This is a genomic window from Kitasatospora sp. NPDC088742 (assembly GCF_055584905.1).
In genome coordinates this window covers 1-56121 of sequence record NZ_JBVJLD010000035.1, presented here as the reverse complement: position 1 = coordinate 56121, position 56121 = coordinate 1, and the positions used below count along the sequence as shown (strand labels likewise).

50 protein-coding genes (1 of these 50 only partly in view) are annotated in these 56121 nt (G+C 73.2%); 17 read left to right on the top strand and 33 right to left on the bottom strand.

All coding sequences use genetic code 11. The annotated features are described in order from the left end of the window. The 7 genes from ACZ6ZR_RS25395 to ACZ6ZR_RS25365 all read right to left on the bottom strand — a co-directional run. Positions 1–4512, bottom strand: partial view of an SAV_2336 N-terminal domain-related protein gene (locus ACZ6ZR_RS25395; protein WP_465645938.1) — the 5' portion only. Its footprint begins 1308 nt before the window's first position; 4512 of the gene's 5820 nt are visible here — the first part of the coding sequence; its start codon is at positions 4510–4512; its stop codon lies beyond the left edge, outside the window. A gap of 143 nt (positions 4513–4655) precedes the next feature. Continuing rightward, entirely contained in the window at positions 4656–5735 is a 1080-nt protein-coding gene (locus ACZ6ZR_RS25390; RefSeq protein ID WP_465645936.1) for an AAA family ATPase, read from the bottom strand. A 3-nt stretch (positions 5736–5738) separates the two neighbouring features. Next, positions 5739–7229, bottom strand: coding sequence for a VMAP-C domain-containing protein (locus ACZ6ZR_RS25385; protein WP_465645935.1), 1491 nt, complete (start codon positions 7227–7229; stop codon positions 5739–5741). Positions 7230–7233: 4 nt separating this feature from the next. After that, the gene (locus ACZ6ZR_RS25380; protein WP_465645933.1) at positions 7234–8223 is read right to left on the bottom strand and encodes a trypsin-like peptidase domain-containing protein; all 990 of its coding nucleotides are present in this window, start codon (positions 8221–8223) and stop codon (positions 7234–7236) included. Next, positions 8220–8660 (bottom strand): CU044_2847 family protein, encoded by a 441-nt coding sequence (locus ACZ6ZR_RS25375; protein ID WP_465645932.1) that lies wholly within the window; start codon positions 8658–8660, stop codon positions 8220–8222. The genes ACZ6ZR_RS25380 and ACZ6ZR_RS25375 overlap by 4 nt, the downstream gene beginning before the upstream one ends. Positions 8661–8894: 234 nt before the next feature. Continuing rightward, a complete protein-coding gene (locus ACZ6ZR_RS25370) occupies positions 8895–10031 on the bottom strand; it encodes an FAD-dependent oxidoreductase (protein ID WP_465645930.1) in 1137 nt (378 codons plus the stop codon). Positions 10032–10146: 115 nt separating this feature from the next. Then, positions 10147–10833 carry a TetR/AcrR family transcriptional regulator gene (locus ACZ6ZR_RS25365; protein WP_465645928.1) on the bottom strand — a complete coding sequence of 229 codons (687 nt, stop codon included), beginning with the start codon at positions 10831–10833 and terminating at the stop codon, positions 10147–10149. A gap of 131 nt (positions 10834–10964) precedes the next feature. Here ACZ6ZR_RS25365 and ACZ6ZR_RS25360 point away from each other — a divergent pair, with 131 nt between their 5' ends. Next, on the top strand, positions 10965–11483 hold the full coding sequence (locus ACZ6ZR_RS25360; protein ID WP_465645926.1) for an EF-hand domain-containing protein: 519 nt from the start codon (positions 10965–10967) through the stop codon (positions 11481–11483). A gap of 77 nt (positions 11484–11560) precedes the next feature. On the opposite strand, the gene ACZ6ZR_RS25355 is transcribed toward ACZ6ZR_RS25360, so the two are convergent. Beyond that, positions 11561–13012, bottom strand: coding sequence for a sensor histidine kinase (locus ACZ6ZR_RS25355; RefSeq protein ID WP_465645924.1), 1452 nt, complete (start codon positions 13010–13012; stop codon positions 11561–11563). Continuing rightward, a complete protein-coding gene (locus ACZ6ZR_RS25350) occupies positions 13005–13682 on the bottom strand; it encodes a response regulator transcription factor (RefSeq protein ID WP_465645922.1) in 678 nt (225 codons plus the stop codon). The genes ACZ6ZR_RS25355 and ACZ6ZR_RS25350 overlap by 8 nt, the downstream gene beginning before the upstream one ends. Positions 13683–13823: 141 nt before the next feature. Here ACZ6ZR_RS25350 and ACZ6ZR_RS25345 point away from each other — a divergent pair, with 141 nt between their 5' ends. Both ACZ6ZR_RS25345 and ACZ6ZR_RS25340 read left to right on the top strand, forming a co-directional pair. Beyond that, the gene (locus ACZ6ZR_RS25345; RefSeq protein WP_465645920.1) at positions 13824–14489 is read left to right on the top strand and encodes a phosphatase PAP2 family protein; all 666 of its coding nucleotides are present in this window, start codon (positions 13824–13826) and stop codon (positions 14487–14489) included. Next, on the top strand, positions 14486–15256 hold the full coding sequence (locus tag ACZ6ZR_RS25340) for a phosphatase PAP2 family protein (RefSeq protein ID WP_465645918.1): 771 nt from the start codon (positions 14486–14488) through the stop codon (positions 15254–15256). Before ACZ6ZR_RS25345 ends, ACZ6ZR_RS25340 begins: the two co-directional genes overlap by 4 nt. Here ACZ6ZR_RS25340 and ACZ6ZR_RS25335 read toward each other — a convergent pair. Both ACZ6ZR_RS25335 and ACZ6ZR_RS25330 read right to left on the bottom strand, forming a co-directional pair. After that, complete coding sequence (locus ACZ6ZR_RS25335; protein ID WP_465645916.1) at positions 15233–15703, bottom strand: MarR family winged helix-turn-helix transcriptional regulator; 471 nt, start codon at positions 15701–15703, stop codon at positions 15233–15235. The genes ACZ6ZR_RS25340 and ACZ6ZR_RS25335 overlap by 24 nt on opposite strands. A 78-nt stretch (positions 15704–15781) precedes the next feature. Further along, on the bottom strand, positions 15782–16246 hold the full coding sequence (locus ACZ6ZR_RS25330; protein WP_465645914.1) for a BlaI/MecI/CopY family transcriptional regulator: 465 nt from the start codon (positions 16244–16246) through the stop codon (positions 15782–15784). 136 nt (positions 16247–16382) lie between these two features. On the opposite strand from ACZ6ZR_RS25330, the gene ACZ6ZR_RS25325 reads away from it, so the two are divergent. Both ACZ6ZR_RS25325 and ACZ6ZR_RS25320 read left to right on the top strand, forming a co-directional pair. Then, complete coding sequence (locus ACZ6ZR_RS25325) at positions 16383–16913, top strand: SigE family RNA polymerase sigma factor (protein WP_465645912.1); 531 nt, start codon at positions 16383–16385, stop codon at positions 16911–16913. 79 nt (positions 16914–16992) lie between these two features. Further along, positions 16993–18162 carry a hypothetical protein gene (locus tag ACZ6ZR_RS25320; protein ID WP_465645910.1) on the top strand — a complete coding sequence of 390 codons (1170 nt, stop codon included), beginning with the start codon at positions 16993–16995 and terminating at the stop codon, positions 18160–18162. 78 nt (positions 18163–18240) lie between these two features. Here ACZ6ZR_RS25320 and ACZ6ZR_RS25315 read toward each other — a convergent pair whose 3' ends face one another. The 7 genes from ACZ6ZR_RS25315 to ACZ6ZR_RS25285 all read right to left on the bottom strand — a co-directional run bounded on the left by ACZ6ZR_RS25315 (position 18241) and on the right by ACZ6ZR_RS25285 (position 25353). Further along, entirely contained in the window at positions 18241–19044 is an 804-nt protein-coding gene (locus ACZ6ZR_RS25315; protein ID WP_465645908.1) for an endonuclease I family protein, read from the bottom strand. A 267-nt stretch (positions 19045–19311) separates the two neighbouring features. Further along, positions 19312–19659, bottom strand: a complete 348-nt coding sequence (locus ACZ6ZR_RS25310) for a hypothetical protein (RefSeq protein WP_465645907.1) — start codon at positions 19657–19659, stop codon at positions 19312–19314. A 105-nt stretch (positions 19660–19764) separates the two neighbouring features. Next, complete coding sequence (locus ACZ6ZR_RS25305; protein WP_465645905.1) at positions 19765–20199, bottom strand: hypothetical protein; 435 nt, start codon at positions 20197–20199, stop codon at positions 19765–19767. A gap of 138 nt (positions 20200–20337) precedes the next feature. Continuing rightward, positions 20338–21342 carry a helix-turn-helix domain-containing protein gene (locus ACZ6ZR_RS25300; protein WP_465645903.1) on the bottom strand — a complete coding sequence of 335 codons (1005 nt, stop codon included), beginning with the start codon at positions 21340–21342 and terminating at the stop codon, positions 20338–20340. A 198-nt stretch (positions 21343–21540) separates the two neighbouring features. Continuing rightward, positions 21541–22404 (bottom strand): MBL fold metallo-hydrolase, encoded by an 864-nt coding sequence (locus ACZ6ZR_RS25295; RefSeq protein WP_465645901.1) that lies wholly within the window; start codon positions 22402–22404, stop codon positions 21541–21543. A 10-nt stretch (positions 22405–22414) separates the two neighbouring features. Then, positions 22415–23857 carry a SulP family inorganic anion transporter gene (locus ACZ6ZR_RS25290; RefSeq protein ID WP_465645899.1) on the bottom strand — a complete coding sequence of 481 codons (1443 nt, stop codon included), beginning with the start codon at positions 23855–23857 and terminating at the stop codon, positions 22415–22417. Positions 23858–24006: 149 nt separating this feature from the next. Then, positions 24007–25353, bottom strand: a complete 1347-nt coding sequence (locus ACZ6ZR_RS25285) for an MFS transporter (protein ID WP_465645898.1) — start codon at positions 25351–25353, stop codon at positions 24007–24009. A 128-nt stretch (positions 25354–25481) separates the two neighbouring features. Here ACZ6ZR_RS25285 and ACZ6ZR_RS25280 point away from each other — a divergent pair, with 128 nt between their 5' ends. Further along, on the top strand, positions 25482–26444 hold the full coding sequence (locus ACZ6ZR_RS25280; RefSeq protein ID WP_465645896.1) for a LysR family transcriptional regulator: 963 nt from the start codon (positions 25482–25484) through the stop codon (positions 26442–26444). Positions 26445–26540: 96 nt separating this feature from the next. Here ACZ6ZR_RS25280 and ACZ6ZR_RS25275 read toward each other — a convergent pair whose 3' ends face one another. From ACZ6ZR_RS25275 to ACZ6ZR_RS25255, 5 genes are all read right to left on the bottom strand, one after another. Beyond that, complete coding sequence (locus ACZ6ZR_RS25275) at positions 26541–29558, bottom strand: alpha-mannosidase (protein WP_465645894.1); 3018 nt, start codon at positions 29556–29558, stop codon at positions 26541–26543. A gap of 33 nt (positions 29559–29591) precedes the next feature. Continuing rightward, a complete protein-coding gene (locus tag ACZ6ZR_RS25270; RefSeq protein ID WP_465645892.1) occupies positions 29592–30851 on the bottom strand; it encodes a glycoside hydrolase 5 family protein in 1260 nt (419 codons plus the stop codon). After that, positions 30848–31705: a carbohydrate ABC transporter permease gene (locus tag ACZ6ZR_RS25265; protein ID WP_465645891.1), complete on the bottom strand. Its 858-nt coding sequence runs from the start codon at positions 31703–31705 to the stop codon at positions 30848–30850. The genes ACZ6ZR_RS25270 and ACZ6ZR_RS25265 overlap by 4 nt, the downstream gene beginning before the upstream one ends. Continuing rightward, entirely contained in the window at positions 31702–32574 is an 873-nt protein-coding gene (locus ACZ6ZR_RS25260) for a carbohydrate ABC transporter permease (RefSeq protein WP_465645889.1), read from the bottom strand. The genes ACZ6ZR_RS25265 and ACZ6ZR_RS25260 overlap by 4 nt, the downstream gene beginning before the upstream one ends. A gap of 110 nt (positions 32575–32684) precedes the next feature. Next, positions 32685–33959, bottom strand: a complete 1275-nt coding sequence (locus tag ACZ6ZR_RS25255) for an ABC transporter substrate-binding protein (RefSeq protein ID WP_465645887.1) — start codon at positions 33957–33959, stop codon at positions 32685–32687. 117 nt (positions 33960–34076) lie between these two features. Here ACZ6ZR_RS25255 and ACZ6ZR_RS25250 point away from each other — a divergent pair, with 117 nt between their 5' ends. The 4 genes from ACZ6ZR_RS25250 (at position 34077) to ACZ6ZR_RS25235 (ending at position 42553) form a co-directional block, all read left to right on the top strand. Then, entirely contained in the window at positions 34077–35102 is a 1026-nt protein-coding gene (locus ACZ6ZR_RS25250; protein WP_465645885.1) for a LacI family DNA-binding transcriptional regulator, read from the top strand. A gap of 111 nt (positions 35103–35213) precedes the next feature. Beyond that, positions 35214–37634, top strand: coding sequence for an endo-beta-N-acetylglucosaminidase (locus ACZ6ZR_RS25245; RefSeq protein WP_465645883.1), 2421 nt, complete (start codon positions 35214–35216; stop codon positions 37632–37634). A 42-nt stretch (positions 37635–37676) separates the two neighbouring features. Next, complete coding sequence (locus tag ACZ6ZR_RS25240; RefSeq protein WP_465645881.1) at positions 37677–41882, top strand: glycoside hydrolase family 38 N-terminal domain-containing protein; 4206 nt, start codon at positions 37677–37679, stop codon at positions 41880–41882. Next, a complete protein-coding gene (locus ACZ6ZR_RS25235; RefSeq protein ID WP_465645879.1) occupies positions 41879–42553 on the top strand; it encodes a DUF7158 domain-containing protein in 675 nt (224 codons plus the stop codon). Before ACZ6ZR_RS25240 ends, ACZ6ZR_RS25235 begins: the two co-directional genes overlap by 4 nt. Positions 42554–43122: 569 nt before the next feature. Here the strand turns inward: ACZ6ZR_RS25235 and ACZ6ZR_RS25230 are convergent. After that, positions 43123–44013 (bottom strand): LysR family transcriptional regulator, encoded by an 891-nt coding sequence (locus ACZ6ZR_RS25230; protein ID WP_465645877.1) that lies wholly within the window; start codon positions 44011–44013, stop codon positions 43123–43125. 130 nt (positions 44014–44143) lie between these two features. Between ACZ6ZR_RS25230 and ACZ6ZR_RS25225 the strand changes: the two genes are divergently transcribed. Then, complete coding sequence (locus ACZ6ZR_RS25225) at positions 44144–44869, top strand: flavodoxin family protein (RefSeq protein WP_465645875.1); 726 nt, start codon at positions 44144–44146, stop codon at positions 44867–44869. Positions 44870–44967: 98 nt separating this feature from the next. Further along, positions 44968–45441 (top strand): hypothetical protein, encoded by a 474-nt coding sequence (locus tag ACZ6ZR_RS25220; protein ID WP_465645873.1) that lies wholly within the window; start codon positions 44968–44970, stop codon positions 45439–45441. Positions 45442–45488: 47 nt separating this feature from the next. Here the strand turns inward: ACZ6ZR_RS25220 and ACZ6ZR_RS25215 are convergent, their stop codons facing one another. The 9 genes from ACZ6ZR_RS25215 to ACZ6ZR_RS25175 form a co-directional block, all read right to left on the bottom strand. After that, complete coding sequence (locus ACZ6ZR_RS25215) at positions 45489–46394, bottom strand: serine hydrolase (RefSeq protein ID WP_465645871.1); 906 nt, start codon at positions 46392–46394, stop codon at positions 45489–45491. 74 nt (positions 46395–46468) lie between these two features. Continuing rightward, a complete protein-coding gene (locus ACZ6ZR_RS25210; RefSeq protein WP_465645869.1) occupies positions 46469–46738 on the bottom strand; it encodes a DUF6253 family protein in 270 nt (89 codons plus the stop codon). After that, entirely contained in the window at positions 46735–47544 is an 810-nt protein-coding gene (locus tag ACZ6ZR_RS25205) for a maleate cis-trans isomerase family protein (protein WP_465645867.1), read from the bottom strand. Before ACZ6ZR_RS25205 ends, ACZ6ZR_RS25210 begins: the two co-directional genes overlap by 4 nt. Positions 47545–47555: 11 nt before the next feature. Beyond that, a complete protein-coding gene (locus ACZ6ZR_RS25200; RefSeq protein WP_465645865.1) occupies positions 47556–48236 on the bottom strand; it encodes a transglutaminase-like domain-containing protein in 681 nt (226 codons plus the stop codon). 41 nt (positions 48237–48277) lie between these two features. Continuing rightward, the gene (locus tag ACZ6ZR_RS25195; protein ID WP_465645863.1) at positions 48278–49396 is read right to left on the bottom strand and encodes an acyl-CoA dehydrogenase family protein; all 1119 of its coding nucleotides are present in this window, start codon (positions 49394–49396) and stop codon (positions 48278–48280) included. 75 nt (positions 49397–49471) lie between these two features. Beyond that, on the bottom strand, positions 49472–49846 hold the full coding sequence (locus tag ACZ6ZR_RS25190; RefSeq protein ID WP_465645861.1) for an ectoine synthase: 375 nt from the start codon (positions 49844–49846) through the stop codon (positions 49472–49474). Between the two features lie 95 nt (positions 49847–49941). Continuing rightward, entirely contained in the window at positions 49942–50205 is a 264-nt protein-coding gene (locus tag ACZ6ZR_RS25185) for an acyl carrier protein (protein WP_465645859.1), read from the bottom strand. Beyond that, on the bottom strand, positions 50202–51671 hold the full coding sequence (locus ACZ6ZR_RS25180; protein ID WP_465645857.1) for an AMP-binding protein: 1470 nt from the start codon (positions 51669–51671) through the stop codon (positions 50202–50204). The genes ACZ6ZR_RS25185 and ACZ6ZR_RS25180 overlap by 4 nt, the downstream gene beginning before the upstream one ends. A gap of 214 nt (positions 51672–51885) precedes the next feature. Next, positions 51886–52317 (bottom strand): MarR family winged helix-turn-helix transcriptional regulator, encoded by a 432-nt coding sequence (locus ACZ6ZR_RS25175; protein WP_465645855.1) that lies wholly within the window; start codon positions 52315–52317, stop codon positions 51886–51888. 302 nt (positions 52318–52619) lie between these two features. Between ACZ6ZR_RS25175 and ACZ6ZR_RS25170 the strand changes: the two genes are divergently transcribed. From ACZ6ZR_RS25170 to ACZ6ZR_RS25150, 5 genes are all read left to right on the top strand, one after another. Further along, entirely contained in the window at positions 52620–53750 is a 1131-nt protein-coding gene (locus ACZ6ZR_RS25170) for an IS701 family transposase (RefSeq protein ID WP_465645853.1), read from the top strand. Positions 53751–53880: 130 nt separating this feature from the next. Continuing rightward, positions 53881–54405, top strand: a complete 525-nt coding sequence (locus tag ACZ6ZR_RS25165; protein ID WP_465645851.1) for a nucleoside deaminase — start codon at positions 53881–53883, stop codon at positions 54403–54405. Next, positions 54402–55073, top strand: coding sequence for a DsbA family oxidoreductase (locus ACZ6ZR_RS25160; protein WP_465645849.1), 672 nt, complete (start codon positions 54402–54404; stop codon positions 55071–55073). The genes ACZ6ZR_RS25165 and ACZ6ZR_RS25160 overlap by 4 nt, the downstream gene beginning before the upstream one ends. Before the next feature lie 73 nt (positions 55074–55146). Beyond that, positions 55147–55464 (top strand): DMT family transporter, encoded by a 318-nt coding sequence (locus ACZ6ZR_RS25155; RefSeq protein ID WP_465645847.1) that lies wholly within the window; start codon positions 55147–55149, stop codon positions 55462–55464. Between the two features lie 45 nt (positions 55465–55509). After that, positions 55510–55935: a DMT family transporter gene (locus ACZ6ZR_RS25150; RefSeq protein ID WP_465645845.1), complete on the top strand. Its 426-nt coding sequence runs from the start codon at positions 55510–55512 to the stop codon at positions 55933–55935. Positions 55936–56121: the final 186 nt, after the last annotated feature.

Below are 56121 nucleotides of genomic sequence, written 5' to 3'. Positions count from 1 at the left end.
TTCGGCCGACAGCCGGTAGCCGCTCGCGGTGCCCTCCAGCAGGCGGGGCTCCTGGTGGCCGTCGGGGGGATCGATGATCCTGCGAAGGCGTGACACGTAGAGGTGAACCGTCGAGACGGCCCGAACGGGCGGTTGGTCTCCCCAGACGCCGTCCACCAGCTGCTGGAAGCCCACCGTCCGCCCGGAGTTGAGCAGGAGCATGGCGAGCACGGCCCGCTGCTTCGGAGGTCCGAGGGAGAGGGATTCGCCGTCCCGCCAGGCTTTCAGCGGCCCCAGTACGGAGAAGCGCACACCTTCGGGCGCCGCGTCGCTCACCTGCTCGTAGGTGGGGGCGTCGGCGGTGTCCTCCCTGGGCCCCGGCCTCCCTCCGGTCGACAGCTCCCGTGCGCGGACGAGGCGTCCCTCCAGCCGGTTCCGATGTGCGTCCGCCCAGGCTCCGGCGACACCGGGGAGCGCCTCCTCGGTCCACAGGCCGAGGGCATCCAGGGCATACCGACTGGCGCCGTACGAATCCCCGTTCCGAACGGCCTGCTCGGCCTGGTCGAGCCACCGTTCGAACAGCACCACATCCAACGATTCCTCCGGCACGCGGAGCAGGTGCAGGCCCTCGACCGGTGGGGGCAGGACGTCCGGTGTTCCGGCTCCGGCGTTCAGGACCCCGCGCAGGCTCTCCAGAGTGGCCATCAGCGAGGCGGTCGCGGTCGGCGGGCGCGGCTCGTCCCAGAGGGCCGCCACCAACTCGTCCGTGGTGAGCGGACGGTCGAGGTTCATCAGCAGGACCGCCAGGACCGCCCGCTGCCGGGGAGAGTCCAGTGCGAGCGGCTCCCCAGCGCGCCGGACCGGGACCGGACCGAGCAGTGAGAAGCGCAGCGCGGACTTCGCAGCGGGTTTGGCCAGGAGACTCGGCGCGGCCAGCCGCTCGGCGACTTCGGCCGCGCTCCGCGGTCGTCGGTCCGGATCCGTCTCCAGCAGGCCCAGGACGAGCTGCGCAAGCGCATCAGGCACCTGAAGGAGCGGGCCCCGCGAGGGGCCGAGTTGACGCGTGGTCAACATCTCGTGCAGCACGCACCCCAGGGAGTAGAGGTCACCGGCGGGGCTCGGTGCCGCGCCTCGCAGCCGCTCGGGTGCGGTGTAGCGGGGAGTCTCCTCCATCCGGGAGAACTCGACGTCGGTCGACCCGGCATGCCCCGGCCGATCTCCCCAGTCCACCCCGAAGTCACAGAGCACCGCCTCACCCGTCGGCCGGATCAGGATGTTGGCGGGCTTCACGTCCCGGTGGACGATGCCGTGACCGTGCAGGTGGTCCAGCGCAGCGGCCACGTCGCGTCCGATCGCGACCACGCGGTCCAGGGGCATCCGTCCGGCCGCCAGGGTGCTCCGGAGGTCCGGTCCCTCGACGAGTTCCATCACGAGGTAGGGATTGTCCTCCTGGACACCGAAGTCGAGCACGGTGGTCAGCCCGCGGTGCCGCAGGGTGCGGAGGGTGCGGGCCTGATCGGCGAAAGCCCACACCCGCGAGGTGTCGTACCACTCGGCCGCGCGGAAGCCGACCTTGACGGCCACCACCGAGCCGTCCCGCTCGTCCACCGCTTCCCAGACCCGGCCCGCTCCGCCCCTGCCGATCTCCCGGACCAGCCTGTACCGGCCGGCGATCACTCGGACCGGGCCGGACTCCTCGCCCGGAAGGACCGGGATCTCCCAGATGCGGAGGTGCTCGCCCCGGCGGTCGAGCGAGGCGAAGGTGTACTCGCGCGTCGAGGTGGTGAGGCCGGCCACCGTCCACACCGAGTCGGGTGAGGTGGCACCGAGGGGCGCGCGACGGGTGCCGTCCGGGTCGCACCGGAAGACCTGCCCCGCCGTGTCGACGACGAGGACGGTCGACGGACCGTCAGCAGAGGTGACCACGGTGGCGGTCTGCACGTCGCGGTACGGGAGCTTCGGCAGCGTGCGGACGAGAGCCATGGTGACGGGGTCCCTCAGCTCCGTGCCACCGTCCTCGGCCAAGGTCCAGAGGTACGGGCTTCCGTCGGTGTGGGGGAGAAGGGCCAGTGCGGACGGCCTCTGCGGGGTACTCGTCCGCAGCCGCGTCCGGGTACTCGCCCCACGGGCCCACCGGTGGAGCACACCGTCGGCGTCGAGGAAGTAGAGCACCGGCGTGCCGTTCTGCCGGAACCGCGCGGCAGCCATGGCGACCACCTCGCTGGAGAGCCCCGGCGAGATCGGTTCCCCGACGATGGCGCCGTTGGACGGATCGTAGAACCTCACCGTCCCCCTGCGGTCGTAGACGGCGAGCCGCTCCGTCCCGTCGGCCCCCGGGACCGCCGCGAGCGCCACAGCGGGTACGGCGAACCGGAAGCTCCTCACACGGCGGGCCGAGGTCTCCGTACCCGAGGGCCCGGCCGCCTCCGGTGACGCGGCGTCGAGGCCGATGACGACGGCGTCCTCGGGAAGCCGGGCGCCGCGCAGCGAGGGCGTCGCCACCAGCAGGCAGCCGGCTCCGGGATCGGCCAGGCCGAAGGCGTTCTCGATCCCGGCCAGCGCTTCGTCACGGACCAGGTCGTCGACGACGATCAGCCAGACCGGATACTGGCGCAGGAGGTGGCCGATCGAGCGGGACGGCAGGTCCGACCGACCCAGCGCGGACCGTAGTTCTTCGAACCCGGCGGCCAGGGATTCGACGCTGCTTCCGTCGACCCAGTGGACCAGGGAGTGGCGTGAGCCGTGCCGCAGGACGTACTCCCGGAGCAACGAGGTCTTGCCCGTGTGCGGTGCGGCCTCGACGACCACCGTCGTATGACGGCCCCTCACCTCGGCCACGGTGGGATCGCAGGCGTCCAGGAGGAGGTCCAGCTCGCGCTGCCGGTCGCTGACGACAGACGGTTCCGCCACGAGGGGGGCTGCCTCACCCGCCGCCACCGCCGCGCCCAACTTGCGGGCCAGCGCCGCATGTTGACCGCCCGCCCCGGCCAGCACCGCGACCGCGACCTCCGCGAACGGCCGGCTCCGGGACGGCAGCGCCGGACCGTCCGCGCCGGCGGCCGCCGCGAGGGCGCGGAAGTCGAGGGTCCCGCCGAAGGTGGCGGCGACCTGGCCGGAGACCTTGGCCAGGATGCCCTCCAGGACCCGGACGGACTCGGTCCTGGTCAGCTCCGCGAGGAGCTCCTCCCGGACGCCGTCGCGGAAGTCGTAGACCACCTCGTCCGGGTCGGCGGCCTCCGCCCGGACCTCCAGCAGGCCGGAGAGGAAGAGCTCGGCGAGCTCGGGCTGTCCGGAGCCGGGTAGGGTGGCGCGTTGGACCAGCCGCATCACCGGGAGGCTCAGTGGCGCCGCCGCGAGGTGGCAGGCGAGCCGGTAGGCGTCGGGGGAGCTGCCGGCCCGGAACTGGGTGACCCGTTCGGCGGCCGTCGCCGGCCCCTCGCCGGAGCGCCCAGGTGGCTGAGGCCGGGGCGCGCCGCGGACGGGGGTGGCCAGCATCGGGGTCCAGCCCGAGGCGCGTCCGGCGACGACCTCCGCCCAGGGGGCGAGCCAGTCGGCGTCGACCTCCAGGACCGGGAGCCAGCGCACCGCGGCCCGGGCGGCGTTGCCCCGGGGGCCGCGCGGGATGCCGGGCAGGGCGGCGTCGGAGCGGATGACCGGGGCGGAGTGCCACTGGCCGCCTGACCGTCCCTCAACGGGCTTGGGGCGCAGGGCGGTCCGGTGCCAGAGCCGCCGGGGGAGGACCTGGAGCACGGCGGCCGGACGGTGACCGAGGGAGCGCCCCAGGAAGCCGGGGAGCTGCTCGCCGTACCAGGCCGGCCCGACGCCGTCGGTCAGCACCAGCAGGATGCGGCGGCCCAGCGGGTCCGCGAGCGGCCGGGCCCAGTGCGGGTCCGCCGTGGCGGGGCGGTCCGCCGGGCGGGTGCCCCGGACGGTGCGGCGGAAGGGCGTCAGGCGCGGGACCTCCTGGTCGGTGGACAGCGACCAGCACCGCACGTCCGCGAAGGCGCCGTGACGCTCCAGCAGGGTCGCGAGTTCGCCGGCCAGGCCGTGCCAGATCGCCATGGTGGTCCCGGCGTCCACCAACAGGTCCACCGAGAACCGGCGTTGGCGTTCCTGCCGCCAGACCGGGAGCAGCAGCCCGAGGTCCGCGGTCGAGTCGGCCGTGGCCTCCTCGTCGAGCCCGGCCCGTTCGACCCGCCCCGACGGGTCACGCAGCGGGCGCCGCAGGGGGCGCAGCGCACGCGCGAGGTCGAGCGCGCGCGGGAGGGCGGGTGGCCGGGTCACCTGGACGACCTCGGCCCCGCGACCGCCGTCCGGCACGGTGGTTCCCGCGACGGGCCGCGGGTGCAGTTCGGTCCTCGGCGGAGCGGTCGGTGCGTCCGGGCCGCCAGGTTCGGTGACGGGTTCCGGCCCGGGGGGTACGGGCGGAGTCGGCGCCGCGCCCCGGCCGGGTGCGCCGCGGCGCTCCGTCGCCCGGTCCGGGGGCACCGGGGCGAGCCCGGCGAGCCGGGCGATCCACAGGACGTCCGCCACGTCCTGGGGCAGTGGGAGCGAACCTGACGTGCCCTCAGTGACTGGTCCGAGAAGCCCGGCGAGCGCCTGCCGCAGGGTGTCGCGCGGATCGGGCGCCGCAGCCCCACCGTCCTCCGCGGCATCGCGCTCGGTCACCGCACGCCTCAGCTCTCGTTCAGCGGGCGCAGCAGCACGTCCTGGATCAGGTCGTGCCCGTCGGCCGAGCCCCCGGGCAGTCCGCGCTCGCTCATCAGCAGCGCGTTGAGCAGCTGGTCGTTGGCCAGCTCGGCGCCGTCCTCCCGCTGCCGGCGCAGGAACTCGGCGATCAGCGCGGTGCGCCGGGAGCCGGCGGCGAGGTCGTCCCCGCCGTCGTCCCCGAGGTGGGCGGCGACCATGGCGGCCAGCCGTTCCTCGGTCGGCGGCTGGATCTCCAGCCGGATGCAGCGCCGCAACAGGGCCGGAGGGAACTCCCGTTCACCGTTGCTGGTCAGCACCACCAAGGGGAAGTCGGCGCAGCGCACCTGCCCGTCCCGGACCACCGCCGGGCGGCCGGGGTCGGCGGTGGCGACGGTGACCTCCTGGGCGCCCGGGCCGAGGCGCTGGAGCTCCGGGATCTCGAACTCGCCCTCCTCGAAGACGTTCAGCAGGTCGTTCGGCAGGTCGATGTCGCTCTTGTCGATCTCGTCGATGAGCACCACCCTCGGCACCCGCCAGGGCAGCAGGGCGGTGCCGAGCGGGCCCAGCCGGAGGAAGCGCCCGATCGCGGGCGGCTCCTGCTGCCCGTCCTCCGGCAGGCGCAGCCCGGCCTCGTGCAGGCGGCCGATGGCGTCGTAGGTGTAGAGCCCGTCCTTCAGGGTGGAGCGGCTGCTGATCGGCCAGCGCAGCACCGGGCCGAGCCCCAGTTCGTGGGCGACCGCGTAGGCGAGGGTGGACTTCCCGACCCCGGGCTTGCCGGTGATCAGCAGGGGGCGCCTCAAGTGCAGTGCCAGGTTGACCAGTTGGACCTCGTGCAGGTCGGCCTGGTAGGCCGTCGCCTGCCGGAGGCGGCCCAGCCGGCGGGCGGTCAGGCCGGTCGTGTCGCCCTCCGGCGGGAGCGGCAGCTCACCCGCGCGCTCGACCCCTTCGCCGAACGCCCGCCAGGCCGGGGCCGGCGGCAGCGTGCCGACGCCGGGATGGGGGATCCCGGTGCCCCGGTAGATCCACCAGTCCTCGGGCACCGCTGCCGCCTCGTGATCGGTCGTCATCTGTCACACCATTCCCGGATAGGGGGCGTCCTGGTCGGGGTCCACGCAGTCGGGGTCGTCCCAGAGCAGCGTGACGCCCACCTGGCCCACCGCCTCCCGGGTCGTCCTCCGGTGCTGGTGGACCAGTTCGGGCAGCTGGGTCAGGGACCGCGGGCAGCGCTCGCGCAGGGCGGAGACCAGCTCCTTCGGGTCGCCGGCGATCCGGCGCCAGAGCATGACCGGCACGCCGTCGATGAAGATCGCGTCGTCCACCGCGCGCCGGACCCGGGGGTCCAGCTCCTCGTACGGGGTGTCCAGCCCCATGCACGCCAGCGTGGGCCGGCCGGCCAGCCACCCGGGGAGGTCGGCGGCCCGGTCCGGCACCAGCGAGGGCCACTCGATCCGGTCCAGCACGTCCTGGTCGATGCTCTCCGCGAACAGGTGCTTCCACCGCTCGCGCCACGGATCCGGGTCCAGCCAGGGATCGGTGTAGCGGTCCAGCGAGCGGACCACCACCGGGTAGTGGTGGCCCAGCCGTTGGCCGTTGCGGCTGGGCGACCAGAGCTCGGCGCTGTGCCCGAGGAGGGAGGCCGGGAGCAGGAACTCGATCCGGACCGGGCTCCTGGCGGTGGCCCGCATCTCGGTCAGCAGGTTCGCCCAGCCCGCCAGCCGGGCGCTCCCCTCGGCGATCAGCTCGTCCTTGGCGAGCGAGGTGCTGGCGCCGAGGGTGTCGATCCGTCGGAACTGACCACCGGTCAGCGGCTGTCGGTAGTACGAGGCCCGGAGCAGGTAGCGGCAGTTGTCGATGTGTTCGGGCGTCTCGGGGTCCAGCCGGATCTGGATGATCAGACGGTTCGGACGGTGGCCGAAGGCCGGTCGGCCCGGGCTGCCTGCCTTCTCCAACAGGGAACGCAGCGAGACGAGTTGGGGGTCGCCGCAGAGATCCGGATCGGTGGTCAGGGAGTCGAGGAAGCGCAGCACCGGGCCCGGGTCGGCGGCGCCGCGCCGGTCCAGCAGCCGGTGCACGATCTCCGGCAGGGTGGCGCCGTCCGGCAGCAGGGTGAGGCCGCTGACCCCCTCCGGCAGGTGCCGCCGCAGCTGCTCGGGAGCGGGCTGCGCCGCCACCGCCCGCAGCAGCCGGACGAACCCGAGCAGCGTCCCGGCGGGCAGACCGCACTCGCGGGTGAGCCCCAGGACGGTCAACTCCAGCCAGGCCAGCGAGCCGTCGTCGGGCGCCTGCTCGCGGAACGCGCCGCACATCGCCTCCAGCGCGGCGGCCGGATCGCGGTGGCGGCGGACGGTGGCCACGATGGTGCGCACGTGCGTACGGGACACGTTGCTCTCCGCGACGTCCGAGTCGATGCCCCGGCAGCCTCCCGCGCGGCCCATCGCCTCCAGGACGTCCTGACGGAAGGTCAGCCGCGACATCCCCTGGAACCCCAGGAGGATCTCGGTCAGCAGCTCGTCGGCCCGCTGCGGCCAGCCGGCGCTCCGCCCGTGCACTCCCTCGCCCATCGGCCTACCTGCCCTCCCCGCTTCCGGCCGCGCGTCCGATGACGGTCCGGAGCTCCTCCAACGCGCCGTCGTGGGGAGCGAGTTCCTCCATCGCGGTGTACAGCGCCCGCAGCGCGGAGCGGCCGTCCCGGTGGTGCCGGCAGCGGCGCACGATGCGGAGGAGGTGGTCGCGGCGGCCGGAGCGCTCCTCGGCCTCGAAGGAGTGCGGCAGGCCGAGGTGACTGCCCATGACCTCCAGCAGGTCGAAGCGGCCGTCGGCCCGGGCCGTCACGGGGAACGCCATCAGCAGCTCGACCAGCTGGGCGTCGGTCGGCGGAGCAGCAGTCGGCGCGCCAGGCGGAGCAGCGGGCGGGGCAACGGGCGGGGCAACGGGCCTGGGGCCGAGCAGGGCGGACAGCGGCGCCGGCGGGACGAACCAGCCGCCCAGGTCCTGCTTGTAGGAGCGGCTGCCCTTGAGGACACCGGCCACCCGCCCGTCCGCACCGACCAGCATGCTGCCGCTGAAACCGGGCTGTACGGAGCCCTGCACGCGCACGAACGGCCCCGAGGGGCCCACCACTCGGAGTGACAGGGTGTCCGGCTCGACGCCCCCCGACGGGGTGAAGGTGGAGAAACCGAGGGCGGTCAGCCAGGCACCGGGCTCCGCGTCCGCCTCCGCCAACGGGGCGGTGGGCGCCCCGGCCAGGGCGGGGACGGTGAGCAGCGCGAGGTCGGGGAACGCGTGGAACGGGCCGTCGCCGGGGGCCTCCGGTTCGAGGCGCACCGCGGCCGGGGCGACGGCGTGCTGCTCGGAACCGTGCCGCACCACCACCGCACCGGCCTCGCCGCCCCGTTCGGGCCGGATCACGTGCGCACAGGACACCACCAGGCCCGGGGCGGCCAGGAATCCGCTGCCCCGGAAGGCGCCCGCGACCTCGACCCGGACCGCGCAGCGGCGCAGGGCCTCGGCGTGCGCCCCGCCGAGGTGAGCCCCGCCGAGGTGGGCTCCGCTCACTCCCCGGCGTCGGGAACGGGCCCGGCCCCGGCCCCGGCAGCTGCGGTGTCCCCAGCGGCCGCGGCGCGCTCGCGGCGCGCCGCGAGGTCCCAGGAGAGCCGGACGGTCAGCCCGGCCTCGCTGCCGGCCTCCGCGATGATCCCGAGCAACTGGCCCGACTTGACCGCGAGTTTGAGCCCGAACTCGACCTCGAAGGAGTCCGGCGATCCGGCCCCGCCCTGGGTGATCGACTCCGCCGCCCAGCGGCCGATGCCCTGGACCGTGCCGCGCACCTGGTCGAGGGTCAGGGCGACGGCCGATCCGACCTGCGCCGCGCGGTCCCGCAGGCCCACGTCGCCGTACTCCGAACCCTCGCCCTCGGGCTGGAAGTTGACCTCCCCGATGACCTCGGCCTGGACGGTCGTCCCGTCCCCCAGCTCGATCGTCTCGAGCGTCACCAACCCCGCCATCCGGTCTCCCTGTCCAGCATCGGCACCGATCGCCGGACAGAATACCGCCGCCGGTTCCGGCGGGGGCCGTTTTGACCGACCGGCAATTGGGGGGCGGCGTCGCGGCGCCGGGGCACGCACCCCACTCCGGCATCAGCCGCTGACGCGGCGGGCGCTCCTTCACCCACCCCCCAATTGCCGGTCGGTCCAAGGAGCTTTCGGATCAACCGAACTGAGCAGGCGTCAGGCGTCGGCGCCGGCGAAGAAGGCGGCCGTCCGCTCCAGGCCGTGCTCGCCGAACATGGTCTCCAGGCTCTCCGCCGACTCGGCTGCCGACGCCTCCCCGCGCGGGAAGAGTTCCTGCTCGTAGGCGGTGAGGGCGGCCTCGGTGGCACCCGGGTGGGCGGCCAGGGCGAGGGCCAGTTCGGCACCGTCCAGCATGGCGAGGTTGGCGCCCTCGCCGGCGAACGGGGACATCAGGTGGGCCGCGTCGCCGAGCAGGGTGACGCCGGGGACGCGGGCCCAGCGGTGGCCGACCGGCAGGGCGTGGATGCGGCGCGGCACCAGGGCGCCGTCGGCTTCGGCGACCAGGGCGCGCAGGCCCTCGTGCCAGCCCTCGAAGTGGGCGAGGACGGCGGCCTTGGCGGCCGGGGTGTCGGTGAAGTCGACGGTGTCCAGCCAGCCTTCGTCAGTCCGCAGCGCGGTGTAGACGTGCAGGCCGCCGTCGGTCTCCCGGTGGCCGAGGAAGCCGCGGCCGGAGCCGAGGGAGAGGAAGAAGCCGCCACCGAGCAGGGCCGCGCTGCCCGGGTGGCGGAGGTCGGCGTCCCGCAGGCCGGCCTCCACGAAGGAGATGCCGGTGTAGGCGGGGACGGCGTCGGAGAGCAGCGGCCGGATCCGGGACCAGGCGCCGTCCGCGCCGACCAGCAGGTCGGTGGTGACGGCCGGGCCGTCGGCGAAGGCCAGCTCGTGGCGGCCCTCGCCGAGCGGGCGGGCGCCGGTCACCTTGTGCCCCCAGCGGACGGTGCCCTCGGGGAGCGAGCCGAGCAGCAGCCGGCGCAGGTCGCCCCGGTCGACCTCGGGGCGGCCGCCGGTGCCGTCGTCCTCGGCCTCGACGTGCACGGTGCCGTCCGGGCCGACCAGCCGCATGGCCTCGCCGCCCGGGTGGACCAGCGCCAGGAACTCCTCGTGCAGGCCGGCCGCGCGCAGCGCCCGTTGGCCGTTCTCCTCGTGGATGTCCAGCATTCCGCCCTGGGTGCGGGCCGTGGCCGACTCCTCCAGGTCGAAGACCGCGGCCTCGATGCCGTGGACGTGCAGGACCCGGGCGGCGACCAGGCCGCCGAGGCCCGCGCCGATGATCGCGACGGGGACGTGGGTGCTCATGGTGGCCTCCTCGGTGGGATGCGGGCTGACTCCTCCACGGTAACGAACATGTTCGTGGCGAACAAGTTCGTCAGCGCGCACGGCGAAGCACCGCCCGCCCGAGGGGAGCGGTGGCTCAGCCGTGCGGGGGCGGGACCGGGGTGCTGGTGACGCCGTTGATCAGGGCGCGGACGGACCAGGCCAGCCGGGCCCCGGCACCGCCGAGCAGGGCGGGCATGTGGGCCCGGATCGCCGGGTGGGTGGCCGGGTCGGCGGTCTCCAGGGCGTGGGTCAGCGCGTCCCAGTCCCGCTGCCCGGCCGGGTCACCCGCCCGGGTGGAGTGTTCGGCGGCCGCGGCGGTGGCCTGCTGGAGCAGGATGTCGGCGCCCCAGGCCACCTGTGCGGTGGGCGCGCCGCTGCGTGCCAGCAGGGCGAGCACGCGCTCGACCAGGCGGAGGTAGTTCTCCCCGCTCGGCCGGGCCACCAGCGCGGAGCGGGCCAGCTGCGGATGTTCGAACAGGGCCAGGGCGTACGCGAGCAGAACCTCCGTCAGCTGCCCGTGCCAGTCGCCCTCTTCGGCCCCGGGGGCCGTCAGGTCGACCGTGCCGAGCAGGTCGTCCAGCACGGCCGCGTGCAGCTCGGCGGTATTGGCCACGTAGACGTAGAGCGAGGCCGGGCCGGTGTCCAGCTCCTGCGCCAGCCGGCGCATGGTCACCTTCTCCAGCCCCTCGGCGCGCATGATCCGTACGGCGGTCTCCACGATCCACCGCCGCGACAGGGCGGGCTTGGCGGGGCGCTCCCGGCGGCTCCTCGGCTCTCTCATCCGCCGATCGTAACGAACGCGTTCGCGGCAGGTCGCGGCCGCCGTTCGGGAGGGTGAGTCGGTGTGGCTGAGGGGGCGGTGGCCAGGTAGCCTCCGTGCGAGCCTGTCCGTCCGTGTGAGGGAGTGCGACCGTGGGTGCTTCGCAGGACCGTGCCCGATTCCGCTTCGGTCTGTTGGACGCGAACGACAGCGGGGTGCTGGAGCGGGGCGACTTCGAGCTGCTGGCCGACCGGGTGATCGCGGCCAGCGGGATCGAGCCCGGGACGGCCGAGGCCCGGCGGGTGCGGGCGGCGTACCTGACGTACTGGCAGGGGCTGTACGAGCACGCCGACAGCAACGGCGACGGGGTCGTGGACCTCGAGGAGTACACGGCCGTGGTGCACGACCGGGCGGCCTTCGACCGCTACGTCCGCCCGTACGCCGAGGCGCTGGTACACGCGGCCGACCGGGACGGCGACGGCTGGGTGGAGCGGGAGCGGTACGTGGCCTGCATGGTGGCCACCGGCTTCGCGGCGGCCCGCGCCGAGGCCACCTTCGCCGAGCTCGACCCCGCCGGCACCGGACGGGTGTCCGGGGAGCGCTGGCTGGAGAGCATCGCGGGCTACTACACCGGCGACGGCCGGCAGGTCACCGACCATCTCCTCGGCTGACGCGCCCTCCTGACGCTCCGTCGGACCCCGTCGGACCCGGTCGGAACCGGGTGACCCCGTCGGACGCCCCGTCCGGCTCAGTGGGGCAGGACGAGCCGGAAGCAGGTGCCCGGCCCGCCCGCGGAAGCGTCGCCCACGACCGCCAGCGTCCCCCCGTGCCGGGCGGCGATCTCGCGGGCGATGGCCAGGCCCAGGCCGCTGCCGCCGTCGTCACGGCTGCGGGCGTCGTCGAGGCGGGTGAACCGTTCGAAGATCCGCTCGCGGTCCTCGGGGGCGACCGGCGGGCCGTCGTTGGCGACGTCCAGGAGGACGGCGCCGCCGGACGGGTCGGCGTGGAGGCGGACGGTCACCCGGTGGGCGGCGTGGCGCTGGGCGTTGTCCAGGAGGTTGGTGAGCAGCCGGCCGAGCCACTGCGGGTTCCCCCGGACGGGCAGTTGCTCCGGGGCGTCGACGTGGACGGGACGGGACTCGCGCCCCCGGCCCCGGACGGTGGCGCGGACCAGCCGGGCGAGGTCGAACGACTGGTCCGGACGGGGGCCGCCGGCGCCGTCGAGGCGGGCCAGCAGGAGTAGGTCGCCGGCCAGGGCCTGGAGGCGGTCGGTGTCCTGGAGCGCGCCCTCGACCATCTCCGCCCGGACGGCCGGGTCGGGGTGGGTGTGGGCGACCTCCAACTGGGTGCGCAGCACGGCGAGCGGGCTGCGCAGCTCGTGCGAGGCGTCGGCGATGAAGCGGCGCTGGCGCTCCCCGGCGGACTCCAGGCGGTCCAGCATGGCGTTCATGGTGCGGGCCAGGCGGGCGATCTCGTCGTCGCTGCGCGGATCGGGCACCCGGTGGGTGAGGTCGCGCTCGCCGATCGCGGCCACCTCGGCGCGGATCGCCTCGACCGGGCGCAGCGCGCGGCCGGTGGTGCGCCAGGTGAGCACGGCGACGGTGGCCAGCAGGAGGGCGCTGAGGGCGGCCAGCGCGGCGGTGGTGAGGTCCTCGGCGGTGTCGGCGGTCCGCAGCGAGGCGCCGACGTGGAGGGTGACCGGACCTGACGGGGTGTCGGCGGTCAGGGTGCTGACCCGCTGGTGGTCCTCGTCGCCCGGCGCGCCGAGGTCGTACCGGCCGTCCTCGTCGGGGGCCAGGGCGGGGCGGCCCAGCAGGTTCTGACTGGCCGCCAGGACCGAGCCGTCGGCGGCGACCACCTGGATGAAGTCGGTGCCGTGGTCCAGCGGCAGCGGTGAGGTCAGCTGCCCGGCCTCGGCCTGGCGGGCGACCACCTGGGCCTGTTCGCGGACGGCGTTCTCGATGCCGCGTTCGAGGTTGACGTGCAGCAGGAGCAGCACACCGCCGCAGGCCGCGAGCAGGACGAGGGCGACGGCGAGGCAGGCCGCGGCGGTGGTGCGGGTACGGACCGAGCGCGGCTCCAGGCGGCGCAGCGGCCCGGCCACGCGGGGATGGCGGAGTACGGCGGCCAGCCGGGGGTGCCGGAGCAGCGCGGCCACCCGTGGGTGGCGGAGCAGGCCGGCCGGCCGGGGCTCAGCCACCGTCCGCCGCCAGCCGGTAGCCCGCGCCCCGGACGGTCTGTACGGCCGCGCGGCCGAACGGGGCGTCGATCTTGCGGCGCAGGGAGCTGATGTGGACCTCGACCGTGTTGGGGTCGCCGTCCGGCCCGGTGTCCCAGACCTCCTCCAGGATCTGCCGCTTGGAGACCGCCTCACCGGCCCGCCGGGCCAGGTGGTCCAGCAGGGCGAACTCACGGGGCGTCAGGGCGATCGGCGTCCCGCCCCGCTCGCAGGTGCGGGCGGCGGAGTCGATCACCAGGTCGCCGAGCACGCTGCGCCGGGGCGCCCGGCTGCCGATCCGGCGGGCCAGCGCGTTGAGCCGGGCGACCAGCACGACGAAGGAGAACGGCTTGGAGAGGTAGTCGTCCGCCCCGGTGTCGAGGGCCTCGGCCTCGTCCCACTCGCCGTCCTTGGCGGTCAGCATCAGGATCCCGGCGTCGCAGCCGGCCGCCCGCAGCCGGGAGCAGACCCGGTAGCCGTTGAGGCCGGGCAGCATGATGTCCAGCAGGATCACGTCGTACGGGTGCTCGGTGGCCCGGGCCAGGCCTGACAGCCCGTCATGCACCACGTCCACGGTGAAGCCCTCGGCGGTCAGCCCGTGCCTGATCGCCAGCGCCAGCCGCTGCTCGTCCTCCACCACCAGTACCCGCATGCCCCCAGCCTGCCAGGTCGCGGGGGTGAGGAACCGAGGTGTCGTCCGGGTCTTCAGCGGATCTTCAGCACCGGGCGGCCATGCTGGTCCTGTCGTCCGGGTACGGAACCCGGACCGGTCAGGGAACCCGGGGTGGTCCTCATGAACGAGCCGGTGGGAGTGCCGCACCCCGGCGCCGCCCTCGCGGTGGACGGCCACGGAGCGGTTGCCCTCGCGGTGGACGGCCGGGGCCTGGACGGCGGGCTGTACCTGCGGGCCGACCACTGGGCCCAGCAGTTGCCGCTGCCGCTCCAGCACGCGGTCGCCGCCTTCTCCGCCTACGGGCTGGTGCTGCTGGCCGTCCTGATGCTCTGGGGCTGGTGGCGGGCCCGGTCCGGGGCGGACGCCACGATGGCGCGGGCGCTCGCGGTGCCGCTGGTGGTCACGGTGGTGTTCGCCGCCGACACCCTCCTGAAGTCGGTCCTCGTCGAACCCCGCCCCTGTCAGGTGCTCGACGCGGGCCCGACCCTGGAGACCTGCCCGGCCGCCGGCGACTGGTCGCTGCCGAGCAACCACACCGTGATCGTCTTCGCGGGGGCGGCCGCCCTGTGGTGGGTCGACCGCCGGATCGGAGGGGTGGCGCTGGTGCTGGCCGTGCTGATGGGGCTCTCCCGGGTGCTGGTCGGCGTCCACTACCCGCACGACGTCGCGCTGGGCGCCGTGCTCGGCACCGCCGCCGGGCTCGGCCTGACCGCCCTCGCCGGGCGGGTCGGCCCGCTGGTGCGGCGGGCCCGGGCGGGAACGCTGCGCCGATGGCTGGCGGCGTGACGACCGTGAAGGCAGCGGAGCGGATGAGGGCCGCGGGGGCGGGTCGGTGGCTCCCGGTGGTGGTCTGCGCGTGGACGGCGTTCGCGCTGGTCGCCGTGCTGGTGGCGCGGAACGGCTGGGCGCCGTTCGCCCCCGAGCTGGCCGCCGTCGAGTGGTCGGCGGCCCACCGTCCGCCCGGCCTACGGGCGACGGTCGTCGCGGTGACCTGGTTCGGCACCGGGCCGGTGCCCTACCTGCTCGCGCTGGCCGCCGGGCTGGTCACGGTCCGGGGCTGGGTCCGGGGCAGCGGCTGGCTGTGGTCCAGGCCCCTGGTGCCGGCGCTGGTGGCCCCGCTGCTCTGGCTGGCGGTGGGTCAACTGCTGCGCCAGGGGCTGATGCGCGCCTTCGCCCGCCCCCGGCCGCCGGTCGCGGACTGGGCCTTCACCGCCTCCGGGTACGCCTTCCCGTCCGGCCATGCCTTCACGGCCACGGTCAGCGCGGGGCTGCTGGCCCTCGCGGTGGCCCGCACCCGTCCGCGCGCGGCCCGGGCCGCGGTCGCGGCGGCCGCGCTGTTCGCCGTGATGATCGGCCTCAGCCGGGTGTACCTCGGGGTGCACTGGCCGCTGGACGTCCTCGGCGGCTGGCTCCTCGCAGCCGGCTGGCTGGCCCTGGGAAGCGCCGTCCTCGCCGTGACCCGCCGTCAGGGACCGCTGCCGGAACCGCTGCCGGGGCCGCCGCCGGACCCCCGGGCGCGGCGGGAGGCCTCAGGAGGCCGCCTGGCGGGCTGACCCCCGGGCCGCCGAGGCGCAGACCTGCCGGAGCATGTAGTGGAGCTGGGTCCGCTCGCCCCGGGTGAGGGAGGCCAGCAGGACGTCCTGGACGTCCTGCTCGTCGCCGCCGCCGGCCGCGGCGGCGGCCGTGCCCGCCTCGGTGACGGTGACCACCTGCCGGCGTCCGCCGACGTGCACCACGAGGACCTCCACCAGCCCCTCGGCGGCCAGGTCGTCGACCACGGCGGAGAGCTCGGGCTCGTCGGCGGCCAGGTGGTCGGCGAGGTCGGGCAGGCCGTGCGGGCCGAGCTCGGTCAGGGCCTCCAACACGCCCTGGTGCAGGGGGGTCAGCCCGCGCCCGGCCAGGCGTGCGGTCAGCATGGTGTCCATGGCCCGGGCCGCCTGGGCGAGCAGGCGGACGGTCCGCTCGGTGGGGTTGGAGGCGCCGCTCCGCCTGTCGTACACACTGCATCCCATCGCCGCGGGGGGAGAACGTCACCCCCGGTCGGGGCCGCGCGCGACGGCCCGTGAAGTGAACCACCCTCACCTTACGGGCAGGTCGCCACCGCGGTCTACATCGATGTCGTCGACGAGACCGCCCGGTCGGACCGCCTGGTCGGACCGCGCCGGATCTGCCGTGTCCGCGAGCAGCAGGCGGCGCAGCACGTCCTCGTCCTCCGCCGGGAGGGAGGAGACGAACCGTTCGAGCACCAGCCCCCGCTGCGCCTCGCGGTCCAGTTCGCGGCGCATCCGGCCCGCCGCCAGCCCGGCCGCGTCGTCCGCCGCCGCGTAGGCGAAGCCCCGGACGGCGGCGCGCGAGCGCACCACCTTCCCCTGGTCGTGGAGCCGGGCCAGGATCGTCGCGACCGTCGTCCGGGCCAGCTCGGGCCCGACCGCCGACCGGACCTGACGCGGGGTCAGCGGCTGCTCGGCGGCCCAGAGCGCCGTCAGCACCTTCCCGGCCAGCTCGCCGTGCGGGCGCCGCCCGTCCTCGTGTCCGTCCGCCATCCTGCTCCCCGCCCTCTGCTTAGGTTTGCCTTGGCTAACTCTAAGTGCCTCCGCCGCCCCGCTTCGTGGGGGCCGTCACCGGAAAAACCTCGAACGGGGGTGTGACACGATCGCGGTCCCATCGCGTTGGAGTGGCATGAGGGACACGACCACAGACGAGACGGCCCAGGACCGGCCCCTGGACTTCCTGGAGTTCGCCGCCGGGCGAGGGCCGCACCTGGTGAGGACGGCGTTCCTGCTCACCGGCGGCGACGCCCACCTGGCCGAGGACCTGGCCCAGGAGGCGCTCGGGCGGATGTACGTGAAGTGGCGCAAGGTCGCCCGGCTGGAGAACCCGGCCGCCTACGCGCAGACCACGCTGGTCAACGCCTTCCTGACGCACAAGCGGCGGCGCAGCAGCGGCGAGCACGTCACCGACACCATCCGCGAGACCCCGTCCAGCGAGGCGGACCCGGCGCTGCGGATCACCCTGCTGGAGGCCCTGGGCAGGCTCGCCCCGCAGGACCGGGCGGTGCTGGTGCTGCGGTTCTGGGAGGACCGCAGCGTGGAGGAGACGGCGGCCGTGCTCAGGCTCCGCTCCGGAGCGGTGCGCACCCGCAGTGCCCGGGCGCTGGAGCGCCTGCGCGGGGTGCTCGGCACCGACCTCACGGAACTGGCCGTCAGGTGACGGCCCTTCAGCTCTCCTCCCGCCTCTTCTTCCACCTGCCCGCCGCCCGGCCCGAACCACGCCCGAGGAGGGCCAAGTGATGTCGTACGAGGACGAGTTCACCCTGGCGCTGCGGGGCGCCGCCGACCTGGCCCCGCGGACCGAGCCGGCCGCCCTGGCCACCGGTGCCGCCGTGCGCGGCCGGGTGCTGCGCCGCCGTCGCCGTTCGCTCCGGCTGGGCGTCTGCGCGGCCGTGGCCGCCGCCGCGCTGACCACCGTGGCGCTGCTGCCGGGGGGCGACACGGTGGGGCCGGCCGACGACCAGCCGATCTCGGCCGCCTTCATGGAGCGGACGGTGCGTTCGCTGCTGCCGCCCGATGCGGTGACCGGGATCCACGGGGCCGGGATCGGGACGCGGGGGTTCGGCTCGGTCGGTCCGATGGTCGCGCTGATGCTGGACGTCGGCCACGGGCCGCTGCAGTTCTCGCTGACCACCGAGCGGATGCCGCTCCCGGTGGACGCCGACACCCCGGGCACCGAGTGCGCGGCGGGCGATCAGACGTCGCTCTGCAGCCGCACCGAGGGTGCCGACGGGGCGATCGTGCTGGTGCAGCGCACCGAGGACCGGAGCGTCGAGGGCGGCCGGAAGAGCATCGTCCTCCAGACCACCGACCGGGAGGGCCGCCGGGTCCGGCTGGACGTCTCCGGGCACGATCCGGAGGCCTCCCTGACGGTGGCCCAGCTGACCGCGCTCGCCACCAGTCCCGAGTGGGACCCGGTGTTCAGTGCGCTGGCCGTTCCGGGCTACCCCAAGTCGGCCTTCCAGGGGATGCCGGCCGACCGGATCGCCGCCACCGGCCTCGCGCTGCTGCCCCAGGGGGTGACCGGCAAGGCCGCCGAGGGGCGCTTCGGCAACGGCGACCAGCTGATCACGCTGACCGGCAACGGCCGGCAGACGCAGCTCAGCCTGACCGTTCACCTGCGCAACCAGATCACCGCCCAGGCCTTCGAATCCGGCGCCCTGCCGGGCCAGTTGACCCATACCGTCGACGGCACCGCGGTGATCGCCCGGCGGGTCAACGACAACTCGGACGAGACCGCCCCGGCGAAGGCCTGGTCCGTCGAGGCCCTGCACGCCGACGGTACCCGGGTCAGCCTCAACCAGTCGCTCCCGGGCGCCTGGCCGGACCTGCCGGCGCTGGACGGGCGCGAGGTACTGAGCCTCGACCAGCTGGTGGCGATGGCCGGATCCCCCGCCTGGCGGGGCTGAGAGCGGCGGCCCCGGCCGCCTGCCCCACGGGGGTGGGAAGGCTGCCGGGGTCGCGAACCACCTTGCCTGCCAAGGCAGTTACCAGATCAGGTTGACCCACTCCGGGTGGTCGATGAAGGGGTTCCGGTTCTTCTGGTAGCTGTCGAAGATGACCTGGTTGCGGCGCTCCTCGAAGGGGCTCGGCGGGTCCTGCTGGTTCCACTGCTTGAGCACCGAGAGCCGGCCGTGGAAGCGGACGCTGCCGTTGATCAGGTCGTTGGCCTCCAGGTCGGGGAAGGCGTCGTCACCCTCGTAGCGGACGGCCATGTAGAGGATCATCCGGGCCACGTCGCCCTTGTCGGCGTCGCGCGGCTCGAAGGAGTCGCCGTCGGTGTAGCTGCCGGGGGCGCCGCTGACCGGGCTGCCGCCCTGGTCGAAGTCCTTGTTGCCCCGGGTGCTGTTGACCTGGACGTCGGCCGCCCGCAGGTGGTGCAGGTCGGTGCCGGGGCCGGCCGAGGTCCCGAAGTTCCCGTGCGACTGGGCCCACACGTGCTCGCGGTTCCAGTCGCCGACGTCGCCGCCGTTCAGGGACTTGCTGCGCGAGACGCCGCTGTAGAGCAGCACCACGTTGGCGGAGTTGTTCGGGTCCTGGTCGGTCACCTTGAGCGCGTTCCAGACCGCGTCGTAGGAGATCTTGCTGGTGCCCGTGGAGATGATGCCGTGCAGCGCGGACTTCAGGCTGCTGCCGCTCTTGCCGACCGCGTTCTTGTAGTACGTACTGTCGTACGCGGTCGTGGTCGCACTGGCGGGGGAGGCGGTGACGCCCGGCAGGGTGAGGCCGACCAGGAGCGCGGTCACACCGGCCGCGATCGCCTTCCAACTACCTCTGTGTGCAACGGACATGGTGCTGTCCCTTCCCGGAGGAGACTGCACGCGGCCCCGGCGCCGGCCCTGCGGCCCCGGCGATCTACGCGTGTTGACGTCATGTCAGGCGAGAGCATGACATGCCCCCGGGGAAACCCGAGTTACCGGCAGGAGGCATTTCCATGACGTTCTCGCATCCGCCGCGGCCCCACCGTGCAAGCTCCGGCGTCCGGTGACGGTGGTGCGTCGGTCGTCGCCCCGGCCGCGGTGGGCCGGGGCGACGACCGCCCCCGATGGGACAGATGGTCAGGGTCGGTCCAGGACGGCGGTGGCCTGGTCCAGGACGCCGTAGCGGCGGGCGTTGGCCGGGGTGTCCGGGACGGACGCGGGCGCGGGGGCGTCCCAGTCGAAGCCGAAGCGGGGCATGCAGCCCCGGGCGAGGCGCTGCTCGGCGAGGATCACCGTCCGCTGCTGGGTGGGGGTCAGCAGGTTCGCGTCGAACGGCAGCCGGATGTCGGCGTCAGAACGGACCTCGGCCACGGCGGGAGCGGCGGACGCGGCGGACGGGTCGGGAGGCTCGGGGGGCGTCGACCGGGCGCAGGCGGTGGTCAGCAGGGGGAGGAACAGGAGGAGTACCGCGGAGCGGCGGTGCATGGAAGGGCCCTTCTCCGGTACGGTCGGGCGGAACCTGGGGCGGGGCACCTTGCCCGTGCCCCGCTCCGGGTGCCGCCGTCAGGTGGTGACGGTGGTGACGGTCGGTCAGAAGTTGTAGACCGCGCCGCAGATGACGCCGAAGCGGTGCGAGTTCGTGCTGTCGTCGACGCTCCGGCCCTCGGCCAGAAGGATCCGGGCGAAGTCGGAGGCCTGGCCGTGGACGGCGACGGTGAAACAGGGGCCGGTCCAGCCGGAGTTGTAGTAGACCGCGATCGGTTTGACCCGGTCCGAGTTGTCCAGGCTGCTGACGTTGGTGGGCGCGCCGCCCCGGTGGAGCGGGATCTCGGTGCCGTCGTAGGTGATGCTCGTCCAGTTCGGCCGGCTGTTGAATTCGGTCCGCTTGACGCCGGTGAGGCCGGGGTCGCTGTAGAGGCGGGCGTAGGCGTCCGGGCAGCTGGGCTTGGCGTGGGCGGTGCCGGCGCCGGCGCCGATCGCGGTCAGGGCGAGCAGCTCGGCGGCGGCGAGGTTCGGCAGGCGCATGACAGTCCGTTCTCGAAGGGCGTGGGCGGAGCCGCTCGGTTCCGGGGCCAACCCTCTCCCGGGATGCGCGGACGGTGCTTGTAAAAATGCGAACCCTTGCTCGTGAACCCTTGCTCGTGAAACCAGGCTGACGGAACGTCAACCGACCGGTGCACGGTCCCCGTTGGGGAGCAGGGCGGTGGTGACCTCGCCGGTGAGGCGGTCGGCGGGCTCGGCGCCGAGCTGGTGGCGGCGGTGCGCGAAGAACTGGGAGGGCGTACAGCCGAGCGTGGCGCGGAACTCCCGGACCAGGTGGGCCTGGTCGAAGTAGCCGCAGTGGGTGGCGATCCGGGCGCCGTCGCGGTCGGTGGAGTCGCGGTACTCGCGTAGGGCGTGCTGGAGCCGGAGCACCCGGGCGCAGCCCTTGGGCGGCAGGCCGACCTGTTCGCGGAAGGCGGTCTCCAGACGGCGGCGGCTCCAGCCGATGGTGTCCGCGAGCTCCTTGACGGCCAACTGGCCGTTGGTGCGCCGGAGTTCGCGCCAAGCCCAGTCGACGGCGCAGGTGGAGGGACGGCTGCCGGCCAGCCGGGAGAGCAGGAAGGTGTCCATCACCCGGGCCCGGGCGTCCCAGCCGGGGGCCTCGAAGAGCTGCTCCAGCAGCTGCTGGAAGGTGTGGTGGCCGAGGGCCTCGGCCGGGTCGACCCACTGGTTGGTGAGGTCGCCGAGAGCCGGGCCGAAGACGCCGAACGCGGTGCGCGGGGTCATCGAGACGGCGAGGCCGTGCAGCCGTCCGTCGTGCTCGCCGATGGTGCCGGTGCGCCGCATGCCGCCGATGAGGGAGGTGAACGAGGCGGTGTTGGCGGGGTCGACGGCGTCGGTCAGCCGCATCGGGCCGTCGAAGCCGAGCACCATGGTGACCACGGCGGTGGGCACTTCGAGCCGGCGGCGCGGGTGGCGCAGGTCCATCCGGTAGCCGCGGTACTCCAGCACCTGCCCGCGCAGGGCGGCGGCCGGCTGACGGACCGCCAGCTCCCAGCTGCCGCCGTCCGCGGAGGTGCCCCAGCTGGTCCCGGCGCCGCCGCCCGCCGCGGTCCCCTTGCCCGCGCCGCCGGCGGTAGCCGCGCTTGTGCCCTTGCCCGCGCCCATAGCCGTGCTGCTCACCATGTCCGAACCCCCTGTGCCGGTGCGGGCGGCCCCGGGTGGTCCGGGAGCCGCCCCGGTCGTTGGTCTGGGCATGGTGGCACGGCGGGACGGGCGGACCGGCGGCCTCCGGGGCGCGGTGGGCGAGTTGACGAAGTCCGGTCGGACCTCTTGGACGGCTCGGCCCCTCGGCGTCCCGGAAGCAGGATGTCCGGTCCCGGCTCAGCGGTGGATGGCGAAGTCCGGGTAGGGGTACTCCCCGGGCTTGTCGCCGATCTCCTCGATCGCGGCGCGGATCTGGTGGAGGTGGTCGACGGTGAGTTCGAGCACGTGCTCGTCGGGCTGGTAGGTGGCGAAGTAGCGGTGCTCGACGCCCGGGGTGGCGGTCATCTCGATGTGGCAGCCGAGCACATGGGTGACGGGGTTGGCCTCGGCGAAGGCGATCAGGCGGTCGACGGAGTGGGTGAAGGCCTCCCAGTCCTCGACGTAGAGGCGGCCGGGGTAGACGGTGTCGCCGGTGAGCAGGATGCCGGTGTGCGGGTCGTGGAAGGCGACCGAGGCGGCGTGGTGGCCGGGGATGGCGAAGCAGTTCAGCACCCGGCCGCCGCCGAGGTTTAGCGGGACGGTGGCGGTGGGGTCCTCGGTGAGGCCGAGGAAGGCGAAGGCCGAGTCGCGGTCGGCCTGGACGAGCTCGGTGTCCGGCCGGTCGGCGAACTGCGGGTCGCCCGCCTTGTGGTCGCCGTGTCCGTGGGTGTGCAGGACGAGCAGCCGGTAGCCCTCGCGGGGGTGGGCGGCGAGCCACCGGTCGATCAGGCCGTCCACGGTGGCGCGCAGCGGGAAGTACTCGGGGGAGGCGGTGGCGCCGGTGTCGATCAGGACGGCGCGCTCGGCCCCGAAGAGCAGGAAGAGGAAGGGGGCCTCGAAGTGGACCGCCTTGTTCTGACGGAGGATCAGGGTGTGCTCGTCGTACGCGTACACCTGGATGTCCGGGTCGGTGTTGTGCTTGGAGGATTCCGAGCCGTGTATCCACCGGACGTCCAGCGGCAGGGCGGTCGGGGTGCCGTCGTTGAAGATGATCGTGTCCACGTCGGGCAAGCTAACGCGCGGTCAGGTGATCGTCCAGTGACTTGTCCGTCCAGGGGGCCAGGGCGGTGCGGCAGGCGTGGTCGAGGTGGCGCAGGCCGGTGAGGTCGAGGTGGACGGGGCGGTCGGTGGGGAGGCGTTCGAGGGTCTCCAGCAGGCGGGGGAGGCGGAGGAAGGTGGCGTTCCCGGCGAGGCGCAGGGTGACGCTGCCGTCGCTGTGGTCGGTGACGGACAGGTGGAGGTGGGAGGTCTCCCAGGCCGCCTTGAGGACGGCGAGGAGCAGGCCGAGCAGGACGCCCTCGAAGAGGTTGGTGGCCAGCACCGCGAGCGCGGTGACGACGAGCACCACGGCCTCGCCCCGGTGCGAACGCCACAGCTGGACCAGCGACTTGACCGGCAGCAGCTTGGCTCCGGCGTGTACCAGGACCCCGGCCAGGGCGGCCAGTGGGATCAGCGTGAGGGCGGCGGGGAGCAGGGCGGCGAAGAGCAGCAGCCAGAGGCCGTGCAGGACGCGGGAGGCCTTGGTGCGGGCGCCGGCCTGGACGTTGGCGGCGCTGCGGACGATGACGGCGGTCATCGGGAGGGCGCCGAGCAGGCCGCAGACGGTGTTGCCGGCGCCCTGGGCGAGGAGTTCGGTGTCGTAGCGGGTGCGCGGGCCGTCGTGCAGGCGGTCGACGGCGGCGGCGCTGAACAGGCTTTCGGCGGAGGCGATCAGCGCGAAGGCCAGCACCGTGCCGAGCACGTCGAGCCGGCCGAGCAGGGCGAACTCCGCCGCCCCGGGCGGGTGGACGGCGTCCAGCAGGCCGGAGACCCGGACCCGGGCCACGTCCAGGCCGAGCGCCCAGGCGGTCAGCGCGGCGAGCGCGACGGCGGCCAGCGGGGCGGGCACCAGCTGGAAGCGCGGCGGCAGGTGCGGCCAGAGCAGCAGGACGGAGACGGTGCCGCAGCCGAGCGCGGCGGCGGTGAGGGCGCCCGGGGAGGCGGCGGAGGCGGCCAGCAGCCGGGGCAGGCCGGCCAGGTTGGCCAGACCGTGGCCCGGGGCCCGGGTGTCGGTGAGGGCGTAGAGCTGCCCGGAGATCAGCACCAGGCCGATCCCGGCCAGCATGCCCTGCACCACGGCCACCGAGATGGCCCGGAAGGCGCGGCCCAACCGCAGGGCTCCCATGGTGAGTTGGAGAACTCCGGCGGCGAGCGTGAGCACGCCGAGGGCGGCCAGGCCGAAGGTGCGGACGGCTTCCAGCACCAGGACGGTGAGGCCGGCGGCGGGGCCGGAGACCTGGAGGCTGCTGCCGGGCAGCAGGCCGGTCAGCAGTCCGCCAACGATGCCGGTGAGCAGGCCGAGTTCGGCGGGGACGCCGGAGGCCACGGCCACGCCGACGCAGAGGGGGAGGGCCACCAGGAAGACGACCAGGGAGGCGGCGAGGTCCTGCCGCAGGAGGACGGGACGACGGAACATCGAGTCCCTCTCAGATTCTTGACGGTGCGTCAAGAATGAGTAAAACAACATGGTCGGACCGGTAGCAGAGTACTTCGGGGGCGCACGGCTGCACCCGCGCCGGGCCCGGTGAAGGGCGCGTGCGCGGGCGTCCGTCCGTCCGGGACAGGTCAGCGGCGCAGCTGGGAGAGGCAGGCCAGGCCGAGCACCAGCACCACGGCGGCCACCACCCGGTAGCCCCCGGCCAGGCCCTCGCTCAGCGGCCCGGTGGAGATCGCGGTGCCGACCACCGCCACCCCGAGCGCGCTGCCCAACTCCCGGGTGGAGCTGTTGATCCCGGAGCCCAGACCGGCCTGCCGCGGCGGCAGCGCGGCCATGATCCCGGCCGACAGCGGCGGGGTCGCCAGGCCCGCGCCGCAGGCCATCAGGGTCATGTGGACGGCATAGAGCGGGTAGGGCGTGGCCGGGCCGGCGGTGGAGAGCAGTAGCAGCCCGGCCAGCAGGAAGCCGAAGCCGTTGACGACCACCGTCAGCTTGCCGAAGCGGGCGGCCAGCGCGGCGGCCCGCCGGGAGACCACCAGCATGCCGACCGCCAGCGGCAGCACGCCGAAGCCGGTGGCCAGCACCGAGAAGCCCTTCACCTGCTGGAGGTACTGCGCGTTCACGTAGAAGAGGGCGAACATCCCGAAGAAGACCGCGCCGATCCCCAGCGCACCGGCCCGGATTGCCGGAACGCGGAACAGCCGCGGGTCCAGCATCGGGTGCGCGCACCGGAGTTCGTACCAGGTGAAGCCGGCCAGCAGCAGCACCGCGGCGGCCAGGCTGAGCAGCACCGCGGGCGAGCCCCAGCCCTGCGCCGGGCCCTCGATCACCCCGTGCAGCAGGGCGACGAAACCGAGCACCAGCAGCACGCTGCCCACCGGGTCCTGCCGGGTTCCGCGCAACGGGGTGACCGGGACGACGACCGCGACCAGGGCGAGCAGCAGCAGGGCGATCGGCGCGGCGGCCCAGAACAGCGACTGCCAGGGCAGCAGTTGGAGCAGCACACCGCCGCCGACGTTGCCCAGCACCCCGGCCAGGCCGGTCATCGAGGCCCAGGTGGCGATGGCCTGCGGGCGCTCGGCGGGCGGGAAGACGTGCACGATGACCGAGAGGGTGGCGGGCAGGATCAGGGCCGCTCCCGCTCCCATCACGGCGCGGCCGGCGATCAGCGGCCCGACCGAGGAGGAGGCCGCGCAGAGCAGCGCGCCGAGGGCGAAGACGGCCAGGCCGGAGAGCATGGTGCGCTTGTGTCCGTAGTGGTCACCTGCGACCCCGGCCGGTATCAGCAGGCCGGCGAAGACGATGACGTAGGAGTCGACGATCCAGAGCAGCTGGGTCGCGTCGGGGTGCAGCGGACTGGCCGCGATCGGCGGCACGGCCAGGTTGATGGCGGCGACCATCGCGATGGTCAGCACCACGCAGGCGCAGAGCAGCGCGAGCACGCGGCGCGGCCGGTGGGTGGTGGCGGGGGGCACGGATGGCCCTGGTTCCTGGACGAGTCGGGGTGGCATGGCCCCAGGCTAGGAAGTCCGGACAGTTGCGTTCAAGTGCAAAGATGGCAAGGGTGAGTTGCGTTGGACGCAATCGGGAGAGGTGGGACGGGATGGCCGAGCTGGACCTGAACCTGCTGGTGGCGCTGGACGCGCTGCTGGAGGAGGAGAGCGTGACCGGCGCCGCCGAGCGGCTGCACCTCTCGGTGCCGGCCATGAGCCGCACCCTCGGACGGCTGCGCAGGGCCCTGGGCGATCCGGTGCTGGTCCGCTCCGGGCGCGCGATGGTGCCCACGCCCCGGGCGGTGGCGCTGCGCGCGCGGGTGCACGGGGTGCTGGCCGAGGCGCAGTCCCTGTTCGCCCCGGACGGGGCACCCGACCCGGTCACCCTGACGGGCAGTCACACCCTGCTCGCCCACGACGAGATCGTGCACTCGCTGGGGGCCGGCCTGCTCGCCTCGGTCGGGCGGCTGGCCCCCGGCCTCACCCTGCGGTTCCTGGCGGAGCCCTCGAACGACAGTGACCTGCTGCGGCGGGGCGAGGTCGCACTGGAGATCGGCGTGATCGCCGACGCCCCGCCGGAGACCAGGGTGGAGCCCCTGCTGACGGACCGCCTGGTCGGCGTGGTCCGTGACGGTCACCCCCTGGCCACCGGCCGGGTCACGGCGCGTCGCCTTGCCGCCGCCCGCCACCTCTCGGTCTCCCGACGCGGCCGCCTGACCGGCCCCCTCGACCACGCCCTGGCCGACGCCGGCCTGTCCCGCACGGTCGCCGCCACCGTCCCCACCTTCGCCGCCGCCCTGCTCCTGCTCCGCGAGACCGACCTGGTCGGCATGGTCCCCGAACGCCTCTGCGAGCGGACGGTCGGGGGGCTGGGGCTGCGTACCTTCCCGATCCCGCTCGACCTCCCCGACCTCCCGATCGCGATGGCCTGGCACCCGCGGTACGAACTCGACGGCACCCACGCCTGGCTCCGCACTCAGGTCCGTGACGTCGCCGCGACCTACGCGGGGCCGCCCGAAGGGCGGCAAGGGGCGCGAGGAACTGCGCGAGTCCGGGCGGCGGACCAGTGTTAGACCGGGGCAGGCGAGCCAGTTGCACGTGCTGCCGTTCCCCCGCGCGCAGTTCCTCGCGCCCCTGGGGCGCTGCCCTGCCGCCTGAGCCGGAGCGGGTCAGCGGCTCAGGCGCAAGGTCACCAACTCGAAGGGGCGCAGGCGCAGTTCGACCACGTCACCGGCGGCGGCCGCCTCGCCGGTCGGCCGTTCCAGCAGGTCGCAGGTCCGGGCCCCCGCCAGCGGGAAGCCGGCCGTCAGGCGGGCGGTGGCGCGGGCGCCGTGGGCCTCGTAGAGACGGACCACCACGTCGCCGCTGCCGTCGTCCGCCAGCTTCACGGCGCTGAGGACCACCGACTCCTGATCGACCGTCACCAGCGGCGCCACCTCGGCCGCCGCGCCCGTCACCCGCCGCTCCGGCAGGTTGATCCGGTACCCCTCGCGGACCGCGTCGCCCACCGTCGCGCCCGGCGCCAGTGCGTGGTGGAAGTGGTGCAGCCCCTGGTCGGTGTGCGGGTCGGGGAAGCGCGGGGCGCGCAGCAGGGAGACCCGGACGGTGGTCGTGGTGCCGTGGTCCTCCGGCCGGACCGTGCGGGTGACGTCGTGGCCGTAGGTGGAGGCGGTGACCAGGGCCACGCCCCAGTCCGGTTCGCCGAGGTGCAGGAAGCGGTGGTTGCAGGCCTCGAACTTGGCGGCCTCCCAGCTGGTGTTGGTGTGGGTGGGCCGGTACAGGTGGCCGAACTGGGTCTCGGCGGCGTACCGCTCGGTGTGCAGGTCGAGCGGGAAGGCGGCCTTGAGGAACTTCTCCGTCTCGTGCCAGTCCACCTCGGTGTCCAGGTCGAGCCGCCGGGCCCCGGCGGTCAGGGTGAGGGTCTGCGCCACCGTGGAGGAGCCGAACGAGCGGCGGACAGAGACGGAGACGGCAGCGGGGGAGTCAACGCCGACCTCCAGCGCGTCCACCATGGTGAGGTCGGTGCCGGTGTTGCGGTAGAACTGGTCCACGTCCCAGGCGTCCCACATGTTCGGGAAGTCCGGGTGGAGTTGGAGCAGATTGGCCGCCGCGCCGGGCGCCACCGCCTCCCGGCCGGTGGCCTCGTCCAGCACCGAGACGACCAGGCCGCGCCCGTCCACCTCCACCGTCACCAGCCCGTTGGCCAGCCGGAAGCCGCCGCCCTCCCGCTCCGTCACCGAGCAGCCCGAGGCCGCCGCGGCCACGCCGCCGGCCCCGGCCGGCACGCCCGAGCGGACGTGCGGCGCGGCGTTGAAGACCAGCGACGCCGAGCCCTCACCGGCCAGCGCGGCGAGCGCCCCCTCGATGATCCCGGTCAGCTCGGCGGCCACCGCCGAGTACGTCGCCTCGGCCTCCCGGTGCACCCAGGCGATCGAGGAACCGGGCAGGATGTCGTGGAACTGGTGCAGCAGCACCGTCTTCCAGATCCGGTCCAACTCCTCGTAGGGGTAAGGGAATCCGGCCCGGACGGCGGCGGTGGCGGCCCACAGCTCGGCCTCGTGCAGCAGGTGCTCGCTGCGCCGGTTGCCCTGCTTGGTGCGGGCCTGGCTGGTCAGGGTGGCGCGGTGCAGTTCGAGGTAGAGCTCGCCGACCCAGACCGGCGGGGCCGGGTACTCGGCCTCGGCCTTGGCGAAGAACTCGGCGGGCCGCTCCCAGCGGACCTTGGGCGAGCCCTCCAGGTCGCGCAGCCGGGCCGCCTTGCCGACCATCTCGCGGGTGCTGCCGCCTCCGCCGTCGCCCCAGCCGGTCGGGGCGATGGAGTGCCTGGCCCGGCCCTTGTCCTTGAAGTTCCTTGCGGCGTGGGCGATTTCGCGTCCGAGCATGGAGCAGTTGTAGGTGTCGACGGGCGGGAAGTGGGTGAAGATCCGGGTGCCGTCCAGGCCCTCCCACAGAAAGGTGTGGTGCGGGAACTTGTTGACCTGGCTCCAGGAGATCTTCTGGGTGAGCAGCCACTTGGAGCCGGCCGCCTTGATGATCTGCGGCAGGCCGGCTGCGAAGCCGAAGGTGTCCGGCAGCCAGGCCTCCTCGTTCTCGACGCCGAACTCGTCGAGGAAGAACCGCTTGCCGTGGACGAACTGACGGGCCATCGCCTCCGAGCCGGGCATGTTGGTGTCCGACTCCACCCACATGCCCCCGGCCGGGACGAAGCGGCCCTCGGCCACCGCCTTCTTCACCCGGGCGTAGACCTCGGGGCGGTGCTCCTTGATCCAGGCGTACTGCTGGGCCTGGGACATGGTGTAGACGAACTCGGGCTCGTCCTCCAGCAGGGCGGTCATGTTGGCGGTGGTGCGGGCGACCTTGCGCACCGTCTCGCGCAGCGGCCAGAGCCAGGCCGAGTCGATGTGCGCGTGGCCGACGGCGCTGATCAGGTGGGCGGAGGGCTCGGCGGGCGCGGCGAGTACCCCGGCCAGCTCCGAACGGGCAGCGGCGGCAGTGGAGTTGACGTCCTGGAGGTCGAGCGCGTCCAGCGCCCGCTCGACCGCCCGCAGGACCTCCCAGCGGCGGGCTCCCTCCACCGGCAGCTCGGCCATCAGCTCGCCGAGCACCTCCAGGTCGAGCACCAGCTCGTGCACACCACGGTCGAAGACGGCCAGGTCCAGCCGGGCGAGCCGGTACTGCGGCTCGGTGCCGGCCGTCGCCTTCTCGCCCAACTCGGTGGGCAGGAAGGGGTGGTAGTCCAGGATCACCGGGTTGGAGGCGGCCTCGACGTGCAGCAGCACCTCCTCACCGCCGACCGCCGGGTCGGCGATCCTGACCCACTGGTTGCGCGGGTTGAGGCCCTTCACCGGTGTGCCGTCCGGCCGGTAGACCAGGCCCTCGCACTGGAAGCCCGGCATGTTGGCGTCGAAGCCCAGGTCGATCAGCGCCTCGACGGTGCGGCCCGCCCAGGCCGCCGGGACGGTACCGCTGACGGTCAGCCAGCTGGTGCCCCAGGGGGCGCCCCAGCGGTCACCGGCGGCCACCAGGGTGCGGGGTGCGGCGATCCCCTCGGCCACCGGCACCGGTTCGTCCGGGGCGGTCCAGATCCCGGCGGTCAGTGGCACGCTCTCGGGGTACACCGCCGGGCGGACGCGCTCCTCCAGGACGCGCTTGAGCCGGGCTTCGACAAGGCTGCGGTCGTCGTGCATGGGGTGAGGGCTCCCTGGGGTTGGCGTTCCGGGTCAGCGGATGTCGTCGACAGTGAGGATCTCGGTGATGCCGCGCGAGGCCAAGTAGGCCTCGTCCTCGGCGTGTTCGAGCAGGACGGCGGCAGGGCGGGCGCCGTCGGCGGCCAGCCGGGCGAAGGCCTCGAAGTACGGCCCGCCGGGGGCGCAGACCGAGCGCTTGGGCGCCTCCCGCTCACCGCCCACGTCCAGTACCAGGGCGGTGGTGCGCGGGGCCGGCGGACGCCGGCCGGCCCGGGCCTCGGCCACCGCCGCGGCCAGCGCGAGACCGGCCGGCTTGGGGCGTCGGTCGTTGGTCAACAGGCCCAGTGTGTACTCGAGTTCGGGGAAGTCGGCGAGCGAGCGGCTGACGTCGTGGGAGCACCACCAGGTGACGCCCCACAGGTCCGGGCAGTCCAGCACGGCCGCCACCGTGGCGGCGGTGAAGCGGTCGGCCTGCTCCGGCGGGACGTGCGGGGCCGGGGCGCCGACCTCCTGGAGCCAGACCGGCCGGGCGGGGTCGTCCGCCCAGGCCTTGGCCAGCTCGACCAGGTAGGCGGCGTGGCCGGTGGTGGCCGGCGCGTCCGGGCCGTGGAGCTGGGCGGTGCCGTTGAAGACCCAGGAGTGCACGGCGGTGGCGCCGCCGATCCGGGCGGACTGGCCGGGTGTGAACGGGTGGTCGTCCTGGTAGTACGCCGCGTCGTACTCGGCGTGCACGTGCAGCTTCCCCGGGGCGCCGCGCTCGCAGGCGGCCAGCATCCGGGTCAGCCAGTCCTCGGCCTGCTGAGGGGTGATCAGATCGGGGTCGGGGTGCGGGCCGGAGGAGAACTGGTTGATCTCGTTGCCCACCGTCATGCCGAGGAAGTTCGGCCGGTCGGCCAGCGCGGTGGCCAGGGTGCGCAGGTACTCCTCCTGGGCGGCCGTCACCTCCGGGTCGGTGAAGATGTTCCGCCGGTGCCAGGTCTGGGTCCAGGCGGGGAGGAAGTCGAAGCTGGACAGGTGACCCTGGAGGCCGTCCACCGCCACGTCCAGCCCGCGTTCGGCCGCCGCGTCGGCCAGGTCGGCCAGCTGCTCGACGGCGCGCGGGCGGATCAGGGTGCGGTTGGGCTGGAAGAGCGGCCAGAGCGGGAAGACCCGCAGGTGGTCCAGCCCGAGCGCGGCGATCGAGTCCAGGTCGGCCCGGACGGCGCCGGGGTCGTAGTCCAGCCAGTGGTGGAACCAGCCCTCGCTCGGTGTGTAGTTGACGCCGAAGCGCGGGACGGCAGTTGACCTGGTCAACCTTTCACAGCTCCTTCCTCGACCCCGCGGAAGAAGAACCGCTGGAGGGTGGCGAAGACGACGACGATCGGGAGGAAAGCGATCATGGTCCCGGCGGCGATCAGCCGGGGGTTGGCGCTGAAGGTCCCGTTCAGGTACTGGAGCCCGACGGTGAGGGTGTACTTCTGCGGGTCGTTGAGCACGATCAGCGGCCAGAGGAAGTCGTCCCAGGCGCCGATGAAGGTGAAGATCACCACCACGCTGAGCATCCCGCGCACGTTCGGCAGCCCGACGTGCCACAGCCGCTGCCGGACGGTGGCGCCGTCCACCAGCGCGGCCGCGTCCAACTCCGGTGGCACGGCGGCGAAGGCGGTGCGCATCAGCAGCACGTTGAGCATCGCCAGCGCGCCCGGCAGGGCCACCCCGAGCAGGCTGTCGGCCAGGCCGAGGCCGCGCACGGTGACGTACTGGGAGACGATGGTGACCTCGCCCGGCAGGACCAGGGTGGCCAGGAAGAGGCCGAGCAGCAGCCGGGCGCCGCGGAAGCGCAGCCGGGCCAGCGCGAAGCCGGCCAGGGTGGCGCCGACCGCGTTGCCGAACACCGCGACGGCGGCCACCAGCAGGGAGTTGGCGGCGTAGGTCCAGACCGGGATGGTGTCGGCGACGGCCCGGTAGTTGGCCAGGGTCGGGTGCTGGGGGAGGAAGTCCGGGGTGCGGGTGTAGATGTCCTCGGCCGGGCCCTTGAGCGAGGTGGAGAGCTGCCAGAGGAACGGGCCGACGGTCAGCAGGAGCACCAGGAGCAGCAGTGCGTAGCGGACGGTGTTGCCGGACGGGGAAGGGGAGTTGAAGCCGCGTCGGGTGCGCACGGTGGTCATCCCGCCTTCCGGTTGAGCCGGGCGAGCAGCAGCATCGGCGCCAGCGTGACGGCGAAGAGCAGCAGGCTGAGCGCGGAGGCGTAGCCGAGGTGGCCGGTGAAGCCGCGGCTGTACATCTGGATGAGCATCACCACGGACATGTCGCGCCCGCCCGGGCCGCCGGTGCCGTTGGAGAGCACGTAGAGCTCGGAGAAGACCCGCAGGGCGGAGACCGAGATCAGCACGGAGACCAGCAGCATGGTCGGCCGCACGCCGGGCAGGGTGACGTGCCAGAACCGGCGCAGCGTGGAGGCCCCGTCCACGGCGGCCGCCTCGTGCAGCTCGCGGCCGACGTTGGCCAGGGCGGAGAGGTAGATGACCATGTAGTACCCGAGGCCCTTCCAGACCGTCAGGGCGACGGCGCTGAGCAGCAGCAGCCAGCGGTCGGTGAGGAAGGGCACGGGGGCGGTGACCACCCCGAGCTGCTGGGCCAGGCCGTTGACCACGCCCCGGTCGTCCAGCACCCAGCCCCAGATCAGCGCGACCACCACGGCGGAGGCGATCACCGGGGTGTAGAAGGCGGTGCGGAAGAAGGTGATGCCGGGGAGGCGGCGCTGCACCAGCAGGGCGAGCAGCAGCGGGAGCAGGGTGAGGAGGGGGAGGCAGACCAGCAGGTAGACGATGCTGTTCACCAGCGCGTCGGCCAACTGCTCGTCGCTGAATGCGCGTTGGTAGTTGGCGAGGCCGGTGAAGTGCCCGCCGCCGAGCGGCTTGGCGTTGGTGAAGGAGAGCACCACCGTGTTGAGGGTGGGCCAGAGGTTGAAGACCGCCAGCCAGATCACGGCGGGGCCGGCCAGCAGCCAGGGGGTGAACCAGCGGCGGTGGGTCATCCGATCCTTTCCTGTCCTTTCCTGGGCCGGAGGAGGGGGTGGCGGAGCCGGGGGTGCATTGGGGGTGCGGCCCGGCTCCGCCGGCCTGGGGGTGCGTCTGCGAGGGCGCGTCAGTTCTTCAGCAGCTGGTTGCAGCGGGCCACGGCGGTGTCCAGGGCGGCCTGGGAGGTGGTGTCCCCGTTGATCGCGAGGGCGATCTGCTGGTTGATGACGTCGCTCATCGCGTCCTGCACCTGGACGGGCTGGAGCATCTTGGCCTTGGCGAGCGAGGAGAAGGCGATCACCTTGGCGTCGCTCGCGTTGCTGCCGTCGCTCTTGGCGAAGAACGGGTCTCCGGCGGAGGCCTTGGTGGAGGGGAAGACGCTGGTCAGGTGGGCGAACTTGGCCTGGTTCTCCGGGCTGGTGACCCAGCGGGCCAGCGCGATCGCGGCCGGGGCGTTCTTGACGGACTTCGCGACCGAGACGCCCTGGACGTAGAGCGGCGGGGTGCCGAAGGCGGCGGACGGCACCACCTTGGGCGCGAGCGTGGGGTTGTCGCCGGCCAGCGAGGTGATCAGGTTCCCGCCGCCGGTGGTCCAGGCGACGGTGCCGGCGGTGAAGAGCTTGGAGTTGCCCGCGTACTTGTCGGTCAGCACGTCGCGCGGCAGCAGGCCCTCCTTGAAGGCGGCCCGGTACTTGTCCAGCAGCGCGGCGGCCTGCGGGGTGTTGAAGGTGAAGCTCTTCCCGTCGGCGGCCAGGATCGGCACGCCCGCGTCCGCCAGGTCGCCGAGACCGGGCTTGCGGCTCATCAGATAGGCGTCGGCGCCCGCCTTCTGCTTGAACACCCTTGCCTGGGCGATGAGTTCGTCCAGGTTGGTGGGCAGCTTGGCCGGGTCCAGCCCGTACTTGGCGAGCAGCTCGGAGTTCCAGTAGTTGACGTCGGTGTTGAGGTACCAGGGGTAGCCGTAGGCGCCGTCCTGGCCGGGGAAGCGGTAGGCGTCGATGCCGCCGGCCACGTAGTCGTCGGCCAGTTTGGAGTCGGACTTGGCGAGGTCCAGCAGCAGGCCCTGCTTGGCGAGCGGGAGGGCGAAGTCGGGCGGGAGGTTGACCACGTCCGGCAGGGTGCCGCCCGCCGCCTGGCTGAGCACCTTGTCCGAGTACCCGTCACCCGGCTGGTCCAGCCACTCGACCTGGGTGCCGGGGTACTGCTTCTGGAAGGCGTCGATCACCTGCTGCACGTAGTCGGTGAACTTGGGCTTCAACGCCCAGGTCTGGAGCGAGACCTTGCCCTTGACCTCGCCGCCGACGGCGGTGTCCGCACTCTTGCTGTCGTCGCTCAGGCCGCAGCCGGTCAGCGCCGTGGTGGCGAGCACCGCAGTGGCCAGTGCCGCACGGATTCGTCTCATGAGGGTCCGGTGTCCGTCCTGCCGAGGGGTGGGAAGAGGAGGGTGCTAAACCGGTCTAGTGACGTCCGGGAGCATGCTCCTGGCTAGACTCCGGTGTCAAGAGAGAGGTCAGGTTCGATGGGCAGACCGACGATTGCCGACATCGCCCGCGAGGCGGGGGTCTCCAAGGGCGCGGTCTCGTTCGCGCTCAACGGGCGGCCGGGGGTGAGCGAGGCGACCAGGCAGCGCATTCTCGGGGTGGCGGAGCGGATGAACTGGCGTCCGCACAGCGCCGCGCGGGCACTCGGCGGGGCCCGGGCCGGGGCGGTCGGCCTGGTGATCGCGCGCCCGGCCCGGACCATCGGGGTGGAGCCGTTCTTCGCCCAGCTGCTGTCGGGCCTTCAGGCCGGGCTCTCCGCCCGCTCGGTGGCACTGGAGCTGATGGTGGTCGAGGACACCGCCGCCGAGACCGAGGTCTACCGCCGCTGGGCCTCCGAGCACCGGGTGGACGGCCTGGTGGTGGTGGACCTGCAGACCAGGGACCGGCGGATCGCCGTGCTGGAGGAACTCGCCCTGCCCACCGTGGTGTTGGGCGGCCCCGGCGGTCACGGCGCGCTCTCCAGCGTCTGGGCCGACGACCGCGAGGCGATGCTCTCGATCGTCGACTACCTGGCTGCCCTCGGGCACCGGCGGATCGCCCACCTGGCCGGCCTGCCGGCCTTCCAGCACACCCAGCGCCGGATCAGGGCCGTCCGGGACGCGGCGAAGCGGCTCGGCCTGGAGGCCGTCTCGGTGCCCACCGACTTCAGCGACGCCGAGGGCGCGGCGGCCACCAGGGCGCTGCTGGCCAAGCCCGTCCGGCCGACCGCGCTGGTCTACGACAGCGACGTGATGGCGCTGGCCGGGCTCGGCGTGGCGGCCGAGATGGGGGTGCCCGTACCGGGCGAGCTCTCGGTGGTCTCCTTCGACGACTCGGTGCTGACCCGGGTGGTGCACCCCGCGCTCACCGCGCTCACCCGGGACACCTTCGCGCTCGGCGAGCAGGTGGCCCGCACCCTGCTGTCGGCCGTGGACGAACCGGGGCAGCAGGTGGTGCTCCGGATGCCCACGCCGCGGCTGGTGGTCCGGGAGAGCACGGCACGTGCCCTTGACAGGGACAGCTAAAACGATTTAGGTTCCCGCCCAGCCCGGCCGTGCTCTGCCACGCCCGGGCCACAGCGCCATCCGCACCAGCCCACCCTCTCGGCGCCCCCCGCGCCGGATCGGAGCACTCGGATGAGACGAACCCTGCTGCCCCTGCTGCTCAGCGCCGCTCTCGGCACCGCCGCGCTGGCCGTACCGTCAGCCGTAGCCGCCCCGGTGGCGGCCGCCGCCGGGAACCAGCCCTACGCCTCCTACTGGCACCCGAGCACCATCCTGAACTGGGACCCGGCCACCGACCCGGACGCCCGCTTCAACCGCTCCAAGGTGCCGCTCCAACCCCGGGTCTCCGACCCGCAGTTGAAGGCCAACCCGAACGCCAGGGCGGGCGAGGGCAAGGTGGTCTCGCTGGTCTCCTTCGGCCCCACCTCCAACAACCCCTCCCAGGGCTCCGCCAGCCCGAACTACTACGCCTTCAGCCACTGGCAGTACGTCGACACCCTGGTCTTCTGGGGCGGCTCCGCCTCCGAGGGCCTGATCCTGGCCCCCAACTCCACCGTGATCGACGCCGCCCACCGCAACGGCGTGAAGGTCTACGGCACCGTCTTCTTCCCGCCCGCCGCCTACGGCGGCCAGCTCCAGTGGGTGCGGGACTTCGTCCAGAAGTCCGGCTCGAGCTACCCCGTCGCCGACAAGCTGGTGCAGGTCGCCCAGCAGTACGGCTTCGACGGATGGTTCGTCAACCAGGAGACCGGCGGCGGCGATTCGGCCCTGGCGGGTGAGGTCCGCAACGCGATGCGCTACGCCAAGTCCAAGGGCGCGGTCGACTTCATGTGGTACGACGCGATGACCGAGGGCGGCTCGGTGAGCTGGCAGAACGCCCTCACCTCGGCCAACGACGCCTTCCTCCAGGAGGGCGCCCAGCGCACCTCCGACTCGATGTTCCTGAACTTCAACTGGAGCTCCTCGGGTCTCAACTCCTCCAAGAACCTGGCCCGTTCGCTCGGCCGCAACGAGTACGAGCTCTACTCCGGCATCGACACCGAGGCCAACGGCTACAACACCTCGGTGGACTGGGCCTCGCTCTTTCCCGCCGGGCAGCCGCACACCACCTCGCTCGGCCTCTACCGCCCCGAGTGGACCTACAACTCCTCGACCTCCCGGGCCGATTCGCACGCCCGGGAGGCCCGCTACTGGGACGGCGCCAACGGCGACCCGTCCAACACCACCACCTCCTCGTCCTGGAAGGGCCTGGCCACCTACGTGCCGGAGTCCTCCCCGGTGACGGCCAAGCCCTTCGTCACCTCCTTCGACGCCGGCCAGGGCGACTTCTGGAACTCGGCCGGGAAGCAGGTGAGCCCGACCGGCTGGAACAACCTCTCGCTCCAGGACGTCCCGCCCACCTACCGCTGGCTGGTCTCCTCCGCCGGCACCAAGCTCACCCCGGCCATCGACTTCTCCGACGCCTACGAGGGCGGCTCCGCGCTGCGCCTCACCGGCACCCTGGACGCCGTCAACACCCTGCGGCTCTACCAGACCCGCCTGCCGGTGGCCGCCGACACCAAGCTCTCCGTGGTGCTCAAGACCCCCACCGCCGGCGCCGCCAACCTCAAGGCCGCGGTGGCCTTCACCGACGCCCCCACCACCTTCGTCCCGCTCGACCTCGGCGCCACCACCGGCACCGGCTGGGAGCGCAGGACCCTGGACCTGTCGGCCTACGCCGGACGGACCATCGCCCAGCTCGGCCTCCAGGTCACCGGCAGCGCCGCCTCCTACGATGTGAAGGTGGGTCAGCTCGCGGTCTACGACGGCGCGGTGGACGCCCCCGCGGCGCCCTCGGGCCTGACCGTGCTCGGCTCCACCGACGTCTCGGCCTCGCAGAAGTCCCTCCGCCTCGCCTGGACGGCCTCCTCCGGCGGCGCCCCCGTGCACCACTACGAGGTCTACCGGCGCAACGCCGACGGCAGCCGCACCCTGCTCGGCGCGACCCCGAACGACGCGCTGTTCGTGCCCAAGCTCGACCGGGCCGGCAGCGAGAGCACCACCACCCTGGAGATGGAGGCGGTCTCCACCGAGTACGGCCGTTCGGGCGTGGCCGCCGCCACGGTCACCTGGAGCGGCACCACCCCGCAGACCAACCTCGCCCTCAACCGCCCGGCGACCGCCTCGGGCACCTGCAACGCCAACGAGGGCCCGGCCAAGGCCGTCAACGGCAGCGTCTCCGGCGGCAACGCCGACAAGTGGTGCGCCCTCACCAGCAGCAAGTGGCTGGAGGTGGACCTCGGCGCCGCCAAGCCGCTGTCGAGCTTCGTGGTCAAGCACGCGAGCGCGGGCGGCGAGAGCACGAGCTACAACACCCGCGACTTCACCGTCCAGGTCCGCAACGCCACCACCGACGCCTGGACCACCGCCGTCACGGTCGCCGGGAACACCGCCGGCACCACCACCCACCCGGTCAACCTCACCGCCCGGTACGTCCGGCTGGTGGTGACCAAGCCCACCCAGACCACCGATCCGGCCGCCCGGATCTACGAGTTCGAGGCCTGGGGCTCCTGACGCCCCGTCCGTACCGAGGTGACGACAGAGAGGACCAGCCCAGTGCCCAGCCCCGTGCCGGTCAGCATCACCGCCGTCGAGTCCACCGACCTGTTCACCGGTACCGCCGAGGCCCCGCGCCAGCTCCTGCGGGTCACCCTCGACGGGCCGGCCGCCGTGGTCACCGTGACCGGGCCCGGGGTCGAGGGCGCCGCGGCCGGCACGGGGACGGTCGAGGTCCCGCTCGACCTCACCGCCTTCCCGCCGGGCACCGAACTCCCGGTCACCGTACGGGCCGTGGACGCCACGACGACCGTGACCGTGCGGGTCGCCGAGCCCGGCTGGACCATGTACATGGTCTCGCACTTCCACTACGACCCGGTCTGGTGGAACACCCAGGCCGCCTACACCTCCCCCTGGGAGCTGCTCGCCGGGGACGCCACCACCCGCCCCCTCTGGGAGCGCAACGGCTTCGCCCTGATGGAGGCCCACCTCGACCTCGCCCTCCGCGACCCGGACTACCGCTTCGTACTGGCCGAAGTCGACTACCTCAAGCCCTACTTCGACCTCCACCCCGAACGCCGCTCCGAGCTGCGCCAGCTGCTGGCGGAGGGCCGGGTGGAGCTGGTCGGCGGCACCTACAACGAGCCCAACACCAACCTCACCGGCGCCGAGACCACCATCCGCAACATCCTCTACGGCATCGGCTACCAGCGCGACATCCTCGGCGGAGACCCGCGCACCGCCTGGCAGTTGGACGTCTTCGGCCACGACCCGCAGTTCCCGGGGCTGCTCGCCGAGGCCGGGCTCACCGGCAGCGCCTGGGCCCGCGGGCCGTTCCACCAGTGGGGCCCGATCCAGAAGAACTTCCGCGAGGCCAAGGACGACGCCACGGTGATGCAGTTCCCCAGCGAGTTCGAGTGGCTCTCGCCCTCGGGCCGGGGCGTGCTCACCCACTACATGCCGCACCACTACTCGGCCGGCTGGTGGATGGACAGCTCCCCGGACCTGGCCACCGCCGAGCGCGCGGTGTACGAGCTCTACCGCAAGCTCAAGCCGGTCGGCGCCACCAGGAACCTGCTGCTCCCGGTCGGGACCGACTACACCCCGCCCAACAAGTGGGTCACCGAGATCCACCGCTCCTGGGCCGGCAAGTACCTCTGGCCACGCTTCGTCTGCGGCACCCCGCGCGACTTCCTGGACGCCGTCCGGGCCGAACTCTCGTCCTCCGGGCGGACCTTGAGCCCGCAGAGCCGGGACATGAACCCGGTCTACACCGGCAAGGACGTCTCCTACATCGACACCAAGCAGGCCCAGCGGGCCGGTGAGACGGCCGCCCTGGACGCCGAGAAGCTCGCCACCCTGGCCGCCCTCCAGGGCCTGGGCCGCTACCCCGCCGCCGCCCTGGACAAGGTCTGGCGCCACCTCGCCTACGGCGCGCACCACGACGCCGTCACCGGCTCCGAGTCCGACCAGGTCTACCTGGACCTGGCGGGCGGCTGGCGGGAGGCCCACGACCTGGCCGCCGGGGTGCGGGACGCGGCGCTGGCCGCCCTCACCGGCGCGGTGGACACCCGGGGAGAGGGGCTGGCGGTGGTGGTCACCAACACCCTCTCCTTCGACCGCTCGGGCGTGGTGCGGGTACCGCTGCCGGCGGGGGTGACGGGCGGGCGGCTGGTGACGGAGGACGGGGCCGTCGAGCTGCCCTCCGCTGTCCGGAACGGTGAGCTGCTGTTCCGGGCCGAGCAGGTCCCGGCGCTCGGGTGGCGCTCCTGGCGGCTGCTCCCCGGCCCGGCGGCCGCCCCGCTCTGGTCGTCCTCGGAGGGTGCCACGGCCGCGAACGCCCGCTACCGGGTGACGGCCGACCCGGCGCGCGGGGGCACCCTGAGCAGCGTCCTCGACCTTCGGTCCGGACGGGAGCTGCTCCAGGCCGGGCGCACCGGCAACGAGCTGAGGGTCTACCAGGAGTACCCGCAGCACCCGGACTTCGGCGAGGGCCCCTGGCACCTGCTGCCCAAGGGCCCCGTGACCGGCTCCGCCGAGCACCCGGCCGAGGTGCGGCGCGAGACCGGGCCGCTCGGGGAGCGGCTGGTGGTCACCGGGGAGGTGGACGGCCTGACCCACCGCCAGACCGTCACCCTCTGGGCGGGCGAGGACCGGATCGACTTCCGCACCACCGTGGTCGACCACCGGGGAGCCGACCGGCTGGTCCGGGTCCGCTTCCCGGTCGACCTGCCCGGCGCCCTGCCGGTCAGCGAGGTGGCCGACGCCGTGATCGGCCGCGGCTTCGCCCTGCCGGACGTGGACGTGGCCGAGGCGCCGTGGACGCTCGACAACCCCGCCAACACCTGGTTCGGCCTCGGCTCCACCGCCCGGGTGCGGCTCACCGCCCCGGACGGTTCGGCACTGGGGGAGCGGGCCGTCGGGGTGGCCGAGGTGGTCATCCCCTCGCTCGAACGAGCGGGCGAGGCACGGGAGTTCGTGATCGCCCTGGCCCGCTGCGGAGTCACCGCTACCACCGCCGGCGCCGACTGGGCGCGCTACGGCTGGCTGGAGGTGGACTCCAACCTCCCGGACGTCCGGATCGTCCTGGGCGGTCCCGAAGTCAACCCGGTGGCGCGGGAGTTGCTGGAGTCGGCGGGGGAGGAGCACCGCAAGGCGCTCGCCGTGCACGGCCGGGTCTGGGTGCCCGCGCGGGCGCCGCTGCGCGAGGCCTGGCAGCCCAACGCCGACCTGCGCGACCTGCGGGCACTGCCCGCCCTGATCCTGGCCGACCCCGCCGGGGTTGTGCTGGACGGCGCGGTGATCGAGGCCGTCAGCCCCGACGGACCGCTGCCCGAGGCCGAGCGGCTCACCGATCACACCGTGGCCCTGCTGAACCGGGGCATGCCCGGCTTCGCGGTCGACCCGACCGGCGCCCTGCACCTCTCCCTGCTCCGCTCCTGCACCGGCTGGCCCTCGGGCGTCTGGATCGACCCGCCCCGGCGCACCGCCCCGGACGGCTCCTCCTTCCAACTCCAGCACTGGACCCACCACTTCGACTACAGCCTGGTCTCCGGCGAGGGCGACTGGCGCACCCTGCACCTCCCCTCCCAAGGGCAGGAGTTCAACCACCCACTCCTCCCCGCCGTGCTCCCGCCCCGCCCGGGCAGCCTCCCCGCCCACCACTCCTGGCTGCGGGTCGAACCGCAGCGCGAGGTACGGCTGAGCACCCTCAAACCGACCGGCAACCCCCACGCCCACGGCTCGGCCGCCCCCACCGACCCGTCGGTCACCGGCGTCACCCTCCGCCTGGTCGAGTCCACCGGCCTCGGCCGGCAGGCCACCCTCTCCGGCGCGCTGTCCCTCGCCACGCCGCACCGCGCCGACCTGCTGGAACGCCCACTCGCCCCGGCCACCCTCCCGCTCCCCCTGGCCGGCTCCGAGATCGCCACCCTGACGGCCCGTCCGACCGCCGCCGCACCCCCCGGCGGCCCGTTGCTCGGCCCGGTCGCCGAGACCGCCCAACCCGTCCACTCCCGCTACTGGTTGCACAACCGTGGCCCCGCCCCGCTCGGCTACCTCCCGGTCTCCGTCGGCCTGACCCCCGGCCTGGTACCCGTCACGGACGGCACCCCGGTCGAGTTCTCCGCCGTGCTCGCCTCCCACCTGGTGGACGCCGAGGTCGAGGGCACCGCCGAGGTGATCGCCCCCGACGGCTGGCAGGCCAACCCGCGCCGCCGCCCGTACCGGCTCACCGCCTCCGGCCACGTCCGCTTCCCGGTCACCATCACCCCGCCCGCCGACGCCGCGCCCGGCCTCTACTTCGTGGCGGTCCGGACCGAGCACGACGGCCAACTCGTCGAGGACGTCGCCACGGTGGCCGTCGGCGTCTCCCTCCCCACCCCCGGCCCCGCGCCCGAGGAGTGGTCCCAGACCAAGGGCACCACCGCCACCGAGGGCCGCGACACCGGACTGACGGTGGAGGTCGCCTCGTCGTCCGTCCGGGTCGCGCCCGGTGGCCGCGCCGAGCTGGTGATCCGGCTCGCCAACCGCACCCGGGGCGAGATCCGGGGCGAGCTCCAACTCGTCTCCCCCTGGGGCAGCTGGGAGCTGCTGCCCGACCCGGTCCGCGGCTTCCACGTCGCGGCGGGTACCGAGACCTCGGTGGCCTTCACCGTCCGAGCCCCGGCGGGGGCTTCACCAGGCACCTTCTGGGCCGTCACCAAGGTGATGTGGTACGGCCGTTGCCAGTACGCCCCCACCGTCGAGGTGGTGGTGACCCCGTGAACATCCTCGGTCTGCTCGACGGCCGCCCGATCCCCCGCACCGGCCTCGACCGCCGCCTGGCCGCCCTGCGCTCCGGCCCGCGCACCTCCGCCCTGCCCGCACCCGGCAGCCCCGAGGACCGCCAACTCACCCGCTGGGTCGCCCAGGTCCTCCTCACCGAGGAGCTCTGCGCCGCCGTCGCCACCGAACGCGGCCTCGACCTCGCCGAGCCCGGCCCGGTCCGGCTCGACCAGCGCGCGGCCGTGGAGCTCGGCTCCATCACCGCCGCCGCCTTCGAGGCCAGCGCCGCCGTCCGCGCCGTCTACGCGGCGGTCACCGCCACCGTCACCGCCCCACCCTCTTCACCTCCACCCCCGGCCGCACCCCTCTGGCAACTCTCCACGCCGGACGGCGACTTCGAAGCCGACCCCGACACCCTCCCCACCGTCCTCGCCACCGCCCTCCGCTCCGCCCCGGCAGGCACCGAAGTCACCGCCGCCGGCTGGACCGCAACCCTCACCGGCCGTCGCTCCCACCCCGGCCCAGCCCCCACCACCCACCCCCTCGAAGCCGCCCGCCGCCTCACCTTCACCCGCTGGCTCGACCGCACCCGCGCCACCCGTCTGACCCTCGTCCCCGGCCTCGAACACCCCGGCGACCCGACCCAGCCGGACAACCACCACCGGCACTGACGGGGGATCACCCCAACGCGGCCTCCTGGAGCAGCAGCGGCCAACGGCGGTCACACCCGCCGAAGCTCGAACGTCAGTGCGGCGGTCGGTCGAGGCCCTCGATGATGCGTCGGCGGTGGAGCCGCGCATCCTCTGGGAGCTGCGTGGTGGCCCTCTCAGCCCGCCGACCGCGCCCCCCCGCGGCGGGCGGCGACCCGAGGTGCAGACCGTGGCAGAAGCCGCAGGATGCGGCTTGGAGCAGCTGCTCCAAGCTGTGGACGAGGTGCTGTGGGCGAGGGCCGTCCGGTGGCCGTGCGGAGTCTCCGAGTCACACGAAGGTCGGGGACGTCCACTTGCCCACGGTCGCCTGGTTGCCATCGAGCACCACGAGAACGCCGAGCTCCTGCTCCACCCACCAGGTCCCCGTACACGACGACCACCCACCCCGACCAGCGCTACTTCGTCTGGGCTTGTCCCACGTGCGTTCTGGTCGTCAAACCCGATGGCGGCGCCGGCACGGTGGGCTGTGCGCCCGGAGGAGGCCGGTTATCTGGGAAAGCAGCCGAAGCTGTAGACGTCGAACGCGGACATCACCCCACCGAGGCTTCCTGGAGAAGGAGTTCGCGCAGCGCGGCGGCGGCGTCCGAGGGATCGGTCGAGGTGATCACCACCTGTTCGGCGGCGGTGGACGGGCCGGACAGGGGGATGGCCCGGAGGCCGGGGGGTGTGGCGTCGAGGGCTGATTCGACGGTGATGCCGATGCCCGTGCCGGCCGCCACGTGGGCCGCGATGGCGTGGACGCTGTCGGCCGTGCGGATGATGCGCAGGTCGGCTCCGCCGATTTGGAAGGCGGTCAGGAGGCGGTCGCAGAGGCCGCTGTTGACCTGATGGGGCCAGGTGAGGAGGCTGCTGCTGGAGAGTTCGGTGGTGCTCAACTCGTCCTGGCCGGCGAGGGGATGGGCCGCAGGGAGCAGCGCCACGAAGCGCTCCGTGGAGAGTGCGCTGGCCCGGACCCCGGTGACTTCGCCGAGTGCCCAGGCGATGCCGAGCCCGAGCGTTCCGGCCCGTAGGGCGGAGACCTGGGCGGCGGTGGACATCACCTCCGGCACGATCGTCACTCCGGGGAAGCGCTCGCGCAGCAACGGCAGGCAGCGCAGAAGTAGTTGGTGACAGGTGTACTCGGCGTGCGCGACCACGAGGGTGGTGCGGGCCCCCTCGCCCGCCGCCAGTGCGCGGCCGCGCTGTTGGAAGCGGAGCAGCTGGGCCAGCGTGGCGCGCGCCTCGGGCAGCAGGGCCTCACCCAGCTCGGTGAGCGAGACCCGGCGGCTGGTCCGGTGGAAGAGCTGCCCGCCGAGGGTGCCCTCCAGCCGCCGGACGGCGTCGCTGACGGTGGGCTGCCCCCGGTGCAGACGCGCGGCGGCCCGGCCGAAGTGCAGCTCCTCGGCGACGGTGACGAACGCTTCCAGCTCGATCCTGTCCACGGGGCCACGCTACCCCGATCGATCGGTGCGGCCGATCGCTGCACGTCGCAGATCGCCGTTGATGCCCCGTCACGGACGGGGTCTGATGGTGGGCAGACGGATGATCCCCCGACGGAGGCAGTGAACAGCGATGACCCTGAACGAGACTGACGGTGCGCCGAAGGTGACCCTGGCGGTGGTGTACCACTCCATCCACGGGCACACCGAGGTCCTGGCCGAACACCTGGCGGCCGGGGCCCGGGCGGTCCCGGGGGCGGCGGTCCACCTGGTGCCGCTGCGCGCCGAGGACGTCAACGCCGGCCGCTGGTACGACCCGAAGGTACTGGCCCTGCTGGAGCGGGCCGACGCGATCGTCTTCGGCTCCCCGACCCTGATGGGCAGCGTCTCGGCCGTGTTCAAGGCCTTCATGGAGGCGGCGTTCACCCCCTTCACCACCCAGGCCTGGAAGGACAAACTGGCCGGGGCCTTCACGATGTCCGCCTCGCAGAGCGGCGACAAGCTGACTGTCCTGGAGCAACTGGCCGTCTTCGGCGCCCAGATGGGCATGCAGTGGGTGGGCGTCGGCGACATGCCCGGCAACAACTGGAGCGGCGGCTCCCGCGACGACCTCAACCGCCTCGGCTCCTGGCTCGGCCTGATGAGCCAGAGCCACGCCGACCAGGGCCCCGAGTCGGCCGGCTCCCCCGGCGACCTGCTCACCGCCGAACGCTACGGCGAACGGATCGCCCGCCTGACCCAGCGCTGGGTCAACGCCGTCCCGTACGAGACCCCCAGGATGACCGAACACGAGGCCCGAGCCCTCTCGGCCACCCTCCGTGAACCGGAGGCTGTGCCGCGTTCGTACCCTGGTCGGTGATCGGTGCGGGCCCGGCCGGGGGAGTCCACCGGACCGGTCCGGTGGGCGCAACCCCCTCGGGCCGCGCACTCCCTTGCGGATCGAGAGGGTCAAGCGCCGTGTGGAAGTATGCCAAGGACTATCCGAAGGGCCTGAAGCCCCGTCAGGCGACCGCCCCGCAGTGGCTGATCGACCACGGGACGATCCCGTTCGGTGTTCCCCTCACCGTCGAGTGGGTGCGCAGCACCGAGCCGCATGCCGCAGAGCTCAACGCTTGGTGGCACCACCCGATGCACCCGGAGCGCTCCGACGTGCAGTGGGCCGGGCACGAGCCCGGCGCGAGTGGGGACCGGTACCTCAGGTGGGGGCACCGGTCAGGTGAGCTGCTCAACGGTAGCGCCGTCGTCGCCGGCGCTCTCGCGACGATAGGTCGGAGCACTGCGGTGGACAACACCACCACGAAGTCCTACGAGGGCACCCGATACTTCCGCCTTCCGGAGGACAGGCCGTTCTACGGACTCAACATCGCGAACTTCGCCGTGCTGCTCCGCCACGCCGAAGCTGCGGAAGCCGCTGGGGGTTATGCGCGGTAGGAAGCGCCGATGCTGAGGAGGCCGCGATCGGAGCCCGAGCGGGCTGGTCATGTCCCTCCGGTGAGCGCGGCCACCGCGAGCGCGGCCGCGGTGCCGATGGCGGTGTTGATCGCGGGGTCGTCGGCGCCGGGGGCGGAGCGGGTGAAGACGGCGGTGGCGTAGCGGCGGCCGTCGGGGAGGGTGATCACGCCGATCTCGTTGCGGACCACCCCGAACAGGCTGCCGCTCTTGGCGGCGACCCGGGCCGGCGGGCGGAAGGCGCTGCCGAGGCGGTGGCGGGTCAGCTGACGGGCCATCACCGAGCGGACCCGGGCGCAGGCTTCGGCCGGTCCGGCCCGGTCGGTCCAGATCAGGGTCAGCAGGCGGGCCATGTCGCGCGGGGTGGTGCGCAGCGGGCTGCGCTCCGGGTCCAGGGCGCGGGAGGCGGCCAACTGCCGGTCGGCCTCGGCGTGTTCGGCGGCCGTGGCGGTGGGGGACCAACGCTGGAGGTCGGCCCAGCCGGCCCGGCCGAGGTCCTCGCCGACGGTGTCGAGCATGGTGCGCAGGTCGGAGCCGAGCACGGTGCCGGTGAGGCCGAGGCGGGCGGCGGTGGCGTTGACGGCGGCGGTGCCGATCCGGCGGAGCAGTTCGTCGGTGGCGGGGTTGTCGCTGATGGTGAGCATCAGCACCACCAGGTCCCGCAGGGAGAGTTCGGCGTCGTCCTCCAGCAGGGAGAGGCCGGTGGGGCCGTCGGTCCGCTCCCCGGCGCGCAGCACCACCCGCTCGCGCGGGTCGAGCCGGCCCTCGGCGAACCAGGTCTCGGCCTCCAGCGCGATCTGCACCTTGCTCACGGAGGCCGACACCACCGGTGCGTCGGCGTCGAGCGCGAGCTCGCCCTCGCCGTCGACCTCCTGGACGCAGAGTGCGCCCCGGCAACCGGCCTTCTCGAACACCGCTCGGATGTGGTCCGTCATGGTGCTGATTCTGCCGCAGACCCCCGCCCCCACGGGGGCCGGGGGCGGGGGCAGTGGCAGGGGGGAGACAGCGGCTAGGGGAGGCGGGCCTCCGAGAGCGGACGGACCGTCGCCAGGGTGGTCACCTCGGGGCCGGTTACGGGTGCGCCGCGGCGGGCCTCGGCGCGGTCCGCGTAGCGGAGGAACTGCGGCAGCCGGTCCACCCGGCGCAGGTGACCCTTGATCAGGGCCAGGCCGTGGACGTGCTCGCCGTCCTCGCGCCAGCAGACCAGCGGGACGCGGTAGGTGTCGCCCTCGGGGGTGCCGAAGACCGCCTCGTAGGCGTGGGCGTCGAGGAGGCTCATACCGTGCCGTCCTTCGGGGCGACCGAGAACAGGTGTCCGTAGTCGGTGACGGCGGCGGCCAGGTGGGCGGCGTCGGCGAGGTGCAGCGCGTGCCACATGATCACCTGGTTGGCCGTCAGGACGTGGAAGCCGAGCTCCTCCTCCAGCGGCTTGATGGTGCCGACCGCGCGGATGCCGTTGCCGGCCACCAGGACGGCGTCCGGGCGGTGGGCGGCGACGGTGGTGCGGATCCAGGCGGAGAGGTTCTCCGGGGTGATCGCCTTCTGGTTCGAGGGCAGTCCGCACGGGCCGTGGTGGATCACCTGGTAGCCGAACTCCTCGAAGTAGTCGGCTCCTTGGGCGGAGAGCGCGTCGTCGAACCACGGCGGGTTGACCAGCGCGATCCGGCGGGCGCCGAGCGCGTCGAAGGCGGCCCGGGCGGCCTTGGTGGTGCCGGTGATCGGCAGGCCGCGGGTGACCGGCAGCAGCCGCTCGTAGAGCTCCTGCTCGCCCTGCGCCTTGAGCGCGTAGCTGGAGGAGGTGAAGCCGAGGGTGAGCGCGTGCAGCGGGGAGGCGGCGAGCAGCTCGACGGCCTGGTCCAGGTAGGGGGCCTTGACGAAGTCGAGGATCGGGTCGTGCGGGATCTTCTCGTCCATCTCGCCGCCGGCCCGCATCGCGGCGAAGTGGATCCGGGAGCCGTGGATGGTCACCGACTCCGGCGCGAGCGCCTGGAGTTCGGCCTCCGGGCCGACGTCGGCGTGCGGGACGACGACGCCGATCCGGGTGGAGGCGTCCCAGCCGTCGACGGGCGGGGGAGTGCTGCTCATCGTCGCTCTCCTCAGTGGGCGGGGGTGGTGGCTTCGTCGGCCAGCCGTCCGCCGGAGACGGTGCCGGTGCCGGTGCTGTCCAGGAACTTGGGGTGCTTGCGGCGCATGTTCGCCAGCACGAACTCGTACGGCAGGTCGTCGAAGGCGCCGTGGTCGGTGAGGAACTCCATCGAGCCGCCGCCCTCGGCGGTCGGGTGGTAGAGGCTGTCGGTGCGGCCGTCGAACTCCAGCGGCTGCATGCCGTAGAGCTTGCAGAGCAGCTTGTTGAAGACCGGGGTGGCCTTCACCCACTTCCCCTCCAGGTGCACCTGGGTGAGCGAGTGGAAGAACACGTCGCTGCCGATGTGCTCCAGCAGCCGGGGCGAGGCGAGGTGGTTGCGCACGTCGCTGTAGAGCAGCCGGGAGGGGATGCCGACGGCGCGGACGGCGGCCGCGTAGAGCACCGACTTGTGCATGCAGAAGCCGGACCTGGTGGTCACGGTGTTCGAGGCGCGCAGGCCCTGCTCGGTCAGCGGGGCGCCGTAGACCTCGTAGAACACGCCGTCGCGGACGGCGTAGTAGAGCTCGGTGGCCATGGTCACCGGGTCGGCGGAGCGGTCCTTCACCGCGTGGTCGACGAAGGCCTGGACCTCCTCGGTCTGATGGTCCAGGAAGGCGGTGGGCAGCGTGAGGTGGTCCAACTGCTCGGTCATGACGGGGAGTTCCTCTCGGAGTGCATTCTCGGAGGGCGTTCTCAGAGCCCGAGAAGGGTGGCGATCCGGTTGCGCTGGATCTCGGAGGTGCCGGAGTAGATCGTCCCGGCGATCGAGTTGCGCAGGTCGCGCTCGACGCCGTACTCGGTGAGCACGCCGCGGCCGCCGTGGATCTGCACCGCGTCCAGCGCGGTCTGCAGGTTGGCCTCGGAGACCACGGTCTTGGTCGCGGCCAGGTCGAGGGCGGAGTCCTCGTTGCGCTCCACCTTGGCGCCGGTGTCGGTCAGCCACTTGCGGGCGGTCTCGACCCGGATCTTCATGTCGGCGATCTTGTGCGAGACGGCCTGGTAGTCGCCGATCGGCCGGCCGAACTGGTGGCGCTCCTTGGCGAACGCGACGGTGGTCTCCAGCCGCCTGGTCATCTCGCCCAGGGTGAGCGAGAACCCGAACAGCACCTCGCGCTTCATCACGTGGTCGAGCACCAGGAAGCCGGTGCCCTCCTGGCCGACCCGCTGCCGCACCGGCACCCGCAGCTGATCGAAGGTCAGCGTGCCGACCGGGCTGGTGCGCAGGCCGATCTTGTCCATCGCGGGCCCGACGGTCAGCCCGGGGGTGCCGGCCTCGACCAGCAGGGTGGTGAGGCCGAACGGGCCGGGCCGGCCGGTGCGGACGTAGAGCAGGAAGAGGTCGGCGACGGGTGCGTTGGTGATGAACATCTTGCCGCCGTCGACCACGTACTCGTCGCCCTCGCGGCGGGCGGTGGTGGTGAGGTTCATCGCGTCCGAGCCGCCGCCGCTCTCGGTGATGGCGTGCGCGGTGATCGCCTCGCCGGAGGCTATCCGGGGCAGGTGCTGCTCCTTCAACTCCGGGCTGCCGAACCGCTGGAGGGGCACGCCGACCGAGACGATCTGGGTGGAGGCGGAGAAGGAGAGCCCGGCGTCGTGCGAGACGTACCCGAGGCCCTCCAGGACGCGCATGGTGGCGGTCAGGCCGTGGCCGGCACCGCCGTACTCGGTGGCGAAGTGGGTGCGGAACAGGCCGGTCTCCCGGAGCGCCTTCCACTTGTCGTGCGGGAACTCCCCGGCGGCGTCGGCCGCCGCCAGGTCGGCGTTGAGCCGGTCGGCCCAGGGTGCGGTGAGCTGGTACAGGTCCTCGGTCACGTCGGGCTCCTCGGGTGGGTCGCGCGGGCCGGGCCCGCCGCCAGGGGGTGCGGCGGGCCCGGGCGCCGGGGCGGATCAGTACTGCGAGAACCCGTCCTCGGAGAGGACGTGCTTCTCGGTGCCGACGATCGGCGGGTTGAAGATCGAGACCAGCAGCAGGTCCTCGTCGTCCGAGGCGATCAGGTAGTGCGGGTCGTGCTGGTCCAGGACGTAGATGGTGCCCTTGGTGATCTTGTGACGGGTGCCGTCCTTCTCCACGACCTCGCCCGAGCCGCCGACGCAGTAGCAGGCCTCCAGGTGGTTGCGGTACTGCAGCGCACTGGAGGTGCCCTTGCGGACCAGGGTGTCCGCGACGGCGAAGCCCATGCCGTCGGACTTGGTCAGCAGGCGGTGGCTGGTGCCGTTGCCCCACTCGACCGGGGCGACGTCATCGAGGCTGCGAACGAACATGGCTGTCTCTCCTATGCGGAATGCGGAAGGTGTTCCGGGTGGGTGGCTGGGTGCCGGTGGTGCGGTGGAACGGGCAGTGCGGGCGGTGCGGTCGCTCAGACGGTGGCGGGGCGGTGCTTGAGGATCAGCGCCACCATCGAGTCGATGGTCCGGAAGTCGTCGGGGCTGAAGTCCAGCTCGTCGACCGGCAGTTGGTAGGCCTCGGCGAGGTGCGACAGCAGCCGCACCAGGCCCAGGCTGTGGAGCACGCCGGACTCGATCAGGTCGTAGTCGTCGGTCAGGTCGGAGGCGTCCTCGCCGGCCAGGAACTCGGCCGCGACGTAGGCGCGGACCTCGTCGGCTGTCTCGGTGCTGCTCATGCGTCGCTCTCCTTCAGGCGGTTCTGCTTGATGAGGTTGCGGTCGGGCTTGCCCGTCGAGGTGCGGGGCAGTGCGGTGCCGGTGACGTGCACCGAGCTGGGGATGGCGTGCCGGGGCAGGTGCCGGCCCAGGTGGGTGCGCAGCCGCAGCCCGGTGAGCGTGCTGCCCGGCCGGTGGGTGACGTGGGCGTGCAGGCGGACTCCGGCCTCCGGGTCGGGCAGCGGCACCACCACCGCCTCGGTGACGTCGGGGTGGGCCGCGATGACGTTCTCCACCTCCTGGAGGTTGGTGCGGATGCCGCGGACCTTGACGTGCCAGTCCGCGCGCCCCTCCAGGAAGTGGCGGCCGTCCGGGGCCCGGCTGACGATGTCCCCGGTCCGGTAGAAGACCTTGCCGTCGAGCTCGGTGAAGGCCGCCACGTTCAGCTCCCGGCGCAGGTAGCCGGTGGTCTGGAACGGCGTGGTGACCAGCAGTTCACCGCTTCCGGCGCCGGTGATCCGCCCGCCGTCCGGGTTCAGCACCAGGGCCTCGGTGCCGCGGATCGGCCGGCCGATCGGCATCGGACCGGACAGGTCGGCGGGGTCCAGCCGGTGGATGAAGGAGTCGTTGGTCTCCGTGCACCCGAACACGTTGTGGAACGCCGCCCGGGGGAAGGCCGGGGCGGTCCGGCCGAGCAGCTCGGCCGGCATCCGGTCGCCGGTGAAGACGGCGTGCCGGACGGTGCGGAAGACCCCGGCCCGTTCGAGCATCAGCCGGTACATCATCGGCACGCCCTGCAGGAAGCTGACGCCGTGCCGGGCGACCAGCTCGGCCAGCTGCTCGCCGTCGGCGGCGCGCTGACGGTCCACCAGGACCACGGTGGCGCCGAGCCGCAGGAAGGCCCAGACGTCCAGCAGGGCGAGGTCGAAGTTGAGCGGTGCGTACGAGAGCGCGGTGTCGTGGACGGAGAGCCCGAACTCCTCGGTGGCCCAGTCGGCGAAGGACTCGAAGCCGTCCTGCTCGATCGGCACGATCTTCGGCGTGCCGGTGGAGCCGGAGGTGGTGAGCAGCAGCCTGGTCCGGGCCGGGTCCGGCACCGAGAAGCCGTCGGCCTCCCGCTCGTCCGCCGCGACCGGGGCGGCGGTGAGGCCGCCGCTCTCCTCGGCGGTGAGCACCCGCACCGCCCGGGCCTGCCGGGCGAGGCGGTCGAGCACCTCGCCGCCGAGGTCGGGGGAGGGCGCCAGGGCGACGTGCCCCCGGCCGGCCAGGGCCAGCAGCAGGGCGACGGTCTGCGGCGTCTTGTGCGCCGGTACGCAGACGGTGCTGCCTTCCGGCAGTGCCAGCTGCGCCAGCTTCCTGCCCAACTCCTGGGTGAGGTTGAGCAGTTGACCGTAGGTCACGGCCTGGTCGTGGTGGTGGAGCGCGATCTGGTGGGGCCGAGTGCGGCCGTGGGAGGCGACTGTCTCGGCGAGGCGGGACGATGGCACGGCGGGATTCCTCGCAGTCGCAGCCTCCGGCAGTGTGGGTGCCGTCCGGCTGTTCGAATCGTGCGCTGTCGAGAGAAAAGTTAGCCGAGCAGGTACATGCTTGGTCAAGCATCCACTTGGCGAAGTGGTTGTGACGCGGACCACTCAACTTGCATATGCAAATAAAAAAGACCCCGAACGCCAAGGCGTTCGGGGTCGGGCGCGAGGCCGGGGGTCAGCCCTGGGCCGCGCGCAGTGCCTGGACCGTGGGGCCCAGGGTGGGGTCGGCGGTGAAGGTGTTGAGCGCGGAGGAGAGCACCTCCGCGTAGGTGGCCCTGGCCGCCTGGTAGCGCTCGCGGCCCTCGTCGGTGATGACCGCGTAGACGCCCCGCTTGTCCGAGGGGCACAGGTCCTTGAAGGCGAAGCCGGCCGTCTCCAGGCGGCCCACCAGGCGGGTCACCGAGGACTGGCCGAGGCCCACCTTGTCGGCCAGGTCCTGCATGCGCAGCTCGCTGGTGGCGGAGTGGTGGAGGTGCTCCAGGGAGCGGTACTCCGACAGTCCTATGCCGTGCCTGCGCTGCAGGGCCAGGGCCAACTCGCGCTCCACGTAGGTGTGCAGCGTGAGGACGCGGTTCCACACCGCGTGGTCTGAGGTGGGTAGGGACACGGGTGGAGAGTTCGCCATGGTGCCTCCCTCTGGGGTTGCTGCGGTCTCCGAGGAATGATACATGCTCATGCAAGTTTCTGAGCCGGGCGGTCGGTTTGCCCGGGGCGGGTGACGCCGGCGCCGGGGGCGCGTGCTGACGGAGCAGGCCCGGGATTCCGTCGGAAAGGGGTGCCCCCGGTCATTCGGATTTGACGGAGTGGGAGCCCTACTTTCCGTCGGTGGAAAACGGAGCGGACGTTCTTTACTGTGAGGGATGCCCGAATTGACGCCGCGTTTCCGCAGCCACGGGAGGGACCAACGACATGAGCAGGCGGGATCCCGTCGCCCAGTTCACGGACCAACTGTTCGCCCACTTCCGCAGATCCGACCAGCGCAGATGGGCGCACGCGTACGTTTACGGCCTCCTCGGCACCTCCGGGAAGAAGTCGGTGCGCCGGCTGGCCGAGCTGGCCAGTGACTCGCCCACTGCGGCGCAGGCGCTGCACCAGTTCGTCAACGAGAGCCCCTGGGGCTGGGAGCCGGTCCTCGACCGGCTGAGGCAGTGGGCCGAGGACCGCGCCAGACCGCGGGCCTGGACCGTCGCCCCGGTGGTCCTGCCCAAGCGCGGGGACAAGTCCTGTGGCGTGCACCGCCGTTTCGTCCCCGGCGCCGGACGGACCGTCAACTGCCAGGTGGGCACCGCGGTCTTCCTCTCCGCCGAGGCCGGGGACCTCCCGGTCGGCTGGCGCCTGCTGCTCCCCGAGTCCTGGACCACCGCGGCGCTGCGCGAGCAGGCCCGGATCCCGTTCGCCACCGCGGCCACCACCGAGGAGGACATCCTCCGGCTGGTGGACCTCACGGTGGGCCGCTCCCGTCACCAGAGCGTCCCGCTGGTGGTGGACCTCGACGGATACCTGGATCCGGTGCTGATCGCCGAGGGGCTGAACCAGCGGGGGCTGGAATTCCTGCTGGCGATTCCGGGCGGATTTCCGCTGGCTCCGCTGGACGTCCGCGCCTGCAATTCCGGCCGCGCCCTGATGCCCGCGCTCCGGATCCTCGCCGACTGCGGGGGAGGTGAAACGCCGGGGGCGGGGAGGGGCGGCGACCGCGGTGGCCTGGTGCAGGTGCCCGGGGTGACCGCGGCGGCCGGCCGGGCCCGGATGCACCGGGTGTTCACCCAGCCCGCGCTGCGCGCCAAGGAGCAGGACCAGCTCTGGATCACCAACATGGTGAACCGTCCGGCCGAGGAGCTGCTGGCCTACGCGGAGCGCCGCCCGGCCGCCGACGAGACCGTCAACCAGCTCCAACGGGGCTTCGGGCTAAGGGACTTCGAGGGCCGCTCGTACCCGGGCTGGCACCACCACATGGCCCTGGTCTCGGCGGCCTTCGCCTACAGCCGGCTCGCCGCCGCGCCCTCCTCCGAGCTCCCGCCGGCCGCCCTGAGGGCTGCCTGAGCTCAGCTGTTGACAGCGAGATGCTTGCTCATGCAAGCTTTATCCATCGCCAGGCCCCAGCAATGGGGCTCTGTGCGGGATCTGAATATGCTTATACATGCAAGTGTTTCGGCTTCGACCAGGGGGAAGCATGCGTCACTCCGAGATCTCGGAGAGCGAGCTGACCGGGTACGTCCGCGAGGCGGTCCGGATCAGCCGTGAACACGTGGCCAGGGGTGGCATTCCGTTCTCCGGGGTGGTCGTCAACCACGGCCGTATCCTCGGCACCGGCTTCAACCGGGTGCGCGAGGACAACGACCCCACCGCCCACGCCGAGGTGGTCGCCCTGCGCCAGGCGGCCGGCACCTACGGGCTGCACGCCACCGCGGGCGCCACGCTGATCGCCTCCGGAGAGCCCTGCGCCCTCTGCTACATGGCCTCGCTCTACTTCAACGTGTCCCACATCGTGCACGCCGTGGACCGCCTGACCGCCGCCAGGTACGGCTTCGACTACACCGGCTCGTACTCGATCTTCGCGGACGACCCGGAGAGCTGGCCGCTGCGCGTCACCTCGCTGCGCACCCCGGGTGACACCGAGCCCTTCGAGGACTTCCTCAGCCTGGACCGCACCGAAGCCCGCACCGACGTCCGAACCACCGACCGGGAGCGACCGTGAACGAGCCTTCCGCCACCGGGCCTTCGACCGAGAAGGTCAAGATCAAGGTCTGGTCGGACTACGTCTGTCCGTTCTGCATGCTGGCCGAGGGCCCGCTGCACGAGGCCACCCACGACCTCGACGTCGAGATCGAGTGGATGCCCTTCGAGCTGCGGCCCCACCCCACCCCGACGCTGCGCCCCGAGGACGCCTACCTGCCCGCCGTCTGGGCCAGGTCGGTCTACCCGATGGCCCGCCGGATGGGCGTGGACATCACCCTGCCCACGGTCTCCCCGCAGCCCTACACCCGGCTGGCCTTCGAGGGCTACCAGTACGCCGCCGAGCACGGCAAGGCCGCCGAGTACACCCCGCGCCTCCTGCGGGCCTTCTTCCAGGAGGACCGGGACATCGGGCAGCCCGCGGTGCTCGCCGACATCGCGACCGAACTCGGCCTGGACAGCGGCGAGTTCACCCAGGCACTGGACGCGGGGACCTACACCGAGACCCACCGGGAGGCACTGCGGGCCGCCGAGGCGTACCGCATCACCGTCGCCCCCACCCTGATCATCGGCGAGCGCCACCGGATCGAGGGCGTCGCCACGGCGGCCCAGATCCGCAAGGCCGTGCTCGACGTCCAGGCCGAACAGGCCGTCACCCGGGGCGCCGCCTGCGGCATCGACGGCTGCTGACCCGCACTCCCGCCGTGCCTGCTCCGCACCGACCCGCACGGCTCAACTCCCAAGCAGCGAAAGGGGAATTCCCATGCAGTGGATCTACCTCGCCATCGCCGTGGTCTTCGAGATCGCGGTGGCCATCGCGGCCGGCAAGGCCGAAGGCTTCAAGAACCGCCCGTGGACCGCCGCCACCCTGATCAGCGGCGCGATCGGCACCTTCTTCCTCAGCAAGGCACTGCAGACCTTCAACGTCGGTGTCGGCTACGCCATCTGGACCTCCGTCTCCGGCATCGGCATCACCCTGCTGGGCGCCGCGCTGTTCGGCCAGAAGCTCAGCTGGCAGAAGGCGCTCGGCATCCTCGTCATCATCGCCGGCGTCGTCGGCCTCCAGCTCAGCGGCGTCTGAGCCCCACCTCACCCCACTCCGATCCACCAAGAAGGGACCGCGCACATGTCCGACACCAGCTCCAACTCCGGATCGGCCAACTCCTGGCTGATGCTCCTCCTGGCCGGCGCGTTCGAGGTCGGCTACGCACTCTCGGTCGGCGGCAGTGACGGCTTCACCAAGCTCTGGTGGTCGCTGGTCGCGGTGGTGTTCTTCCTGCTGACCCTCTGGGCCCTGAGCGCCGCGCTGCGCACCATCGACGTCAGCATCGGCTACGCGGTCTGGGCCGGCATCGGCTCGGTCGGCGCCGCCCTGCTCGGGCCGGTGGTCTTCGACGAGCACCTCACCGTGGCCCAGGGCGTCTGGCTGGCCGTCATCATCGTCGGCGTGATCTGGCTCAAGCTCGCCGACCGGATGCAGAGCAGCGGCTCGGCCCCCGAGGTCGAGCAGCCGGCCCGGCAGGAGAACCCCGCCCAGCCCGTGAAGATCTGACGGATGCCCAGCCCCGCCGTCGGGGGCCGTCGTCCGACCCGGTGGGGGGGGGCCCCCCCCCCCGGGGGGGGGGGCCCCCCGCCCGGGGGGGGCGGGCGCCGGGGGGGGGGGGCGGGGCCCGGGGCCGGGCCCGCGGGCCCCCCCCCCCCCCCCCCCCCCACCCCGCCCCCGGGGGGGGGGGGCCCC

Coding starts and splice junctions, on each gene's coding strand:
- ACZ6ZR_RS25190 (WP_465645861.1), bottom strand. CDS start 49,846: ATGTTCGTTCGCAGCCTCGATGACGTCGCCCCGGTCGAGTGGGGCAAC.
- ACZ6ZR_RS25155 (WP_465645847.1), top strand. CDS start 55,147: ATGCAGTGGATCTACCTCGCCATCGCCGTGGTCTTCGAGATCGCGGTG.
- ACZ6ZR_RS25185 (WP_465645859.1), bottom strand. CDS start 50,205: ATGAGCAGCACCGAGACAGCCGACGAGGTCCGCGCCTACGTCGCGGCC.
- ACZ6ZR_RS25215 (WP_465645871.1), bottom strand. CDS start 46,394: ATGACGGACCACATCCGAGCGGTGTTCGAGAAGGCCGGTTGCCGGGGC.
- ACZ6ZR_RS25390 (WP_465645936.1), bottom strand. CDS start 5,735: ATGACGACCGATCACGAGGCGGCAGCGGTGCCCGAGGACTGGTGGATC.
- ACZ6ZR_RS25260 (WP_465645889.1), bottom strand. CDS start 32,574: ATGACCCACCGCCGCTGGTTCACCCCCTGGCTGCTGGCCGGCCCCGCC.
- ACZ6ZR_RS25330 (WP_465645914.1), bottom strand. CDS start 16,246: ATGGCGGACGGACACGAGGACGGGCGGCGCCCGCACGGCGAGCTGGCC.
- ACZ6ZR_RS25350 (WP_465645922.1), bottom strand. CDS start 13,682: ATGCGGGTACTGGTGGTGGAGGACGAGCAGCGGCTGGCGCTGGCGATC.
- ACZ6ZR_RS25250 (WP_465645885.1), top strand. CDS start 34,077: ATGGGCAGACCGACGATTGCCGACATCGCCCGCGAGGCGGGGGTCTCC.
- ACZ6ZR_RS25205 (WP_465645867.1), bottom strand. CDS start 47,544: ATGAGCAGCACTCCCCCGCCCGTCGACGGCTGGGACGCCTCCACCCGG.
- ACZ6ZR_RS25150 (WP_465645845.1), top strand. CDS start 55,510: ATGTCCGACACCAGCTCCAACTCCGGATCGGCCAACTCCTGGCTGATG.
- ACZ6ZR_RS25200 (WP_465645865.1), bottom strand. CDS start 48,236: ATGACCGAGCAGTTGGACCACCTCACGCTGCCCACCGCCTTCCTGGAC.
- ACZ6ZR_RS25245 (WP_465645883.1), top strand. CDS start 35,214: ATGAGACGAACCCTGCTGCCCCTGCTGCTCAGCGCCGCTCTCGGCACC.
- ACZ6ZR_RS25385 (WP_465645935.1), bottom strand. CDS start 7,229: ATGGGCGAGGGAGTGCACGGGCGGAGCGCCGGCTGGCCGCAGCGGGCC.
- ACZ6ZR_RS25275 (WP_465645894.1), bottom strand. CDS start 29,558: ATGCACGACGACCGCAGCCTTGTCGAAGCCCGGCTCAAGCGCGTCCTG.
- ACZ6ZR_RS25305 (WP_465645905.1), bottom strand. CDS start 20,199: ATGCGCCTGCCGAACCTCGCCGCCGCCGAGCTGCTCGCCCTGACCGCG.
- ACZ6ZR_RS25370 (WP_465645930.1), bottom strand. CDS start 10,031: ATGAGCACCCACGTCCCCGTCGCGATCATCGGCGCGGGCCTCGGCGGC.
- ACZ6ZR_RS25345 (WP_465645920.1), top strand. CDS start 13,824: ATGAACGAGCCGGTGGGAGTGCCGCACCCCGGCGCCGCCCTCGCGGTG.
- ACZ6ZR_RS25170 (WP_465645853.1), top strand. CDS start 52,620: ATGAGCAGGCGGGATCCCGTCGCCCAGTTCACGGACCAACTGTTCGCC.
- ACZ6ZR_RS25310 (WP_465645907.1), bottom strand. CDS start 19,659: ATGCACCGCCGCTCCGCGGTACTCCTCCTGTTCCTCCCCCTGCTGACC.
- ACZ6ZR_RS25210 (WP_465645869.1), bottom strand. CDS start 46,738: ATGAGCCTCCTCGACGCCCACGCCTACGAGGCGGTCTTCGGCACCCCC.
- ACZ6ZR_RS25265 (WP_465645891.1), bottom strand. CDS start 31,705: ATGACCACCGTGCGCACCCGACGCGGCTTCAACTCCCCTTCCCCGTCC.
- ACZ6ZR_RS25255 (WP_465645887.1), bottom strand. CDS start 33,959: ATGAGACGAATCCGTGCGGCACTGGCCACTGCGGTGCTCGCCACCACG.
- ACZ6ZR_RS25365 (WP_465645928.1), bottom strand. CDS start 10,833: ATGAGAGAGCCGAGGAGCCGCCGGGAGCGCCCCGCCAAGCCCGCCCTG.
- ACZ6ZR_RS25320 (WP_465645910.1), top strand. CDS start 16,993: ATGTCGTACGAGGACGAGTTCACCCTGGCGCTGCGGGGCGCCGCCGAC.
- ACZ6ZR_RS25325 (WP_465645912.1), top strand. CDS start 16,383: ATGAGGGACACGACCACAGACGAGACGGCCCAGGACCGGCCCCTGGAC.
- ACZ6ZR_RS25290 (WP_465645899.1), bottom strand. CDS start 23,857: ATGTTCCGTCGTCCCGTCCTCCTGCGGCAGGACCTCGCCGCCTCCCTG.
- ACZ6ZR_RS25280 (WP_465645896.1), top strand. CDS start 25,482: ATGGCCGAGCTGGACCTGAACCTGCTGGTGGCGCTGGACGCGCTGCTG.
- ACZ6ZR_RS25165 (WP_465645851.1), top strand. CDS start 53,881: ATGCGTCACTCCGAGATCTCGGAGAGCGAGCTGACCGGGTACGTCCGC.
- ACZ6ZR_RS25225 (WP_465645875.1), top strand. CDS start 44,144: ATGACCCTGAACGAGACTGACGGTGCGCCGAAGGTGACCCTGGCGGTG.
- ACZ6ZR_RS25315 (WP_465645908.1), bottom strand. CDS start 19,044: ATGTCCGTTGCACACAGAGGTAGTTGGAAGGCGATCGCGGCCGGTGTG.
- ACZ6ZR_RS25300 (WP_465645903.1), bottom strand. CDS start 21,342: ATGGTGAGCAGCACGGCTATGGGCGCGGGCAAGGGCACAAGCGCGGCT.